The organism is Exiguobacterium sp. EA-TM-5 (assembly GCF_053878415.1).
The window spans coordinates 1308227-1365897 of sequence record NZ_CM132670.1; the positions used below are offsets into that span (position 1 = coordinate 1308227).

Here is a 57671-nt window from a genome sequence, read left to right on the forward strand (position 1 = left end):
GGTCCTCGGTGGACGAAATGGATTACACAAGACACTGACGAAATTCGTCATTGGCGCAATGAAACTCGAAGCGATGATGCGTTATATCGATGTCGATAGTCTCGTCATCATTGGAAATCGCGAAAAAGCGCATGAACTCGTGCTTGAAGCAGGGGCTGCCGTGTTAATCACCGGTGGATTCGATACGACAGAGGATGCGAAACGATTAGCAGATGAGATGGAGTTGCCAATCATTTCGACGTCATATGATACCTTCACGGTCGCAACGATGATTAACCGAGCAATCTATGATCGATTGATCAAAAAGGAAATCTTACTCGTCTCGGACATCTTAATCCCATTACATGACACGTTCTATTTACAGACGACGGATCCGATTTCACGCTGGCATGAGCTAAACGAACAGACGAAACACAATCGTTACCCGGTCATCGACGAACAAATGAAGGTCGTTGGTGTCGTGACAGCGAAGGACATCATTGACCGTCCACATGACTGGGCTGTTGAAAAAGTCATGACACGGCATCCGATCACAGTCGGTATTCGAACGAGCGTCACGAACTCCGCGCATCAGATGGTCTGGGAAGGAATCGAGATGTTGCCTGTCATCGATCAGTATGGTCGATTGCTCGGGATCATTAGTCGTCAAGATGTCTTAAAAGCATTACAACTCGCGAATCGTCAGCCGCAGGTTGGGGAGACGTTCGACGATTTGATTACAGGACAAATCAAAGCAGCGGAGGACGAACGGGGACCGTACTTATCGCTTGAAGTCTCACCGCAAATGACGAACTTCATGGGCACTGCTTCGAGTGGTGTGTTAACGACACTTTTAGTCGAAGGAGCGACACGGATGTTACGCCATATGAAAAAAGGTGATCTTGTCATCGAGAATGTCAGCATCTATTTCATTAAACCCGTTCAAATTGAAAGTACGGTAACGATTCGAGCGAATGTCTTTGACGTCGGTCGGAAATTTGGGAAGGTCGATGTCGAAATGTACCAAGGGACACAAATTGTAGCGAAGGCGCTCGTGACGTCCCAACTCATTGATCGTTAACAGCATATAAAAAGAACCGAAGTCAATTGACTTCGGTTCCTCTGAATTTTGCTTATGATTGCTCCATCTCGCGGACAACATACGGATAAATCTTTTTATATCGTACGAATCCAGCGATGAACGAAGCTACACCGACGATGATTAAAACAGAACAAACGATTTTTCCGACGAGCGTCGTTAACCCGTTCCCAGAAACGAACTGATTGACGGCGAACAGAATGACGAACAGACTCAACCAAATGCTTGCTTGCGTATTGAACAAGTACTTTCGATTCGTGCTTTTCGTATGGAACGCGCGGCGTTTTGCTAACAAATACCCACCAAGCGAGAAAACGATCAGGGCGATTAGGATGAATTGCATGTTAAAAGGACCTCCTTTTTGTCTTCATCTAGTATCATATCAAGATTAGAGGAGCTGTGCACAGTGAAAGAGCAAATCAAACAACTAATTGAAGCGGCAGATACGATTATCATTCACCGTCATGAACGTCCGGATCCCGATGCACTCGGTAGTCAGTTCGGCTTACAATTGACGTTGCAACACCAATTCCCGAGTAAAACGATTTTATCGGTAGGTGAGATGGCAACATCACTGTCGTTCATGGGTGAACTCGACCAAGTAGACGAGGTATTATACAAAGAAGCGTTAGTCGTAATCCTGGATACAGCGAACCAAGCTCGGATTGATGGGAAACTCGCGATGACAGGGAAAAACATCATTAAAATCGATCATCACCCGGATGAAGATCCGTACGCGCCCGTGCAACTCGTCGATACGACGATGAGCTCGACGTCTGAATTACTCGTTCATGTATTGAATGAGTGGGAATATGACATTCCAACAGCTGCTGCCATTCAATTCTACGCTGGAATTGTCGGTGATACAGGACGTTTCCAATTCCGTGGCACGACGAAACGAACGTTTGAAGTCGCAGCACAACTGATTGACGCGGGAATCGATACGGATTGGTTGTACCGTAATATGTACGAAACGGAACTTTCGGCTCTTCATCTACAAGGATATGTTCTCCAACATATTCAATTGACGGACCAAGGTGTCGGATATGTCATTTTGACACAGGATACATTGAAACAATTCGGGGCGACGGTTGAACAAGCATCTTTGCTCGTCAATAGCTTCGCTGGTTTAAAAGGGATGAAATGTTGGGCGCTATTCCTCGAAACGGATCAGGAAGTTCGCGTTCGGATTCGTTCGAAAGGTCCCGTCATTAATGAAGTAGCAAAAGAATTCAATGGTGGTGGACATCCGATGGCTTCAGGGGCAACGATTGAACAGTTGAGTGAAGTCGAACGTGTCGTCCATCGTCTGGATGAGGTCGCTGCTAACTTCCAGTTTTAAATGGAAAAAGGCTGCTCGGTCTCACTCCTCTCATTGAGGAAGCGAAACGAACAGCCTTTTTACGCTTATTGCGTTTTTGTCTTGTCTTGCGGAATGAACCAAACGCCACGATCTGTGTGATCTTCAATGACATTCAGTTGAAGTTCAGCGACAGACTTGCGAATTTTCTCAGCGATTTCTTCCGTTTCAGTAAAAGCGGTAACACCGAGCTTTAATTGTTCGACTTTTTCACGTGCGATTTGACTACGATTTAAAATCATGAGAAACGCTCCTTCCGTACCTGTCATGATATTTCTATACTTATTGTAGCGAATAATAAATCAGATGGCGAGTACTTGAGTCAGTTAGATATGAATGTTCTGAAAACTTTTAGAAACCTCCATCAGAAGAGAAAGGAGAATGAAAGATGCATATAAATGTTCGGACGCAATTTAGTCCATTACAAAGTTTAGTTCGAATCGAGACATATTTAGACGAGCTTGTCCGTCGTCAAATTGGGCGAGCGGTCATCTGTGAGACGACATTGACAGGAGTTCCTGCATTCATCGATGCGTGTCAGCGTCGGAATATGCACCCGGTCGTCGGCTGGGAGCAACGAATTGAAGAAGAAGAGTTTTGTATCTTATGGTTTGCTTTTTCTTCTGATGGGCTTCGCCAATTGTATCGACTAGCAAGCAGGCAGAAGGATACAGATGTCTCAGCGCTCATTGCAGTACTCGTTCCGCTGCGTCAGGCATCTGAAGATGTGACACGTCTACGCCGTTCTTTCGTTCAATGGATGGGGCACGTTCAGGGGGCGCATACATACATGGGAGTAGTCTCTAGTCGTTCGACCGTCGAACGAGAGAGTCGCACGCGTTACCGGGAAGTAGCAGCAGCGCTTGGTATTGAGACGATTCCGGTTGACCCTGTCCGTTACCTCCGTCGAGATGAAGCAGCAGCTTATCAAGCGATTCGTGCCATTCGTGAAGCGACGACGTTCCAAGATCAAAAAACAGATCGTCTAATGCATTTGAAGACGCGTGAAGAATTACTGGAAGATTTTACCGAGCGAGAAATTACGATGGCAGAGCAGTTTGCTGCAACGTCTGAGCACTTAGAACTACCGTTTCAGCAACGTCCATTACCACGCGTCGCAGAAGATTCGAATGCGTTGTTACGGATGCATGCCGAAGAAGGATTACTAGCGCATGGTCATGAAAGTAAAGAGGCACGGGAAAGGCTCGCCTATGAGTTGTCTGTCATTGATAGGACAGGATTTGCCGACTATTTCTTGATCGTTGAAGAACTTGTCCGACGCGCGAAAGCGAAAGGCATCTTTGTTGGACCAGGTCGTGGTTCAGCAGCTGGTTCGCTCGTCAGCTACGCACTTGGTATTACGACGGTTGATCCATTGAAATATGGACTACTATTCGAACGATTCTTGAACCCGGAGCGGATTTCGATGCCGGATATCGATATCGATATCGAAGATGAACGGCGAGAAGAAGTATTAGAAGATCTTGTGATGCGTTATGGGCAAGATCATGTTGCGCAGATTGGTACATTATCGACGCTTGGTGCGAAAGCTGCTCTGCGAGACGTCGGACGAACGCTAGAGTTTTCGAAGGATGAATTAGATGCGGCCGTCAAACAGCTCGGGAAATCAACGACGTTACAAGGGATCGAACAAAATAAACAGATGTATCGTTGGTTTTCTGGAAGTGAAAAGCGTCGACAACTCTTGCAACTTGCGCAAGCAGTCGAAGGTCTCCCGCGACAACGGTCGGTTCACGCAGCCGGTGTCGTCATCGGTTCAGAAAACCTCGTCGAGACGACGCCAATTGAAGCGGGTCCAAACGAACGGTACGTGACACAGTTTCTGATGCAGGCATTAGAACGTCAAGGATTGTTGAAGATTGACTTGTTAGGATTACGGAATTTAAGTCGTTTGCGCCGGATGGAAGAATTGATTCGACGAGAACATCCATCCTTTACACTCACGCAAATTCCAGAGGAAGACCGCGCGACATTTCAAGTCTTTTCCCGTGCCGAAACAGATGACATCTTCCAATTCGAATCGTCAGGAATGAAGCAGACACTCCGCGAAGTAAAACCAAATCGATTCGAGGATTTGGTAGCAACGATGTCACTCTATCGTCCGGGACCGATGAAATTCATTGATTTATACGCGAAGCGAAAAGCCGGTCAACCTTATCAGATGTTGCATCCGGTGTTAGAAGAAGTGCTTGCACCAACGTATGGCATCATCGTCTATCAGGAGCAAGTCATGGAGATCACGCGCCGAGTAGCCGGTTTTACGCTGGCGCAAGCTGATATACTACGTCGTGCGATTTCGAAGAAAAGTACGGATTCCCTTGAACAGGAGCGAGTTCGGTTCCTTGAAGGAGCAAAATCGAACGGATTCGATGATACGATAGCAAGTTCCTTATATGAGCAAATCGAACGATTTGCTGGATATGGATTCAACCGAAGCCATGCGGTCGCCTATTCAAAAATCAGTTATGCACTCGGGTACATCAAAGCCCATTTCCCTCATATTTTCTTACTCGTTTCAGTGGAACAACCGGAACGTCTTGTCCGATTGATGCGCGAACGACGTCTGCCAATCTTGCCACCCGATATCTGGATTTCAGATTACCGTTCTTCGCTAGAAGGTAAAGGGATTCGACTCGGAATCCATGTCATCAAAGGTATTTCTGAACGAGAATTCGAGCGGTTGAAAGAGGCATCGAAGCATGAGGCGACGATCGCTGATCTATTGACCCAAGTCGGTTGGGGCAAAAAAGAACGTGCGAAAATTGAATTGTTACTCTACAGTGGCGCGTTCGATCGCGCGACGCATGGAGATCGCGGGCTTGCTGAACAAGAGGTCCTTGAATATTTTACAGAGTCATCGAATACTTTATTGCCGGATGAATTAGCCATCCTCGGGAAACGTCGGACGCAAAAATCATCGAACCGTAGCGATTCTGACTGGGCACGTCTAGAACGAGAATCACTAGGGTTCTGGTTAACGTATTCGCCATTAACGACAGCGATGAAAGCTCCAGTTGAATCTGCTTATTTCCATGACCTTGGAGTAGGAGCAGATACGCATTATTTAGTCTGCTATATTGATCAACTTCGAGAATTTAAGACGAAACGTGGTCAAACGATGGCGGTCATTCAAGCAGTCGACGGTTATTCGAATGAAGAGGTTGTCATCTTCCCGAGTCAATATGAACGATTTCGTCGGTCGCTTTATTTGGGGAATGTCTTGTTAATTGAATTAAAGGTTCAAGATCGCGAAGGGGAGCGTCAATTCATATTGGAACGCCTTCGACCGCTTGGACAAGATGTTTTGTTCATCAAATTAACGTCGAAAAATGAGCTTGCCGCTCTCGAGCAGTTGCTTGAAACGGTACCAGGTGATATTCCGGTCGTCGTTCGCTACGCCGATTCACGTGAGACGAAATCGTTACCATCTCTTTACGCGGTTCGCCATGACGAGGAATTAATGGCTCGTCTACGTATGCAGTTTGGTGAAGACCATGTCGTCTTAAAAAATCTCCCTCGCTCAAACTAGTACTAGGTAATAAGATTTGTTATAATAAGGGGTAATTGGTCTGACCAATGCCACCGATTGAAGCAACCGACTGAAGGGTCAGAAAGGTGGTGCCGTATCGATATGGAGAAGAAACGAAATGCGTTTGAAGCCAATATCGCGGCGATTAAATTGATGATCGAACAAGATGGATTAGTTCCAGGAGACCGGATTCCATCAGAGCGGGAACTGGCAGAACGTTTATCCATCAGCCGACCGTCCGTACGAGAAGCATTGCGGACACTCGCATATTTAGGGATCGTCGAGACGCGGCATGGGGGCGGAAGCTTTCTATTGAACCGTGACGATCATACCTATATTCAAATCATTGCTCAATTCTTAGTGACTGGCGATTCGAAGTTCGAAGACTTGGCAGGAACGCTTCGCTTGCTTGAGCAAGCGGCGCTCACGCAACTGGATGACATTTCGGTGCTTACACCAGTCGTTGCATCCGATGCTGCGTTTCGTGAGACGTTGATTCAGACGGTCGATAACGATTTGTTTGAACGAATCTGGCGACAAGTCAATGCCTTCCATAAAAGCTTCGGTCAAGGGGAACTCTATACGCAGGCGGAACGGGAACAACTCTTGAACCGCCCATAGGATGACAAGGGGGAACTGAACGTGCAAGCATTTTTTCGAAAACCTAAAAAATTCGTCACGCTGACTTCAAAGGAACAGCGTGTCGATGTGCCGGTTGGCCTAATGACAAAATGTCCGAAATGTAAATTGATCCAATATACGAAACAACTGGAGGCGAACTTACGTGTCTGTTCATGTGGGTATCATCATCCATTGACCGCTCAAGAACGTTTTACACAGTTATTCGATGAAGACTCAGTAACGTATTTCGATCTGCCGGTAGTTCAAGCGGATCCACTCGGTTTCCAGGACTATCCGGAAAAATTAAAAGGCGACCAAGTCAGAACAGGTCTTGAGGAAGCAATCGTCTGTGGCGTCGGGAATGTGAATGGTCACCCACTCGTCGCTTGTGTCATGGATGCACGATTCCGGATGGGTTCAATGGGAGCGGCAGTCGGTGCTGCAATTTCTGAAGCGGTTCGTTATGCAACGAAACATCGTTTACCTGTCACGATTTTCTCAGCTTCAGGCGGAGCCCGGATGCAAGAGGGGATGGTTAGTCTCATGCAGATGGCGAAATCGAGTCTCTTCTTAAAACAGCATTCAGATGCTGGATTACTTTATATTTCTTGTATGACCCATCCGACAACCGGTGGTGTATCAGCAAGTTTTGCAATGCTCGGTGACTTCAACATCGCTGAACCAGGTGCATTAATCGGGTTCGCAGGTCGACGGATCATTGAACAAACGATTCGAGAAAAACTACCGGAAGATTTCCAAACAGCAGAGTTCTTATTACAAGCAGGTCAACTGGACGATGTCGTATCACGACATGATCTGAAGACGTACTATACGCGAATCTTAAAGCTACATGCGGAGGGAACGAACCATGCAACCATTTGACCAACCAGTCATCGCTTTACGTGAAAAAATTCTTGAGCTCCACGATATGGCGGAAACACAAGGACTTGATTTCAAGGAAGAACTTCAACTTCTTGAAGAACGTCTTCATCGGTTAGAACTCGATATTTACGGGAATATGAAAGCGTGGAATCGTGTTCAGTTGGCACGTCATCCAGAACGTCCAACGACACTTGATTACATTGAATCCATCTGTGAAGATTTCATCGAATTGCACGGAGATCGTCATGGGTACGATGATGCGGCAATCGTCGGTGGAATCGGAACATTGAATGGTCGTCCGGTGACGATCATCGGTCACCAACGAGGAAAAGATACTAAAGAAAACATTCGTCGTAATTTCGGGATGCCGCATCCGGAAGGGTACCGAAAAGCATTACGTCTCATGCAACAAGCAGAAAAATTCAATCGACCAATTATCACGTTCATCGACACGAAGGGAGCATATCCTGGACGCGCTGCAGAAGAGCGCGGTCAAAGTGAAGCGATCGCAAAGAACTTGTTTGAGATGGCTGGTATGACGGTACCAATCGTCTCAATCGTCATCGGTGAGGGCGGTTCAGGTGGTGCTCTAGGAATCGGAGTGTGTGATCAACTCTTGATGCTCGAAAACTCAACGTATTCCGTCATTTCTCCTGAAGGTGCTGCGGCATTACTCTGGAAAGACGCGAGTCTTGCGGAAAAAGCTGCGGAATCGATGAAAATCACAGCGCCCGATTTATTGCGACTCGGGATTGCGGATGCGATCATTCCAGAAGTCGTCGGAGGGGCGCATCTTGATGTGTCATTACAGGCAGATAAATTAAAAACTGTATTGGTACAGAAGCTCGAAACTTTGGTTCATCTGACCAAGGAAGAGCTCATCGATCAACGGACTGAAAAATATCACCAAATTGGCACATAAGCACCATGTAATCGCTATCATGATTGATACTGCTCATTTCCGGAATCAGGGATGAAAAAGCAAGTGAAAGTTTATGCAATCTGCCCTGTTGTAAAACAAGAAAACAACGTGCTATTTTAGATTCAGATTAATGGAGAGGTGATTAACGTGAGTTTAAAACGGATTGCTGTCTTAACGAGTGGCGGTGATGCACCAGGTATGAATGCTGCGGTGCGTGCTGTCACGCGTAAAGCGATTTTTCATGGCTTAGAAGTATTTGGTGTCTACAACGGTTATCAAGGATTGATTAATGGGGATCTCGTCCAGTTGAATCTTGGATCAGTCGGTGACATCATTCAACGAGGTGGAACGTTCCTACGTTCGGCACGTTGTCCAGAGTTCCGTACGGAAGAAGGACGTGCGAAAGCAGTCGTCAATCTTAAGAAATTTGAAATTGATGCACTCGTCGTTGTAGGTGGAGACGGGTCGTATCGTGGTGCCCAAAAATTGACGGGACTCGGTTTCCCGACAATCGGACTTCCAGGTACAATCGATAATGATATCCCAGGAACGGATTATACAATTGGGTTTGATACAGCGCTCAACACAGCGCTTGAAGCCATTGATAAAATTCGTGATACGGCATCATCACATGAGCGGACATATGTCATTGAAGTCATGGGACGCGATGCAGGCGATATCGCATTATACGCAGGACTTGCTGGTGGAGCAGAATCGATTCTCGTACCCGAGCGTCCTGAAGATTTAAAAGAAGTTCTTTCTCGTATTCAAAGTGGTGTTGACCGAGGTAAAAAACACTCAATCGTCATCGTCGCTGAAGGAGCGGGTCGCGCACAAGATGTTGGTGACGCAATCGCAAAAGAGACAGGACTTGATACACGCGTCACGGTTCTTGGTCACGTTCAACGTGGTGGAGCGCCAACTGCAGCAGACCGCGTACTCGCAAGTCGGATGGGGGCACATGCTGTCGAAATTCTTCTTGAAGGAAAACAAGGGCGCGTCGTAGGTGTACGTGGCGGTAAAATGATAGATCTCGATATCGATGAGGCACTCGATGAAAATAAACACGAGCTGGATCTTGAAATCCTTGAGCTTTCAAAACAGCTTTCGATTTAACAGACGTCTTAACAGACGTCGATAGGATTGAAATGGGCAAGAGAACTTGGCCAAACACCGTAGGAGGTTTATGGAATATGCGTAGAACTAAAATTGTATGTACGATTGGACCGGCGTCAGAAAAACGTCTTCCAGAAATGATTGAAGCAGGTATGAACGTCGCTCGTTTGAATTTCTCACACGGCGATTATGAAGAGCACGGTGCACGCATCACGGATATCCGTCGTGCAGCAGAAGAAGCAAACAAAATCGTTACGATCCTTCTCGATACGAAAGGTCCGGAAATCCGTACACATTCGTTTGAAGAAGGAAAAGCGCTTCTCGTACGTGGACAAGAAGTCATCATCGTCAGTGGTGATGCGAACGAAATCGTCGGAACAAAAGACAAGTTCTCTGTCACATACGAAGGACTTTACGATGACGTCGAAGTCGGTTCGATGATCATGCTTGATGATGGTCTCATCGGTCTTAAAGTCGTTGAAAAACTTCCAAACCGTGAGCTTCGTTGCTCAATCGAAAACGAAGGTGTCATCAAAACGAAAAAAGGTGTCAACTTGCCAAACGTGAAGGTTAACCTTCCTGCTTTGACTGAAAAAGACATTGCTGATATCGAATTCGGTATCAAGAGCGACATCGATTTGATCGCTGCATCTTTCGTACGTCGTGCATCTGACGTCGTTGCAATCCGCCAATTGCTCGAGAAAAACAATGCAAGCCACATCAAAATCTTCCCGAAAATCGAGAACCAAGAAGGTGTCGATAACATCGAAGAAATCCTCGCGATTTCGGATGGTTTGATGGTAGCGCGTGGTGACCTCGGTATCGAGATCCCAACGGAAGAAGTCACACCAACTCAAAAAGACTTGATCAAGCTTTGTAACGACTTCGGTAAGCCAGTCATCACAGCAACTCAAATGCTTGACTCGATGCAACGTTTCCCACGTCCGACACGTGCTGAAGCATCAGACGTCGCAAACGCGATTCTTGACGGAACAGATGCAATCATGCTCTCAGGTGAGACAGCAGCAGGGGACTACCCAATCGAATCTGTCCAAATGATGCACTCGATCGCAAAACGTACAGAAAAAATGCTCGACTACAAACTGTTGTTGAAAGATCGTCAGACACGTAGTGAGCACACAGTGACGGATGCAATCGCTCAAGCGGTTACGCACACTGCAATCAACTTGGATGCAAAAGCGATTTTGACACCGACACAATCGGGTTACACAGCTGCACGTATCTCGAAATACCGTCCGGAGCCTAACATCGTTGCGGTTACACCAAGCGCACGTGTCGCACGTCAGTTGAACATCGTATGGGGCGTATACCCAATCGTCGTTGATCATCTTTCAGACAATACGGATGATATGTTGACACTTGCTGCAGATACGGCTAAAGATGCTGGTTTCGTTACAGACGGTGATCTCGTCGTCATCTCAGCAGGTATTCCTGCTTTGACTGCTGGTACAACGAACATGTTGAAAATCCACATCGTTGGTAAAGAAATTGCAAACGGTCGTGGAATCGGTGAACGTGGTGTCGTTGGTGAAGTCGTCATTGCAAAAAACGCTGAAGAAGCAAACGCAAAAGCGAAGCCAGGGATGATCCTCGTTACGAACTCAACAGATCGTGACATGATGCCTGCAATCGAGATGGCTGCTGCGATGATTACAGTAGATGGCGGATTAACAAGCCATGCTGGAATCGTTGGACCATCACTCGGTAAACCAGTCATCGTTGGTGTTGAAGATGCATTGACAGTCTTCAAAGACGGTCAAATGATCTCAATCGATCCATTGACAGGTAAACTGTATAACGCATAATCCATTCATGACGGACGTGACTTAGGTCATGTCCGTCTTTTTTCATGAGGAGGACGTATGGAAGCTTATCTATTTTTGATTGCCCTCGTCTTCATCGGGGTCATCGCACAAAATAAATCATTGATCATCGCTGCAGCCTTCCTATTGATCATCAAGGCGATTGGTCTGGATGGTCGACTGTTTCCTTCTTTGCAGGCAAAAGGAATCACATGGGGCGTTACGTTGATCACAGCAGCTATTCTTGTACCGATTGCAGCAGGTGACATCGGATTTAAAGAACTACTACAAAGCATTCGGGGACATATCGGCATTATCTCATTTTTATCAGGAATCTTTGTTGCGATCGTCGCGGCACACGGTGTTGGTTTGATGAAAGAAGATCCGCTCGTTACAACGGCGCTACTAGCTGGAACGATTCTTGCAGTCGGGCTTTTCCGAGGGGTACCGGTCGGTCCGTTAATCGGTGCTGGAATCGCTGCGCTCGTCATCGGAATGTGGGATGTCATTGCAAAAGCGTTCACTGGATGAGTCGAATCAGCAGGGTGACCGAATTAATTTTTTGATAATAGTATGCAAGTTCATTCACTTTTTGGGTATTTTTGTTTATACTAAGAACAGAAACAAGATGGTCTATTCAAGAGTACAGCGGTACAAGCATGGGGAACGACTCTTGAGTGGACGTCTTTTTTTCAATACGGAAATGAAAGCGTTTTAAATTTCTGGGGGAAAAAAGGGGGATTATTGTCATGACACAAACTAAAGGTTTAGAAGGAATCGTCGCGACTTCATCGAAAATCAGCTCGATCATCGATGGTCAATTGACGTACGGCGGTTATACAATTGATGATTTGGCGGAGCACGCCTCATTTGAGGAAGTCGTCTTCTTATTGTGGAACGACCGTCTACCAAAAGAAGAGGAATTGAAGCAACTGTCGGAAGCATTGATTTCCGAAGCGACAGTCGCAACTGCCGTTCTCGAGACAATGAAGGCAGCACCGAAGTCAGCAAATGCGATGGCGACGATTCGGACAGCGCTCTCTCAACTTGCGCTTTACGATGAGACATCGGAAGATATGTCGACTGAGGCGAATTACGCTAAAGCCATCAAATTACAAGCACAAATCGCAACGCTTGTTACAGCTTACGCACGCATTAAAAAAGGGCAAGAGCCGATTGCGCCTAAAACAGGTCTTTCCTACGCAGGGAACTTCTTGTTCATGTTGACAGGTGAAGAGCCAACGGAAGTTGCAGAAAAAGCCTTCAACCAAGCGCTCGTTCTTCATGCAGATCACGAGTTGAACGCTTCGACGTTCACGGCACGTGTTTGTGTTGCAACACTCTCTGACGTCTACTCAGGTGTGACGGCAGCGATGGGGGCATTAAAAGGACCACTTCACGGTGGAGCGAATGAAGCCGTCATGAAGATGTTGCTTGAAATTGATTCGGTTGAAAAGGTTGACGAGTATGTTCATAATAAACTTGAGAACAAGCAAAAAATCATGGGCTTCGGTCACCGTGTCTACAAGGACGGCGATCCACGCGCGAAGCATCTTCAAGAAATGAGCCGTCAGCTGACTGCTCAAATCGGGGAGCCGAAGTGGTACGAGATGTCAGTTAAGATCGATGAGATCGTCCAGTCGGAAAAAGGATTGAAACCAAATGTTGATTTCTATTCTGCTTCTACGTACCATGCACTTGGACTTGATACTGAACTATTCACTCCAATCTTTGCTGTAAGTCGGATGTCAGGTTGGTTGGCGCACATTTTAGAGCAATATAGCGATAACCGTCTGATTCGCCCGCGTGCAGACTATACGGGTGAAACGCACCGGACATACGTGTCCATTGAAGAACGTTAAAAGGACGGAGAGGAGTAATCCTCTCCTGATTTTTGATGTAGATTACAATTACTTAAGGGGGATTTTTAGACATGGCTACACTTCAAGGCGAAAACATCACAGTAACGAACGGTACACTTCAAGTTCCAAACTCACCAATCATTCCATTCATCATTGGTGACGGAACAGGACCTGACATCTGGAATGCAGCAGTACGTGTATTTGATGCAGCAGTTGAAAAAGCATACAACGGTGAAAAGAAGATCGAATGGAAAGAAGTCTACGCTGGTGAAAAAGCATTCAACAAAACAGGCAACTGGTTACCAGAAGAGACACTTGACCTCATTCGTGAGCACATCATCGCAATCAAAGGACCACTTACGACACCAGTCGGCGGCGGTATTCGTTCATTGAACGTTGCACTTCGTCAAGAGCTTGATTTGTACACATGCCTTCGTCCAGTCCGTTACTTCACAGGTGTACCTTCACCGGTTAAACGCCCAGAAGATACAGACATGGTCATCTTCCGTGAAAACACTGAAGACATCTACGCAGGAATCGAATACGCAGAAGGCAGCGAAGGCGCTGAAAAACTGCTTCAATTCCTTCAAAACGAAATGGGTGTCAATAAAATCCGCTTCCCTGAGACATCTGGTCTTGGAATCAAACCGATTTCAAAAGAGGGAACAGAACGCCTCGTTCGTGCAGCAATCGAATACGCACTCGAGAACAAACGCGCTTCATTGACGCTCGTTCATAAAGGGAACATCATGAAGTTCACGGAAGGTGCTTTTAAAAACTGGGGCTACGAGCTTGCTGAACGTGAATACGCAGAGCATGTCTTCACTTGGAACCAGTACGATCGCATCAAAGAAGAAGAAGGAACAGATGCTGCGAACAAAGCACAAGCAGACGCAGAAGCTGCTGGTAAGTTGATCGTAAAAGACTCAATCGCTGATATCTTCTTACAACAAATCTTGACTCGTCCAAAAGAGTTCGATGTCGTTGCAACAATGAACTTGAACGGTGACTACATCTCAGATGCACTTGCTGCACAAGTCGGTGGTATCGGAATCGCACCTGGAGCAAACATCAACTACATGACAGGTCACGCGATCTTTGAAGCAACTCACGGTACAGCACCGAAATACGCTGGACTTGATAAAGTAAACCCATCATCTGTCATCTTGTCAGGCGAAATGATGTTCCGTCACCTTGGCTGGAACGAAGCTGCAGATCTCATCATCAAATCGATGGAAACTTCGATCGAAGCAAAAGTCGTCACATACGATTTCGCGCGTCTCATGGATGGTGCGACTGAAGTGAAGTGTTCTGAATTCGCGGACGAACTCATCAAAAACATGTAATCCGATCAGGAGGAATGAGTCGATGAACAGACGGAAGAAGATCGCAGTCATAGGAAGTGGCTTTACGGGCGCGACGACGGCACTCTATCTTGCCCAGCAAGAGTTAGGGGATATCGTCCTCGTCGACCGACCAGAGCAAGAGGATCCGACGAAAGGAAAGGCGCTCGATATGCAAGAGGCGGCGCCGATCCTCGGATTTGATGCTTCGGTAACAGGGACATCGGATTATGCAGACATTAAAGGCGCGGATATCGTCGTCATCACTGCCGGCATTGCTCGAAAGCCGGGTATGAGCCGTGAAGACCTTGTAAGTACGAATGCCGCTGTCATGACAGCTGTGACGAAGGAAATCGTCACTTACGCACCGGGATCAATCATCATCGTCTTGACGAATCCGGTTGATGCGATGACGTATGCAGTCTATCAAGCATCTGGTTTTCCGAAGGAGCGTGTTATCGGTCAATCGGGAGTCCTCGATACGGCGCGTTTTCGAACGTTCCTAGCAGAAGAACTTAACGTTTCTGTGAAGGACGTATCAGGATTCGTGCTCGGTGGACACGGAGATGACATGGTACCACTACTGCGCTATTCTCAGGCGGGGGGAATCCCAATCGAGAAGCTCGTATCGAAGGAGCGACTGGATGCGATCGTCAATCGGACCCGTAAAGGGGGCGGTGAAATCGTTCAGTTACTCGGAAACGGTTCTGCATATTATGCACCGGCAGCGGCAATCGCTGAAATGGTTGAAGCGATTTTAAAAGACCAGCGACGTATTCTTCCAGCAATCGCTTATCTCGAAGGCGAATATGGATACAACGATATGTACTTCGGTGTACCCGTCATTCTTGGCGGGAACGGTGTCGAGCATGTGTATGAACTCGAGCTAACTACTGATGAACAAGAAGCACTGAACCGATCTGCATCTACCGTCCGTTCGGTACTCGACTTATTAAAATCCTGAATTTAAAAAGACGAACCTGTCCTTTGCGACAGGTTCGTCTTTTTCGTCTTCTCATAACCGATAGGGGGAAGCATGGTGTGACAATTTGGCATACCAAGGACAGACCAGTATGAGAAGGAACGTCAGCCAAGGAATCAAATAACCGATCCTTACAAAATAACCTTGATGTTCCATATGTAGGTGTTGCGGATTCTGACAGTATGGGCAAGGTAATCCGTGAGCAGACCACATCAAACGATAGATTGTTCGAGCAGACCAGGATTGACGACAAACGGTACAGCGTGCCACGCGAGTATCTCCTTTCATTCATGGGTTAATAACGTATAATGACTTATTTTATAGCATACGATACACGTAGGAGAAAAGTTCCAATTTTAATAAACATGTAGAGAAAATGCTAGTATTAGGGTAAGGATAAAGGTACGTCATTCTATTCCACTAAGGGGGATTTTACATGCGCGCCGTAACATACCAAGGAACAAAAAATGTCCAAGTCAAGCAAGTAAAGGATCCATCGATTGAAAAAAACGATGACATTATCGTCAAAATCACATCGACTGCCATTTGTGGTTCAGACTTACACATCTATCAAGGGAATATGCCGGCTCACAAAGACTATGTCATTGGTCATGAACCGATGGGCATCGTTGAAGAAGTGGGACCAGGTGTGACGAAGGTCAAGCGAGGAGACCGCGTTGTGTTACCATTTAACGTTGCTTGTGGTCACTGTTTCTTTTGTGAACATGATATGGAAAGTCAATGCGATAACTCGAACGGAAATCCCCATGTCGATACAGGTGGGTATTTCGGTTTCACAGAAGAGTTTGGTGGACATCCTGGTGGTCAGGCGGAATATTTAAAAGTTCCGTTCGGGAATTTCATGCCACTCGTGATTCCTGAATCATGTGAACTAGAAGATGAGGCGTTATTGTTCTTATCTGACGTTTTACCTACGGCGTATTGGAGTGTCTTACATGCAGGTGTGAAAAAAGGAGATACGGTCGTTGTACTCGGATCAGGACCGGTTGGACTGATGACACAAAAATTTGCATGGATGCAAGGGGCAAAACGAGTCATTGCGGTAGATGATCAAGTGTATCGATTAAATCATGCTAAAGTCACGAATAAAGTCGAGACGGTAAACTTCTCAGATCACGCAGAAAGTGGTGCGTATATCAAAGAGTTGACGCAAGGTGGGGCAGATGTCGTCATTGATTGCGTCGGTTTTGACGGAAAAATGTCCCCTGTAGAAAAAATTGAACAAAAGATTGGTCTGCAAGGTGGAACGTTAAGTGCCATCGATATTGCAAAGGATGCTGTCCGGAAATTTGGTACCGTACAGTTGACGGGCGTCTACGCTAAAAAATATAATCAATTCCCGCTTGGTGATTTCTTTACTCGAAATATTACGCTGAAAATGGGACAAGCACCCGTCGTCCATTTGATGCCGGAACTGTTTCAAAAAATCATCAACAAAGAATTTGATCCAACAGATATCGTGACGCATCGAGTCGCACTTGATGATGCTGCTTCTGCCTATCAAACATTTAATGATCGGACAGATGGATGTATCAAGGTCGTCTTAAAACCATAGTCTATCTCATACGCAAACAGCCCATCCGATTTTTGGATGGGCTGTTGTATATCGTGGAATTAAAAGAAGAAGATGGGCCATAGGAAACCGACAGCTAGTCCGAGTAGGAGACCAACGAATACTTGAAACTCAGTATGACCAACGAGTTCATTCAAAAGAGGAGTCTCGTGACGAATCCCTTTGAAGTAGTCATTAAGCAATTTTGCTTGAACACCAACTGCTTGTCGGACACCAGTCGCATCATACATAATGATCGTTGCAAAGACGGCGGCAAGCGCAAAAATAGAGGAAGAGAATCCTTCCTGAAAACCGATGACGACAGCTAACGCGACGACAGTCGAGCTATGTGAACTAGGCATACCACCGGAAGCGAACATGATTTCTAAATCAAATTTCCGTGTCCGTACTAGACTTGTGACGAGCTTCGCTGCTTGAGCGATGAACCATGCTGTGATGGCTGCAAAAAGGGGATGATTCCATTCCATACATTTGACCTCCTACAAGTTAACGATATCTAATGATTCCCCATTTTCGAACGTTTTACACGAATCAACAGGAGGAATCCGTGTACTCCTTTAAAGATTATGTAAAGAAATCGCAGAAAGATTTGTGGTTTTCCATTAAAAGTCGTTAAGATGAAGACAGACGAAGCGGATTCCACGGAATTCCTCATTCGAAAAGAAGCAAACTTGAGGGGGATGCAAGGTTTGAAAGATAAAATTATCGTGGTAGATGATGAATTGTCGATTGCAACGTTGTTGAAGTTTAACTTAGAACAAGCCGGTTTCATTGTAGAAACAGCACATGATGGGATGTCTGGTTTAAAATTAGCGGAAAAACAAGATGCTGCATTGATCGTCCTAGATTTGATGCTACCGGAGCTCGATGGTCTTGAAGTATGTAAACGTCTTCGCCAGCAAAAAATCAATACACCCATCTTGATGTTGACGGCAAAAGATGATGAGTTCGATAAAGTCCTCGGTCTTGAACTCGGTGCTGACGACTATTTGACAAAACCGTTCAGCCCGCGTGAAGTTGTTGCTCGCGTAAAGGCGATTTTACGACGGATGAGTCATCAAGTATCCTCTCCAGAAGAAGTGACGGACGGTACAATTTTAATTGGCGACGTCAAAATCGTTCCGGATAATTATGAAGCTTTTAAGGCGGAAGAGCGGCTTGAGCTCACACCAAAAGAATTTGAGTTACTTGTTTATCTTGCAAAGAATAAAGGACGCGTTTTGACTCGCGATCAGTTACTATCTGCGATCTGGAACTATGACTTTGTTGGCGATACGCGTATTGTAGATGTCCATATTAGTCACGTCCGGGAAAAAATCGAACCGAATACGAAAAAACCGATTTATATTAAAACGATTCGTGGTTTAGGTTACAAGATGGAAGAGCCGAAACCAGAATGAGTAAGTATCGAAAGCGTTTCATCTTCAAAATGTTCTCATTCATCAGTCTCGTACTGATTGCGCTCGGTTTTCTACTGGGACAATCCTTTAAAGAGTTTTATGTTCAAAATGAAAAAGAGAAGCTGATGGATGAAACGTCTCTTGTCGAGACGATCTTACAGGGGCGTGATGTTTCTGAGATGGCCGAGTATGTGAATCAATTGTACGCCGAATCGAATTTCGACATGATTTTATTTAATGGACGCGGGGAAATCATTGCCGGTACACCGGTCGACGTCACGAAAGTAAAGGTAGCGACAGTTAATTTCTCAGCTATTCCTGATGAGGGGACATTTGAATCGAAGACAGATGATAGTGTGGTCCAATTTACAAAACCTGTGCCAACTTCGAATGGAGGAGAAGTATACGTCAGCTTCATTCGTTACGCCAAAGACTTGAATGTCATCTATTCTCGGATTTGGACAGTCATTATATTGTCCCTGCTCGCCTCGTTAGTAATTATATTCTTAACGATCTATCGGTCGACGAAACGATTTTTACGTCCAATTGCTGAAGCGACAGATGTTTTGCATGAACTGTCCCATGGAAACTACAAATCACGTGTCTATGAGTTAGCGGCACCGGATGAATCACGTGATTTAGGACGTTCGATCAATTTATTAGCACGTAATCTTGAGAATGCATCGTCTGGTGAAGCGATGCAAAGGGCGCGTCTTGAATCGTTGATTGAATATATGGGAGCAGGTCTCATGCTGATTGATGAGAAAGGCTACGTTCTCCTCGTCAATCGCACCTACCGGGAGATGTTCAACATTCATGAACCATCTAGTGGGAAATTGTATTACCGCGTGCTTCCAAATGAGAAGATGAGCCAAGTAATTGAAGACGTTTATTTGACCGAAAAACCGAACCGGAAACAATCGAGTGTCCGATTTGGTATTAATAGTCGAACGTTTATGGTTAGTGCCGCTCCGATTTTTGATAAAAATGGCCGCGTGCAAGGAACGACCGTTGTTTTCAACGATATCACGGAAATTAAAAAGCTGGAGCAGATGCGCAAAGATTTCGTTGCGAATGTCAGTCATGAATTGAAGACACCGCTCACTTCCATCAAAGGATTTGCCGAGACATTACTTGATGGTGCGCAAGATGTTCCGGAAATCCGAGAACAGTTTTTACGAATCATTCACGATGAATCCGAACGGATGCAGTCCTTGGTGGAAGATTTACTCGAACTCTCGCGTCTGGAACAAGATAATTATCAGCTTGAGACGGCCATTGTTGATGTGACGAGTCTTGTTCGTGAAACGGCAGCACTTTTGCATCGACGAGCGACAGAAAAAGAGATGACGATTCATATCGAAACAGAAGATGAAGTCTTCATTCGAGCGGATTTGAATCGTTTAAAACAAGTTGTCGTCAACTTGGTCGCAAATGCATTGAATTACACACCGAACGGTGGAAACGTGTGGATTCAACTTGAAGATGGAGAAGAGTCTGTTCAACTCATCATTAAAGATGACGGAATCGGTATCCATCCGAAGGAAACACAACGCATTTTCGAACGTTTCTATCGCGTCGATAAGGCGCGCAGCCGTAATTCCGGAGGTACCGGTCTTGGACTTGCCATCGTGAAGCACATCGTCGACCTTCACCACGGTGAGATCGAAATCGAATCGGCGGAACAGCAAGGAACGACGTTTACGATTCGTTTACCAAAACATGGCTGAATTTCACAGTAGATTCACATTTCCTTAATAGACGTATCTTATGATGAAAGTACCTTCTTCATCATCTGTATGGCGACTGGATCAGCTCCCATGTCGTCATGCCCTTGGCGATTGACTCTTCGTGAGTCAATCGTCTTTTTTTGGTCGTTTTTAGCGAACAAATGTGTGCAGAGTGATACAATAGGAACAGAAAATCGATTAAAGGGGCGTAGATGATGGAAAATAAATTGCTATTGATTGATGGGAACTCGTTGACCTATCGGGCGTTTTTCGCATTACCACCAATGACGGATGCGCAAGGACGAAATACGAATGCAGCTTACGGCTTTACGATGATGTTATTGAAGTTGCTCGAGGAAGAACAACCAACCCATATGCTCGTTGCCTTCGATGCTTCGAGTGAAACGTTCCGTCATGATGTCTATCAGGAGTATAAAGGAAGTCGGGAAAAGACACCGTCCGAACTACGTGAGCAATTTCCAATCGTTCGGGACATCTGCGAAGCGCTCGGCATTCAAATGATGGAACTCCATCGCTATGAGGCAGATGATTTAATCGGAACGCTCGCACGGACGATGCCGACGGATCGGACGCGGATCGTCACGGGTGATAAGGATTTACTTCAACTCGTCACGGATAAAGTCGAAGTCTTGATCACGAAGCGTGGCATCACAGACGTCCAGTGCATGACTGAGGAACTGTTCGCTGAGACATACGGTGGTCTTAAACCGATTCAAATGATTGATCTGAAGGGGTTAATGGGGGATAAGTCAGATAATATTCCGGGGATTCCTGGGATTGGTGAAAAGACGGCGGTTAAATTAATTTCGGCATACGGTTCTGTTGAGGGGCTGTATGAGCACGTCGAGGACTTAAAAGGGAAGCAGAAGGAAAAAGTCATCGCGAACGAGGAGTTAGCGCGACTCTCGAAAGAACTCGCGACGATCAAGATCGATGTCCCGCTTGAGACGACGCTAGATGATTTGCAAATTCGTGATATCGATACACAAGTGCCTTATTCATTGTTCCAGTCGCTTGGCTTCAAGTCGTTGACGAATCGGTTTGCGCCGGTCGTCAAAGAAGAAGATAAAGAGCAGTTGAACGTCGTGACGATCACGTCACTTCCTGAAGGTGTCACCGATGCCGTATTGGTTGCGGAACAGCTTCGAGAAGATTATATGGAAGAAGACATCATCGGGTTTGCGATCGCGACGCCAGAGACAATCTATGTTGCTGCGCCAACACTCGTCGAGGATGCGGCATTCCGCCAGTGGATCGAATCGGAACACCGGAAAATTTGTCTCGATGCCAAACAAGTTGCATTCGCATTGCGTAAACATGGCTTGACGTTGAATGGGTACGAGGATCTGTTATTAGCTGGTTACTTATTGAACTTAAGTGGCGGGACGACGCTCGCTTCAATTGCTGGTCACTATGCTTTAATGGCGCCGAACGAGGAAGCGGTACTTGGTAAGGGGGCGAAACGTCTGGCACCAGATGATGAAACGCTACACCCCTATCTTGCAGAAAAAGCACGGATGATCGAATTATTGTTCCCGAAAGTCCGGGAAGAGTTGAAGGCGAATCAGCAGTATGAGTTGTATGAAACGTTAGAGCGTCCACTATCCGGTGTTCTCGCTGAGATGGAGTGGACAGGGATTCGTGTCGACGTCGCGACGCTTCAAGAGATGCAAGCGGATCTGGCCGGGCGTTTAACGGAACTTGAGACATTGGTCTTTGAGGCGGCCGGTGAGTCGTTCAATATCAATTCACCGAAACAACTCGGTGTGATTTTGTTTGAAAAGCTCGAACTGCCTGCTTTCAAGAAAACAAAGACCGGTTACTCGACTGCCGCAGACGTCCTTGAAAAATTGCGTCCACTGCATCCGGTCATCGATCATATCATGTTATACCGGGAGCTCCAAAAATTACAGTCGACGTATGTCGAAGGATTACAAAAAGTCATCAAGGAAGATGGAAAGATTCATACCCGTTTTGCTCAGACGATTGCCCAGACCGGCCGTTTAAGTTCGGTCAATCCGAACCTTCAGAATATCCCGATTCGGATCGAAGAAGGACGAAAGATTCGAAAAGCCTTCGTTCCAAGTGAGACAGGCTGGTCACTGTACGCTGCCGATTATTCACAAATCGAATTACGTGTCATGGCGGATATGTCGCAGGATCAGACGCTTGTCGATGCGTTCTTACATGATGAGGACATCCATACCCAGACGGCAAGTAGCGTCTTTGGTGTTGAACCGGAAGATGTCACAGGAAACATGCGGCGTCAGGCGAAAGCTGTCAACTTCGGAATCATTTATGGAATCAGCGATTATGGACTGTCACAAAACTTGAACATCACGCGTAAGGAAGCACAATCGTTCATCGATCGTTATTTCGAGCTGTTCCCGCAAATCAAACAGTTCATGGATACAGCGATCGAGACGGCACGAGCGAATGGATTCGTCGAAACGTTGATGAACCGTCGCCGTAATATTCCGGATATCAATTCGAAAAACTTTAACTTACGCGGTTTTGCCGAACGTACGGCGATCAATACGCCGATTCAAGGTTCGGCTGCAGATATCATTAAAAAAGCGATGCTTGATGTTCATGCTGCCTTACAAGCATCGGATCTAAAAGCACGCCTGTTGTTGCAAGTACACGATGAATTGATTTTTGAAGCACCAGACGAAGAGCTCGACGCTTTACAAGCGCTTGTCAAACAAGCGATGGAGCAGACCGTCGAATTATCCGTACCGCTTCGCGTTGATGGTGGCGCAGGCCATACGTGGTACGAAACGAAGTAAGCAAGGAGGAATAGACGTGCCTGAATTACCTGAAGTCGAGACCGTTCGCCGCAGTTTAGAACGTGCGGTCTCTGGAAAAACAGTCTCTTCCGTCAAAGTCTATCATCCGAAGATGATTCGGGGGATGGAAGTGGCGCCATTTGCAGATGCCTTACATCAAGAACGGATCGAACGCGTCGAACGGCGCGGAAAGTTCCTACTCTTTGATTTCGATCGTTTTTATCTCGTCAGTCATTTGCGAATGGAAGGGAAGTACTTCCCGTATCCGCAACCAGTCGAGCGGGATAAACATACCCATGTCGTCTTCCGTTTCACGGATGGTTCAGAACTGCACTATAATGACGTCCGGAAGTTCGGAACGATGGAGTTGCGTGATAAGGAAACAGCGATGCAGACTGCTCCATTAGCGCAACTAGAGCGTGAACCGTTTGATCCGGAGTTCACAGCAGAGGTGTTGGCGGAGAATTTAATTCGTAAAAAAAGAAGTCCAATCAAAACGGCATTGCTCGACCAATCGATCTTCCTTGGTCTCGGTAACATTTATGTCGATGAGACACTTCACGCAGCACGCGTTCATCCGTTGACGAAAGCCGGTGCTTTGACACTTGACGATATCTCGCGCATTCATCAAGCGGGTGTTGACGTCTTACGACAAGCAGTGGAAGCGGGCGGAAGCACGATTCGAAGTTATGTTTCACCGTCAGGAAAAGGTGAATTCCAGCTTCAACTTGCGGTATATGGTCAAAAAGGAGAACCATGTCCTCGTTGCGGTACAGCCATCGAAAAAATCAAAGTTGGTGGACGGGGAACACATTTCTGTCCGACGTGTCAACAGGTCGCCTTATGAGAGTCGGTCTGACAGGGAGTATCGCAACCGGCAAAAGTACGGTTTCTAGCTATCTGAAACAAAAAGGAATAGCGGTCATCGATGCGGATCTCGTTGCGCGAGAAGTCGTGGAACCAGGAGGTCGAGCCTATGATGCGGTCAAGCAGGCATTCCCGGAAGCGTTCGAAGAAGGACTTCTTGTCCGTCCAAAGCTCGGACAAATCATTTTTCAGGATAGTGAAAAACGACAACAGCTGAATCAGTTGATGCATCCTAGCATCCGACAACAGATGCTCGATGAAGCAGATGCCTATGAACGTTCAGGACATGCACTCATCGTATTTGATATTCCGTTATTGCTCGAAGGGGATTGGCGAAACTTGTTCGAACGAGTCGTCGTCGTCTATTGTCCAGAAGACATGCAGTTAAGACGACTGATGCAACGTAATGATTTATCAGAAACAGAAGCGTATGCACGTATTCATGCACAACTAAGTATCGAACAGAAAAAAGAGCTTGCAGATGATGTGCTCTTCAATGACGGTAGTCTCGATTCGTTATACCACCAAATCGATGAGTGGTTAGTACGATATGATGAACAAGACACGTGATAACGGAATAGAAAAACCGTGAAGTGAGAGAAGTTTCCATCTTCTCTCACTTTTTTTAGAGAACATAATGAAATCGCTTACATTTCGTGATATAGTTCTATCTGTAAACGGAGCTACATCCGTCACATTGAAGGGGGATCCGCACATGGGAGTCAAGGTGGCAGTCAATGGTTTTGGTCGAATTGGTCGAATGGTCTTTCGACGTCTGATCGCTGAGGGGAAAAGCGAAGTCGTAGCAATCAATGCGAGTTATCCAGTCGAAACGCTCGCACATTTAATCAAGTACGACACGGTACACGGGAAATTCAATTATCCGGTCGACATCATCGATGGGGCGTTGATGGTTGACGGAAAAGAGATTCAAATCGTCAGTGAACGTAATCCTGAACTGTTGCCGTGGGGGGAACTCGGCATCGATATCGTCGTTGAAGCGACAGGAAAGTTCAATTCGGATACGGGTGCTGCAAAACATTTAGTAGCAGGGGCGAAAAAGGTCGTTATTACGGCACCTGCTAAAGGAGATGTCCGGACGATCGTCATGGGTGTCAATGATGACATGTATGATCATGAAACAGATGCTATCGTCTCAAACGCGTCTTGTACGACGAATTGTCTCGCACCCGTCGTTCAAGTCATCGACCGAGCTTTTGGGATTGAATCAGGTCTCGTAACGACGGTTCACGCGTTTACGAACGATCAAAATAATATTGATAATCCACATAAGGATTTACGTCGCGCTCGTGCGTGTGGATCATCCATCATTCCAACATCGACGGGTGCAGCAAAAGCGATTTCGCTCGTCTTGCCGCATTTAGAGGGAAAATTGAATGGACTCGCGCTTCGTGTTCCGACACCGAACGTTTCACTCGTTGACCTTGTCGTCGAAGTCAGTCGTGATACGACGGTAGCTGAAGTGAACGAAGCCTTTACGAAAGCAGCAGACGGTGCGCTCGAAGGAATCCTTGGGATGACGATGGAACCGCTCGTCTCAATCGACTTTAACGGAGAAGAACGTTCAACGGTCGTTGATGGACTTTCAACGATGGTCATGGGCGGTCGTCAGGTGAAGGTCCTTGCTTGGTACGATAATGAGTGGGGTTATTCTTGCCGTGTCGTCGATCTTGTTCACCTCGTTTCTGCGCATCTTGAAGCAATGGGAACGGTTGAAAAAGAACTTGAACTGAATTAATTGAAGCGGGCAGATTCCAGTAACGACGGGGTCTGTCCCGTTTTTTTTCTAGAAATGTATTAATTTTTGAAATTTATCCTTGTGTATCTTTTTGATACTCGCTATAATTCAAATCGTGAACTTCAATCGGTCTGGCAATCGCAGCTTAAAGGGTTAGGACCTCTCTGGACTAACTTTCCCCCGTGGGTGCGAACGACTCAGGCGCAAAGTAAGTGATCAACTACTTTGAAGACCATTGAATGTAGGGGGGATCCACAAATGGATACTATGGGAAGACACATTATTGCAGAACTTTGGGATTGTAATCCTGAAAAATTGAACGACATGGAATTCGTTGAACGACTTTTCGTTGACGCAGCACTTCAAGCAGGTGCAGAAGTACGAGAAGTAGCATTCCACAAGTTTGCACCACACGGCGTCAGTGGCGTCGTCATTATCTCTGAATCGCACTTGACGATTCACAGTTTCCCAGAGCACGGGTATGCATCGGTTGATGTCTTTACTTGTGGGGATCGGATCGATCCAGCCATCGCAGCGAACTACATTGCTGAAAAGCTTGATGCGAAAATCCGTGAAAATGTCGAAATTCCACGTGGTATGGGACCTGTTCAAGTTCCAGCGGCTACTGTCCAGCACGTCAACTGACAATACACACGAATTCGTCAAGCCCTCGTCGTTCAGACGAGGGCTTTTTAATATGTCTGACGTCTGTTATTCTTAATAGTAGAAGAAACAAAGAAAAGAGGATGACCATGGGACTGAAAGAACGGTTGCAAAAACAGCTAGAGACATCCGATACACATAAAAATGAAAACTTACGCACGCATTATTACGCAGCAACAGTCGAGATGTTGTTTGCTGGTTTAGAAAATATCTTAAAACAAGATGGCGGAACGGTTCGTCGTGTTGACGCGGGACGTGGAGAATTAGCCTTTACGTTAAAAGAAGTCGATGGACTCGCGACTGTTATCATGGTAGCAGGCGGCAGAACAGCGGTCGATCTATTCTTACACCGGGAAAGCCTCCTCGGGCCTGATCTCGAGAAACACATCGAGCGCATCTATGCGTCACTTGATGCAGGCTATCGATTGAAAATGATTGGAACAAAAGAAATCACGTGAACGGAGGTACGGCATGCGCTGTCCAGCCTGTAATTTTAACGGAACAAAAGTACTGGATTCAAGACCGGTCCAGGATTTTGGTTCGATTCGTAGAAGACGAGAATGTGAGTCTTGCGGCTATCGCTTTACGACATTCGAAATGGTCGAGCAGACCCCTTTAATCATCGTAAAGAAAGACGGAACACGCGATGAGTTCAATCGTGAGAAAATTTTACGGGGACTCGTGCGTGCCTGTGAAAAACGCCCGATTTCAATTGAACAGCTGGAAACAGTCGTCAGTCGAGTCGAAAAGGCATTACGGGCGACAGCTCAGCACGAGATTCCAAGTGAACAAGTCGGGCGTCTTGTATTAAATGAGCTAGCATCGGTCGACGAAGTGGCATACGTCCGCTTTGCGAGTGTTTATAAACAATTCAAGGACATCAATGTCTTTTTCCAAGAGCTCTCTGAACTAATGGAGCGTCATCAGGAAAATGACCGTGAGAATTTAACGTGATAGAAGAGAGGTCGCCTGTCCGGTCAGCGTACCTCTCTTTTTCTCCCTAAGGAAAGGACGAGTCAGATGGTAGAACGTGAACTTTCCGGTACCGATCTTTGCTTAGTGATGAGCAATGGAGTCGTCGACCGTGAAGCCTATCAATCTTTATATTATTTGTACCAACCGATCATTGGTGTCAAAGCGCTTGGACTGTATCAAACGTTTTGGAGCGAGATGATTCCGGGGAAAACGAAATCCCAATATATCTCTCATGCGGAACTTGGAACGTTACTTGGTTTTTCTGTCGATGAGTTCAAGGAAGAGCTATTCAAGCTAGAAGGCATCGGGTTGATTCGGACGTTTGAAGCACGCCAAGCAGCGTATCGCTATATCTATCAAATCCGGGTACCACTCGCGCCGAATACTTTTTTAAATGACGGAGTGTTATCGAGTCTGCTCTTTTATCGCGTTGGTGAAATTCGTTTCCGGTCCTTGCAGCATCGTTTCCGGACGGAGCCGCTTCCGAAGAATATCGTCGACCGGACGGTCCGGTTTGATCAAGTATTCGATGTGAAAGCAGGTCTTGCTTCCGCGCATCAGCCAAAAGCCTATGCGAAACAAGAGCGCGCAGTGTATGAATTTGATTATTCGTTTGACCTAGAAGAGATGAAGCGACAAACGGATCGTTTCCTACCGCGAACATTTTATTCAAAGGCAATCGATCATCTGCTTGTTAAGCTTGCCTATGTCACCCAGTCGAATGAAGCACTGATGGCGGAACTGTTGAATGCCCGTTTCCGGCACGAAGCGTATCTGCCGATGACCGATGCTGAGAAACAAGAACGCTGTAAACAGATGATGTTATCAGCGAAACAAAAGCTCAGTCGAGAGAAGAAGGCGAAAGTCGCTTCACAAGATTCGGTCGAAGTTGGAGACATCGAAGCGACGGAGACGATGGAAAGCACTCACCCGAAGCACTATGTCGCGAAGTTGCGAAAGGTCAAAGCATTATCTGAGCGAGATGAAGAGTTGATCCAGCAATTGATCATTGATTATGAGATGTCGTCTGGGATCGTCAACGCCGCGTACTACTATGCCCTTGTCGTCAAAAAGGATAATCGCTTCAGTAAAAATTTCCTTTTATCAATCGTCGATGATTGGAAACAAAAAGGATACGTAACAGCGTCCGAAGCACTAGCGAAGACACAGGAGCAGGATGACTTGATTGCGAAGAAGCAGGAGCAAAAACAAGAACGTTCGCGTCAGACCGTTGGTGGACGTCGAGGACGAACGAGTAATACAAACGGTGGTCCAAATCCAAAGTGGCTACAAGAAGAAAAAGCGAAACAACAGCAATATGAAGCATCTAAAAAAGCGAGTTTCGAAGCAGATGTTCCGGACGATGAAGAGATGGAACGGATCTTACGGGAACTGAAGGGGAACTAAAGGAGTCGGGACATGGAACATATCCAATCATCTATCGAAAAAATATTAAGCCGACCAGACGTCGCAGAATCGGTTCGAGCGATTCAACAACGAGTGTTATCGCATCCAGGTGTCGTCATGTTTTTAAGGACTCATCCGGAAATCGATCAACGGATGATCGAGCGTGGTATGCTCAAACTGAATGAATACGCAGAGCAGATGGATGGCAATCGACTGATTGAAAATAAAGCCGTTATCGAAGGCTATCAGCCGATCCTACATGTCGAAAAAGGACAGATCGTCGTTTCGTATGAGAAATCGCAAGCGCTCAAAGACCGAGAGGATGAACGCGCACTTGAGAAAAAATTCAAGAGCCTGTTCCTTCCGGACGAAGTACGCGATGCGAACTTTAGTGATTTTGACTTATCGACGACGGATCGGAAGCTTGCCTTACGTGCAGCTTCTCAGTTCCTGAATCATCTGCGCTCAAAAGAGCAAGTGAAGGGACTCTATCTACACGGGAGCTTTGGTGTTGGGAAAACGTATCTCTTAGCTGCGATCGGAAATGCTTTGAAAAAAGAACGAATTGCGACGATTCTCGTTCATGCCCCAGGGTTTGTTGCCGAGGCGAAACGACGGATTCGCTCCGACTCGTTTGATACGTTCCTTGAAGGATTCCAAACGATTCCGGTCTTATTAATTGATGATATCGGTGCGGAGTCGATCAGTCCGTGGGTACGAGATGAATTATTCGGGATCATCTTACAGTACCGGATGATGCATCGTCTGCCGACGTTATTCAGCTCAAACTTGTCTTATGATGAATTGGAACTTCATTTTGGAATTACGAATGATCAAGGGGATAAGTTAAAGGCTGCACGACTGATGGAACGAATTCGGACGACAACACAACCGATCGAGTTCCTCGGTGAAAATCGACGGCGCTACTAATTTTCCTTGTCAAGGAAGTAGCGAATTCGTTATACTAATGACACGTCAATAGACGATGCAACGATTGAGGATACGAAGAATGAAATGAACCAAACTAGCGAGAGAAGAATGGTGGAAGCTTCTCATGGAATCATTCATGTCTTTACTCCCTCATAGCACGAACGGGGCTAATCCGTTTGCGCCTCACGCCCGTTAACGCGTGTTCGAGCCGAACCAGCATCTGGTGCGGGAACGAGGGTGGTACCACGAGATTAAGACTCGTCCCTTTTTTAGGGATGAGTCTTTTTTATTTTGTATAAGGGGGAAACAGTCATGTCAAACATCGCACTTACATTTCCAGATGGCGCTGTAAAGGAATTCGCAGCCGGCACGACAGCGGAAGAGGTTGCGGCTTCAATCAGCCCAGGACTTCGTAAAAAAGCATTTGCTGCAAAACTAAATGGACACGTAATCGATTACCGTCGTCCAATCGAAGAGGATGGCACAATCGAATTGATCATGCCGGATTCAGAAGAAGGTCTCGACTTGATTCGTCACTCATCGGCTCACTTGATGGCACAAGCAATCAAACGCCTGTACCCAGATGAAACGATTCATCTCGGGATCGGACCGACAATCGAGAATGGTTTCTACTACGATATCGATATGGAACGTCGTCTAACTGAAGAAGATCTTCCGGAAATCGAGAAGATGATGAACAAAATCGCGGGTGAGAACTTGTCGATCGAACGCGAAGTCGTCTCACGTGACGAAGCACTCGCGATTTATAAAGAACTCAACGATCCGTTGAAAGTTGAATTGATCGAATCGATTCCTGCTGATCAGGATTTGACAATTTACCGTCAAGGCGAATTCTTCGATCTCTGCCGTGGACCACATGTGCCAGCAACAGCGAAGTTACAAGTCTTCAAATTGATGAGCATTGCTGGTGCTTACTGGCGTGGTGATTCAAAAAACAAGATGCTTCAACGGATTTACGGTACAGCATGGGCAACAAAAGATCAGTTGAAACAACATCTCCACTTCCTCGCTGAAGCGAAAGAGCGCGATCACCGTAAGCTCGGTAAAGAACTTGGCTTATTCTTCACTTCTCAAGAAGTTGGTCAAGGACTCCCAATGTGGTTACCAAAAGGGGCAGCCATCCGTCGGACAGTCGAGCGTTATATCGTTGATAAAGAACTCGAACTTGGCTATGAGCATGTCTACACACCAGTTCTTGGTTCAGTTGATTTGTACAAAACATCGGGTCATTGGGATCATTATCAAGATGACATGTTCCCGAAAATGGAGATGGATAACGAAGAACTCGTTCTTCGTCCAATGAACTGTCCGCACCATATGATGGTCTACAAGAATGAACCACGTTCGTACCGTGATTTACCGCTTCGTGTCGCTGAGCTTGGTGGCATGCACCGGTATGAGATGTCTGGTGCCTTAACTGGACTCCAACGTGTTCGTTACATGGTTCTCAACGATGGGCACACGTTCGTCCGTCCTGACCAAATGAAAGACGAGTTCAAAGCAATCGTTCATCTCATTCAAGAAGTCTATGCCGACTTCGGGATTACAGATTACAAGTTCCGTCTTTCGTATCGTGACCCAGCGGATAAAGAGAAGTACTTCGATAACGATGCAATTTGGGAAATGGCGCAGCGTGAGCTGAAAGAAACAATGGATGAGCTCGAACTCGAATACTTCGAAGCAGAAGGCGAAGCCGCATTCTACGGACCGAAGCTTGACGTTCAAGTTCGAACAGCACTTGGCAAAGATGAGACGCTCTCAACAGTTCAACTCGACTTCCTCTTACCAGAGCGATTCGAATTGACATACAAAGGTAACGACGGACAAGATCACCGTCCAGTCGTCTTACACCGAGGTGTAGTATCAACAATGGAACGATTCGTTGCTTACTTGATTGAAGAATACAAAGGAGCGTTCCCAACATGGCTCGCACCCGTTCAGGTGAAATTGATTCCGGTTTCTGGTGTTCATGAAGACTATGCCCGTGAAATCAAAGCGATCCTGTTGAAAAAGGGAATCCGCGTCGAAACAGATTTCCGTGACGAGAAACTCGGTTATCGTATCCGTGAAGCACAAGTCAATAAAGTACCGGTCATGCTCGTTTTAGGTGACAAAGAAGTAGAAGCACGCGAAGTCAACATTCGTCGCTACGGTTCAAAAGATTCGAGTAATGCATCACTCGAACAATTCGTTGCAGATTTAGAGCAAGAAATCGCAAACCGTTCAAAATAATGAAATATAACCGGTTGTCCACTTTATGGGATGATCGGTTTTTTGTATGTCCTTTAAATCAAATGCAGTTTATCCGATAAAGAAGAGAGAGTTAGTTTTAAAAAAAAGAAGATGGAAATATTTATTTTTATTTGGAAAACGATTAGAATGTAATGGGAAATGGATAAATTTGTTTTACGATGTGGAAAGGAAGTATGACATTGAAACGAACACTACCGCTTACGCTTGCTGCTTCAATCTTGTTCATGGGATGTTCCGTTGAACAGCCAAAAGCAGCTACAACTAAAAAGACATATCGCATTACACCTAAAACGGAAGCGATTGATCCTTTAATTCGAAAGTACACGACATACAATGCGAAAACCCGGAATCACTATACGATGCGTTCTTATTTAGAAAGACTTGAAAAAGAAGGGGGAGGTACGCTTATTTTATCAAAAGGAACATATCTTTCCCCTCTACGTGTCGGGATTCCATCGAATACGACAGTCATTTTAGAAGATGGGGTCATCATCAAAAAGACATCTGAAACGGGGACGTCGAAAATCAGCGCGACGACGAGTGTTTTTGATCTAGTGGCACCATCTGTGTTACGTCTAAATACAAAAATGTCGAAATATAATGGTACAAAGAATGCACGGATCATCGGAAAGGGAAATGCCCAGATTGACCTAAACGGTTTTTCACGAGGATCTGCCTTTGCGATCGCGCATAACCAAAACTTATACATCGGTGGCATCACGGTCCGTAATCAAAAAGGATCACATGCGATGGAGTTAGATGCGACGAAAAACGCGACGATTGAAAATATGAAGTTCGTGGATGCGACGATGATAGCGAATACGGGACCAAACGAATCGATCAACTTAGATACACCGGATCCAATCACGAAGGGTTTTCCGTGGAAGTGGTCTGTCCAAGATGGTACTCCGAATACGGATATTACAATTCGTAATAATATCTTTTCCAATATCAATGTCGCCATCGGAACACATCAATATACAGAGAATCGTTTACACACGAATATCCGGATCGAAAACAACTTAATCGAAAAAACGAAGGATTATGCCATTTCGATGATGAACTGGAAAAATCCAACTGTCATCAACAATACGATTCGAGATGTACACCGGGCTGATGGAAAGGCGATGACGATTTTAGGTCGAGGTATCATTGGCGGGACGATTCGCTATAATACATTCGAAAACGCCGATCGTGCCATTCAGATGCAACCATTCCAAAGTGACGGATATGCACCGATTTACAATACCTTTACGGAAACAGAGAAACAATACATGCAACAAAATAGTGTCAAAGATGTTGGGTTAGGAAAAATTGTTTTGTTCACGAAGTTGAATGAATATACGTATGCAACAGCCGAGCGGTATGACTTCGTTTCATATTAAACTAAAAACAAGCACCCAAGACAGAAGTCAAGGGTGCTTGTTTTGTAATTATGAACGCATTTGTTGCAAGAATGGTTCGATATCGACTTGAAGTGCTTCTGATAGCTTCTGACCGAGTGAAGCATCGGCGCGATAGAAGTTACAAATCGCAAGTAAAACCGTGTTCTCATGGCGCACTTGCTCGAGATCATTAACGAGGTTTTTCAAGAGAGCCGCTTGCTCTTCTTCCGTCATCCGGCGGTAGACTTCGCCGGCTTGACCGAAGTTGTTCGTCTTCTCGATTTCGAGACGACCATGTTTATCATCAAGCAACGGTTGATTTTCTTCCGTGTACTCTGGTGTTTCTTTTGGTTCTTCTTGATAACGGTTCGGTTCATAGTTGACCGGACTCGTTTGCTGACCAACCGGCATTGCACCGTCACGTTGGTAGTTGTTCACTTGTGCAAACGGACAGTTGATCGGAAGTTGTTGGTAGTTCGTACCAATACGATAGCGTTGTGTATCTGAGTAAGAGAACAAGCGACCTTGTAATAACTTATCTTCAGATGGCAACATACCTGGAATCAAGACACCTGGGTTAAAACCAACTGATTCCGTTTCAGCAAAGTAGTTATCGACATTTTTGTTCAATGTCATTGTACCGACGTGTTGGAATGGGATGACATCTTCGAACCAATCTTTTGTCGCATCGAGCGGATCGAAATCGAACTGATCGACGTCAGCCGGATCGAGTACCTGTACAAACAGATCCCATTCCGGGTAATCGCCATCTTCAATCGCTTGGAATGTATCGTTTGAAGCATGGTTGAAATCTTTTCCTTGAATCTCTGTTGCTTCTTCAGCTGAGAGATTATGAACACCAGCTTTTGGTACCCAGCGTAGTTTCACATAAACCGTATTACCATGAGCATTCACCCATTTGAATGAGTGGACGGAAGAACCACGCATTTTACGGTAGCTTGCAGGAATCCCTTCATCCGTAAAGAGATGCATGAGCATGTTCGTCGATTCTGGACGAAGCGTCATGAAATCCCAATAACGGTCAGGATCTTGAATATTCGTGCGTGGATCTGGTTTGAGTGAATGGACCATATCCGGAAACTTCATTGCGTCACGAATAAAGAAGACAGGAAGGTTGTTCCCGACAAAATCCCAGTTTCCTTCTTCTGTATAGAACTTAACAGAGAAACCGCGTGGGTCACGTAACGTCTCTGGAGAGTGTGTGCCGTGAATAACAGTCGAGAAGCGGGCGAAGACAGGAACTTCCGTACCTTCTTCTTGTAAAAACGCTGCTTTCGTGTACTTTTTCATCGAATTTTTGACAGTGAAGACACCGTGAGCACCGAATCCACGAGCATGTACGACACGCTCAGGTACACGTTCCCGGTCGAAATGGGCCATCTTTTCAATTAATTGATAGTCTTCTAACAATGTCGGTCCACGACGTCCAGCCGTACGTGAATTCTGATTGTCACCGATTGGTACACCTTGATTGGTCGTTAATCGTTTTTCATTCATCTGTTATTCTCCCCTTTATGTAAGATTAAATTAATTATAAAACAATAATCATTCTAAATAAACAGTTTTGCTTGCGAATGTTCTGAATCTTTTTTTGCACATTATGAATGTACCCGTGAAAAACAGGTTAGAAACTTCTTGCTTATCCGCCAAAGGATTGCTATTATAATCAAGTATGTGAGCAACGTTCAGTAAGAACATAGAAAGCGGCTTGACATCACGGGAAAACAAGTGCTATGATAGCAAAGTGAAATGACAACAAAGCAGAAGCATCCCGCTTCTCACCATGTACGATAACTCGTACTGGTTCATCATGAAGATACGCAATGTATAGCGAATGCTGTGCCTTGGCGTTCCTTATGAGTGTGGGCGGGAAAAACTGCCGACGCTTTTTTTATAGCGTTTTCTATCATTCATTTTTCGTGCAATGCACGATGGAGGTGCTAACCATTAGCAAAGATCTGTTAATCAATGAAAGCATCCGTGCCCGAGAAGTTCGTCTTATCGGAGCGGATGGTGCTCAACTAGGTGTCCAATCACGCAACGAAGCGTTACGTCTCGCTGAGGAAGCGGAACTTGACCTCGTCATGGTCGCTCCACAAGCGACGCCGCCAGTTTGTAAGATCATGGACTACGGTAAATACCGTTTCGAGATGCAAAAGAAGGACAAAGAAACTCGGAAGAATCAGAAAGTGATTCAGATGAAAGAAGTTCGTCTTAGCCCGACAATCGAGGAGAACGACTTCCAAACGAAATTCCGTAATGCGAAGAAATTCTTGGAGAATGGTAACAAAGTGAAAGCGAGTATTCGTTTCCGCGGTCGTGCCATCACTCACTCGGAAATCGGTAGACGCGTTCTCGAACGCCTCGCAACGGATTTAAGTGAGTTCGGTGTTGTGGAACAGAGACCGAAGATGGAAGGACGCAGCATGTTCCTCGTGCTTGCTCCTAAGAAAGAAGACTAATCGAATCGAAGTAGGAGGGAATCTCTCATGCCTAAAATGAAATCGCACCGCGGTGCTTCTAAACGTTTCAAACGTACTGCTTCTGGCAAATTGAAACGTGGTCGTGCTTACACAAGCCACTTGTTCGGTAACAAATCAACAAAAGCGAAACGTAAATTACGTAAAGCTAGCATGGTATCTACGGGTGACTTCAAACGCATCCGTCACATGATCGCGAAGTAATTTATCCAATCGTATACAGATTTAGGAGGGAATTTATATGCCACGCGTAAAAGGCGGATATACGACTCGTCAACGTCGTAAAAAACAACTCAAATTAGCTAAGGGCTACTACGGCTCGAAACATACACTCTTCAAGGTTGCGAAACAGCAAGTCATGAAATCTCTCATGTACGCTTACCGTGACCGTCGTCAAAAGAAACGTGACTTCCGTCGCCTCTGGATCACTCGGATCAATGCGGCAGCACGTATCAACGGTCTTTCTTACAGCCGCATGATGCATGGTCTTAAATTAGCAGGTATCGACGTTAACCGTAAGATGCTCGCTGACCTCGCAGTTACAGATGCAACTGCATTTGCTTCACTTGCTGACACAGCAAAAGCAAAATTGAACGCTTAAGTTCTACAATTCGTCGGGGAATTTAATTCTCCGACGTTTTTTTCGATTTAATGATAAAATAAGAGGGCACGTCGATAGACGGTCATATGATTTTTTTAGATAGAAGGAGAATTAAAGATGGATTGGTTGACACTTTTTGAGATGCAAGAACAGTTGGATAAACGGATTCAGTCAGAACATCAATTGACAGGCAATCAATTCGACGAGCGGTTGCTCGCCTTATTGGTCGAACTCGGTGAACTTGCGAATGAGACACGTTGCTTCAAGTTCTGGTCGAAGAAGGGACCATCCGCTCAAGTCACAATTCTTGAGGAATATGTCGATGGCGTCCATTTTCTACTCTCACTAGGTCTAGCACTTGAGTACAAGAAGAATCATTTTGCAGAAGGTGATTTTTATTTGACGGCAACAGATGCCTTTTTAGATGTCTATAACAAAACGAACGTCTTCGCGATTTCGCGAACGGAACAAAGTTATGATGTTCTGATTGGTGCATACCTCGCCTTAGGTGCTACACTAGGCTTTACACAGGATATGATTTTCAAGGCTTACATTTCTAAAAATGAAGCAAACCATGTGCGACAAGACAACGGTTACTAAGGAGGAAATCAGATGAATGAACAATTACATATGCTAAAACGTCTTACGGACGCAACAGGTGTACCGGGAAACGAAAAGGAAGTCCGGAGCCTCATGCGTGAATATTTGGAACCCCATGCAGAAGCGTTTCATCAAGATGGTCTCGGAAGTCTGTTTGCGGAACATAAAGGCGCAGGCGAAGATGCACCACGCGTTTTGATTGCTGCTCACATGGATGAAGTCGGATTCATGGTTACGAAGATCGATGAAAAAGGATTTCTTCGTTTCCAGCCACTCGGTGGTTGGTGGGGGCAGGTCCTCTTGGCACAGCGTATGAATATTGTGACGTCATCTGGTGAAGTCATTCCAGGTGTAATCGGCGCAAAACCACCTCATGTTTTACCACCGGAAGCGCGCAATAAGCCGGTCGACATCAAGGACATGTTCATCGATATCGGTGCTTCCTCTAAAGAAGAAGTCGACGGTTGGGGAATTCGTCCGGGTGATACGGTCGTTCCACATTGCGAATTTACTGTGATGAAAAATGAGAATTTCTTGATGGCAAAAGCATGGGACAACCGGATTGGTTGCGCCATCGCCATTGAGGCAATTAAACGCTTAAAAGCAGACGGGCATCCAAACACGATTTTCGCAGGAGCGACAGTCCAAGAAGAAGTCGGATTGCGCGGTGCTCAAACCGTCGCACATATGCTCAAACCATCGATTGCGTTTGCAGTCGATACAGGTATTCCTGGCGATACACCAGGAATGACGGATCGCGAGGCATTGTCGAAACTCGGTGAAGGTGTTCAAGTCATCATGTTCGACGCAACAATGATCGCGCATCGTGGATTGATCGATTTCGTGACGAAAGTCGCAACAGAAGAAAATATCAAGTATCAACTGGACTTAACGCCAGGTGGCGGAACGGATGCAGCGAAGTTCCACTTGTCTAATACAGGTGTTCCATCACTTGCATTGACAGTGCCGATTCGCTACTTGCATACGAACGTCTCGATCATGCATAAAGCCGATTTCGAAGCAGCGGTCGATTTAGTCGTCGCTGTCACGAAACGCCTTGATGCTGAGACAGTCCAAGCGATCTACGAGGGGTAATTATAAAAATGAAGCACATCGCATCAGCAAAGAACGAAATCGTTAAACAATGGAAAAAACTCTTAACGAAAAAAGGACGTTTGCAGACGAACCGCTTTTTGATTGAAGGGGAACACCTAGTTGAAGAGGCGGTTCGCGCTGGAATCATCAAAGAAGTAATCGTTCGAGAATCATATCAAGTACCAGGTTCATGGAAACGAAATGCCGATGTCTTTACAATCGATGAAGCTGTCATCAAAGTACTGGCTGAGACAGAGACGTCGCAAGGTATCTTTGCCGTCTGTGAAATGAAACAAGCTTCGGCACAACTGGAACGTGGGCGTTATTTGTTACTTGATCGTCTTCAAGATCCAGGAAACGTTGGAACGATGATTCGGACAGCTGACGCTGCTGGATTCGATGGTGTCATCGTTGGACCGGGAACAGTTGACGTGTATAACGGAAAAGTCATCCGTGCGACACAAGGGTCGTTGTTCCATCTGCCTGTCATCACGATGCCACTCGAAGAAGCGGTCAATGCCTTGCATGAACAAGGTATTGCAGTGATCGGAACAGCATTAGAAGGAGCGACGTCTTATCAAACGATCGCACCAATGGATGCACTTGGTTTAATCATTGGAAATGAAGGACAAGGTGTTTCACCAGAGTTACTTTCTTACTGTGATGAACGTGCCTACATCCCGATCCGTGGTAAAGCAGAGTCATTGAATGCGGCAGTAGCAGCAGGAATCTTGCTTTATCATTTTGCAAGCGTGGATTGAAACCGACAGGCGTTCGTGCTAAAGTGAACATCAGGAATACATCATGGACGTTGATGGAACAGAGTACGTTAGGGAACGATTCAATCAGGGAGAAGCGGTCGTAGACTGAAAACTGCTTCGTGAATCTGCTAACCGAATTCACTCCGGAGTCGCACGAGAGATCGTGACGGGATGCGCCCGTTATCGCGCAATTGGAGGACTTTTCGTTTGGAAAGTCAAACAAGGGTGGTACCACGGTGTTTACATCGTCCCTTCGGCATTTGCCGGAGGGACGTTTTTTTATGTCATCAATTAAAGGAGTGGGAAAGATGCGCGAGCAATTAGAAGCGTTACGCGATGAAGCAGTGGCATTAGTCAATCAAGCAACAACACAAAAAGAACTCAACGATGTTCGAGTCAAATACCTTGGAAAAAAGGGACCCATCACAGAAGTACTACGAGGAATGGGGAAGTTATCAGCGGAAGAACGACCAGTCGTCGGTGAAATCGCAAATACAGTCCGTCAAGCAATCCAAGAGCAACTCGAACAACGTTTGACAGCTGTTAAGCAACAGGAAATGGATGCGAAACTCGCAACAGAAGCGATTGACGTCACGTTACCAGGACGTCCGAAAAAAGTCGGTCATGCACATTTGCTACAACAAGTGACAGATGAAATCGAAGACATTTTCGTCGGACTTGGTTATACGATTGCTGAAGGACCAGAAGTCGAGCAAGACCTTTTCAATTTCGAGATGTTGAATTTACCGAAGGATCACCCGGCACGTGATATGCAGGACTCATTCTACATTACGGAAGAAATTTTGATGCGGACACATACGTCGCCAGTTCAAGCCCGGACGATGCTTGCTTCCAAAGGAGAACCGATCCGCATTCTTTGCCCAGGTAAAGTGTATCGCCGAGATGAAGATGATGCGACGCACTCTCACCAATTCATGCAGGTCGAAGGACTTGTCGTTGGAGAATCGATTTCGATGGCAGATTTAAAAGGAACGCTTGAAGCATTTGCGAAGCAGATGTTCGGTGAAGCACGTGAAGTCCGCTTGCGTCCAAGTTTCTTCCCGTTCACGGAGCCTTCAGTCGAAGTCGACGTCTCTTGTTTCAAGTGTGGCGGTAAGGGATGTAACATCTGTAAGCAAACAGGCTGGATTGAAATTTTGGGAGCCGGAATGGTTCATCCGCACGTTCTTGAAATGGCAGAGTACGATAGTACGAAAATGTCAGGATTCGCTTTCGGTATGGGAATTGAACGGATTGCCATGTTGAAATATGGTGTCGATGATATTCGCCACTTCTATACGAATGACGTTCGCTTCAGCGAACAGTTTTAAGGAGGAACGCAGATGTTAGTCTCAAAACAATGGTTGAACGAATATGTGGATGTCAGTCATATTTCAGGACAGGACTTGGCTGATTTAATTACGAAGAGTGGAATTGAAGTCGAAGGCGTCGATGTCCGAGATGAGTCGTTGAACAACATCGTCGTCGGACGTGTGTTAACGAAAGAAAAACATCCAGAAGCGGATAAGTTAAACGTCACGACAGTTGACATCGGACAAGAAGAACCCGTCCAAATCGTTTGTGGTGCACCGAACGTCGAAGCAGGACAAGATGTCATTGTCGCGCGTGTCGGAGCTCGGTTACCAGGGATTAAAATCAAACGTGCAAAATTGCGCGGTGTCGTCTCGGAAGGGATGATCTGTTCACTTGAAGAACTCGGATTCGAAAAGAAATATATCCGAGAAGATGAGCAAGATGGGATTCATACGTTCCGTGAACCAGTCACACCGGGACAAGATGTTTTAGAATTACTCGGTCTACGTGACGAAATCCTAGAACTTGGCTTGACACCGAACCGCTCGGATTGCCTCAGCATGTATGGTGTCGCACACGAAGTGGCTGCGCTTTATGATACAACACCAACGTTCCCGGTCGTTGATGTCAAAGAAGCAGAATCTGCGACGACAGTCAACGTGACGCTTGATTCAGAAGACTGCCCGTTCTACGCGGCACGAGAAATCCAAGGGGTGACGATTCAAGAATCACCGACTTGGTTAAAAAACCGCTTGATCGCAAATGGCATTCGTCCAATCAATAACGTCGTCGACGTCACGAACTTCGTTTTACTTGAAACAGGTCAGCCGCTTCATTCATTCGATGCGGAAAAACTCGGGAAACAAATCGTCGTGCGTCAAGCACATGCAGGTGAAGCATTCACGACGTTAGACGAAGTCGAGCGGACACTTGATTCTTCGATGCTCGTCATCACAGACGGAGAACGCCCAGTAGCACTTGCTGGTGTCATGGGTGGAGCAAATACAGAAGTGGACGGAAGTACGACATCGATCATTTTAGAGTCTGCTTATTTCGCACCGATTTCTGTCCGGAAGACGAGCCGTGTTCTTGGACTCCGTTCGGATTCAAGCGCGCGATTCGAAAAAGGCGTTGACCCACGTCGTGTCTTGTTAGCGCTTGATCGTGCAGCAGCGTTGATCGCTGAACTCTCAGGTGGAACGGTTCAAGCGGGTATCGCTCAAGCTGGAACGCTTGAGTTAGACGATCATTTGATTGAAGCGAGTGTTTCATACATCAATCACCGTCTAGGGATGGAGATTGAAGGAACGGTCATGCAAACGTTGCTTGAACGTCTCGGTCTCGGTGTTGAGTTGTCGGGGGATGCCTTAACGGTCAGCGTACCGACTCGCCGCCAAGACTTGAAAATTCCAGCTGATTTGTCAGAAGAAGTCGCACGGCTTTATGGTTATGATGCACTGACTTCAAGTCTACCGTCTGAAGCAAGCCGTGGTTTCTTACCGAAACGAAACGTCCATCGTCGTCAATTACGCCGGACATTACAAGGGGCAGGTCTTTCGCAAGCGATCACGTATTCGTTGACGAGCGAACAACGGGCGATGCAATTCAATGAACGGGAAGACCTGCATCCGGTCAAACTCGCGATGCCAATCAGTGAAGCACGTTCGACACTGCGGACATCCCTCATTCCAGGATTGCTTGAAGTCGCACAACATAACGTCGCTCGACAGCATGCTGACGTCGCATTCTATGAACTTAGTAGTGTGTATCTACAACGAGATGCATCACTTGAGACACTTCCAATCGAACAAGAAATGATTGGTGGCGTCGCAGTCGGTGTGTCAGAACAACATCGTGCTCACGGAACACTTGTTAAAACAGATTTCTTCGTCATGAAAGGGATCGTCGAGACACTCGCATCTGCATCTGGCATCACATTGACGTTCGAGGCGGCAAACATTCCATCGATGCACCCCGGACGTACAGCGCGGATTCTACTGGACGGAGAAGCAATCGGATTTGTCGGTCAAGTACATCCAGGTCTGTCAAAAGAACAGTATGGATTGAAAGAAGTGTACGTCTTTGAATTAGAAGCGATGGCACTACGTTCGAAAGAAGAACAGGTCTACTCGGAAATTTCACGTTTCCCATCGATGACACGTGACTTAGCGATCGTCGTCGAACGATCAGTGACGGCACAATCCATCGTCGATGTCATGACAGAAGCAGCGGGTCCGCTCCTGCAAGCAATTGAATTATTCGATGTCTACACAGGAGAAAACGTTGGCGAACATGAAAAGTCGTTCGCGTTCTCTCTTCGTTACCAAAACAAGGAACGAACATTAGTAGATGAAGAAATTACGACAGCACAACAACGTGTCGTCGACGCAGTGAAAGAAACGTTCAATGCGGAACTTCGCGCGTAATTAGATGATTGGATGGGACGTGAATCATGATGAAGATTCCACGGCTACCTGTTTTTTCGGATTAAAGGTAAAATGCAATTCTTTTCTTACTGAAAAGAATTGCATTTTTTTTTGTTTAATATCGTTTCTTCGTTCAAGATACAGTCGAACTACAGTCAAGCTACAGATTCGTTTCATAAGATGAATGCAGACGATAAAAGGAGGAACAGGACACATGAATTTTTTGAAACGGGCTGGAAAGAGTATTATTGCGCGAAAGGGCAAGACAATGATCATGTTGATTATTTTGACGGTGATCGGATCGCTGGTTCTGTCAGGATTCGCGATTCAGAATGCAGCAAAATCAGCTGGAGAAGAGGCAAGAAAAGAGCTTGGAGCTACCGTGACGTTACAAGTCGATCGACAAAAACAAATGCAGGAGCGACAAGCTTCTGGAGAACGTGGAAGACCAGAGGAAGTTAAGATTTCGATGAAAGAAGTTGAAGCGATCGAACAACTAGATGCAGTGAAGTCAACCAATTATCTTTCGCAAGCGACGGCAACGGCAAGCGATATTGAACCGATTGAAAGTGAATCAACGAATACAGGTGGTGGACCAGGTGGTGGAATGCCAGAAGGAATGACGACACCCGACTTTTCGTTGAACGGTGTGACGAACATGGAGTTACTTGATTCATTTTCGAACGGAACATTAAAAATCGTTGATGGTGTAGCAGTGACGCCTGAGGCGAAAGAAAATAGTGTGGTCATCGATGAAAATCTAGCAACTGAAAACGATCTTAAAGTAGGAGATACCTTCAAACTGAAATCGACGACGACGAATGAAACACAAAAATTGACGATCATCGGGCTTTCTGCATCGACAGACGCGAGTTCTGATGCGAGTTTCCGTGCTGCAGGATTCATGGATCCAATGAATCAAATGTATGTATCAAATGAGACGCTTGCTGACTTTGCGACCGAGGATGGGACAGTAAGTGCGTCAAGTGTCGTTTACTCCTTAAAGGATCCGTCTGAAATTGAGGCGTTCAAACAAAAGGCAAAAGCGATTTCATCAGTGGATTGGGACACATACACGTTGGATGCGAATGACGCGGCTTATCAGAAAATGGTCGGACCGATTGAACAAGTTGCTTCCTTCTCAAAATCAGTTGTATATCTCGTTAGTGTCGCAGGCGGTTTGATTCTGGCACTTTTGATTTTGCTGTCTGTCCGTGAACGTCGGAAAGAGATGGGCATCTTGATGGCAATGGGCGAAAAACGCTCGAAGCTGATGGGGCAATTATTAGTTGAAACATTTGCGATTGCGGCAATTGCGTTTCTCATCACATATGCGACGGGAGGAATGACATCACAATTCATGACGGACCAATTATTAAATCGTGAAGTGACAGAAGCGGCAAGTTCTGTTGCGACAGATGGATTCGGAGGTCCGGGTGGTCGAGGTCAACAACTCCTCGCTAGCATTCCTCAAATTACGGAGATGACGACAAAAATTGACTGGGCGACATTAACGCAAGTCGTTCAAATCGGAAGTCTGATCGTCTTTTTATCCGTTTTATTACCATCACTTATATTATTACGAATGAATCCAAAAGAAATCTTATTACGGGAGGATTAATCAGATGACGATTTTAGAAATGACGAAGGTATCGTATGCGTATACATCAGCAGGAAAGCAGCAACGAATTTTGAATGAGGTATCCATGCAGTTTAAGGCGGGAAGATTTTATGCGATTCTTGGAGAATCGGGTTCCGGTAAGACGACCGCGCTGAGTTTACTCAGTGGATTGGACGCACCAACGGAAGGACAAATACAATATGAAGGACGTGACTTGAGAAAAATCGGACTGACGACGTATCGATCGCGTCATGCAGCGACTGTCTTTCAATCCTTTAATTTATTAACCTATATGCATGCTCTTGACAATGTCATCGTCGCACTTGAATTGAGTGGACGACAGATCAAGGAAAAAAAGAAACGAGCCCTTGAATTGTTGGAACAGGTGGGTATCGATGAAACACATGCGAAAAAAAATGTTTTACAGTTGAGTGGTGGTCAGCAGCAACGAGTGGCCATTGCGCGGGCTTTGGCGACAGAAGCGCCAATCATACTGGCAGACGAACCGACGGGTGCACTCGATGAAAAAACAGCTACGGAAATCATTCGTTTGTTCCAACAACTAGCGCATGATTCCAATCGTTGCATCATCGCAGTGACCCACTCGGCAGAAGTCGCACGTGCTGCTGATCAAATCATTGAACTGAAGAAACAACGATTCGTCGAAAAAAAACCTAGCATTGAAGGGCAGGTCATACCAGCTCGTTGAAGTGACGGATGGATGTATTAAAAGAAGGGTCTCTCATCGATTGATGAGAGACCCTTCTTTGCTTATGAGGCAATGTCCTGATTGTTTGCTGTAGCGGAGGAACGTCTCGAATACCCGTATAAGAGTCCGCTGCTGACGACGACGAGACTGCAAATCAAAAACATATTTGAGTACCCAGTTTTTGCCGCGATGCCCGATAGAAGAAAGGCACCTATGCCAAAGCCGCTGTCATAGGCGAGGAAAAATGTAGAGATGGCTTTGCCTTTTTGTGCAGGAGCTGCATGCGTCAACATGACCGTCTGCAATCCTGGGAAGATGGAGGCGGAACCGATGCCGATGATGAGGGCGGCGGACAATAAACCGTAGAGTGTTGGAAAGAATCCGAGCACTAGGAATCCAACCGCATACAAACCATAGGACGGAACAAGCACGGAAGCTGGTCCTTTCCGGTCGAACCGTTTACCGGCTAGTGGACGAATGGCTACCATACCGAGTGCAGCCAGTCCATAAAAGTAAGAGGCATACGCCACATGGTGAATGGAATCGGCATACAAGGAGATGAATGCAGAAGTACTAGAAATCGCAATTCCCGCAAAGCTCGTAGCCAGCAATAAGACGGGACTGGCTAAGAAGAGCGATTGGCGGAGCCGAAATGGTGATGTGTGCGGAATATGACTGCTCGTCAACGGTAAACGGATCACGAAAAGAAATGAACAGATGGCGAGCAAAGCGACTGTCATGAAATACCAGACCATGACATCATGAGCAATCAATGTCAATCCGATGACAGGACCGAGGACGGAAGCGAGATTCATCGAAAGAACGAAGTAGCCCATTCCTTCACCCTGACGTTGCTTAGGAATCAAAGTCGTGACGCTTAAACTCAGTGAAGAAGAAATCATACCGAAACTGAATCCATGTAACACACGAATGATGAGTAATAGACCGAATGACTCGATCGGGAGGATGATCAAGTAGAGACAGCTAAAGAGGGTAAACAGACTAGCTGATAACAGTAACATTCGTTTCAGTTCGTATCGATCGAGCCAATGACCAATCAATGGACGTGAGCAGACCGTCGCGAGTACGAATGCTGTCACAACCCATCCGAGTGAGCCTTGTGATACCTCGAATTTTTGAGCGGCAAGTAGAGGCAGGGACGCATTCAATAAGTAAAACGTTATGAACAATAAGAGATTGACGAGTAATGTCGTCAAATAATGCCGGTGGAATAAACGGTTCACGATGATTCCTCCTGTTCGACCTGACGATGAGTATGCAGTAGCTGAGTCATCAGACGCTCTAAGGTAGACTGGTCTTCTGGAGATAGTTCGTCTAAAAATGTACGATGTGCTTGTTGTACGGATGCATCAATCGTATGAAACAAGTCGCGCGCCTGCGAGGTCAACTCGACCAGACGATGACGTCCCGAGTTCTGTCGAAAGATGAATCCTAGTTCTTCTAATCGGGCGACTGTTTTTGTGACAGCTGGTTTTTCGATGACTAAGTATTTCGACAGAGTGACCTGTGAGACCGGTTCAAGTAAGGATACTGCCTTTAAGAGTGCCCATTGTCCGGTGTGTAACGAATATTGTGTCAACGTGGCATCGATGTCTCGTTTGACGAGGCGAGCAACTTTTGACAGTTGTCCGAGAATATCTTCTTGTTGGGATGACATAAAAAAACCTCCTTTAAGTTAACTAGTTAACTTAAAGGATTATAGCGGATTCCTTACTTCTTTGGCAAGTAGAAATCAGGGAGTAGTCTTAAAAAACGTTGTGAATCGTACTTGATCAGGTGTTCCAGCCAAAGTTGTCTTTAAGTCTAATCGATCCATGATCTGATGTACTAAATAAAGTCCGAGACCACTGCCACCATGAATTCGATTTCGTGATTGTTCAGCGCGAGTAAGGGGATGGAACCATGCCGCAGTATCACTGGAATCTTGAATGGTCGGCGAGTTCGTGATCGTTAGCGTCACACCGCTTCGTTCACTAGTCATCTCGATTAGAATCGTTCCGCCGGGAGCCGTATACGAGATGGCATTCATCAACACGTTATGAAAAGCACGCTCCAATAAGTGACGATCCGTGTTGACGTTCCAGTCTTCCTTAGGTGAAATCACGAGTAACTGTCGATCATGAATGAGTTGTCCGAATTGATCAAGTTGTTGTTCGAGTAGGAGACGAAGGTTCGTTTCCTCGAAGTGGAGTGCCATTTGTTCGACACGGGCGACTTCGAGCAACGCAGCAATCAGGCGCTCCATGTTTTCAATCACCTGACTAGCGCGTTCCAAATAATAATCACGGTCGCGGTAGACCCCTAGATTCAAGAGCATCCCTTCAACTTGACCTTTGATGATCGTAACGGGTGTTTTTAACTCATGGGAGATAGCGAGGAATAGCTGTCTTCGTTCCGCGTCACGTAATCGATCTTTTTCCGCTTCTAGACGAAGGCGTTCATTGGAGGCATGTAAAGAATCCATCGTCACCTCCAGTGTTGTGGCGAGCTGATTGATGTTTCTTGATAAATCACCCAGTTCATCCGTCGAGTGGTGATGGGTACGGATAGCAAAGTTTAAATTCGCTAATTCCTTCGTCGCTTGATTGATGGAGAGTAGCGGTCGAGAGATGGTACGTGAGTAAAGATAGGCAGCGAGACCTGCTAACAATAGAAGCGGGAAAACGATATAGGGTGCTAGTTTTAACAAGACAGCTTTAACCTCATCAATCGGTTGAATCATTTGATCGGCATCGAGGGTAACGGTTTGATTGTTCAGTTGCAGTGGAACCGAATCTTGGATCGTTCCGGCGGGAGAGTTATCTGTAGTGCGGCGAATCGGTCCGCGACCAAAACCTGGTGCATATAAAAGTTGGTCGTCCTCCGTCCAAAGTGAAAAACGAATTCCTTTGTCTGTCAGTTGATCAAGCAATGGAATGAGTTCTTCGATTGAACGTTCTTTACTTTTTTGTTTAATAGATGCCATCGTCGAATGAAATTGTTCTTCTCGATAGGACTGATAATACGAAGGTAGCGAGGCATATAGAAAACCGACCGTCGAGAGGACAGCGACGATGAGTAAGCTCATCGTCAAAAGAAATAATTTAGCAGTGATTCCTTGACGTTTAGTTAGGTGCTTCAAGCTTATAGCCGACTCCTTTCACCGTTTGAATGTAAGGTACGTTTATTTTTTTTCTTAGGTTTTTAATATGTGTATCCAAGAATCGCGTATCTCCGAGGGCATCAAACCCCCAAAGTTGCTGAATCAGCTGTTCTCGTTCGAGTACACGACCGGGATATTCGAGTAGTAAATGAAGAATTTGAAATTCCTTAAGTGTTAATGTCGTCGGATTTCCGGAAATGAATACGTTATAGCTTGATGGAAAAAGGGTAATCTCTCGAAATGAGAGTGATTCTACTTCATTTGATTGTATGCGTCTGATAACGGCTTCAATCCGTCTGAGTAAAATACGAAGGGAAAAAGGTTTTGCAATGTAATCATCGATTCCGAGATCAAACCCTTTCACTTGGTTCTCTTCATCTTGCAAAGCGGTTAAAAAAATAATCGGCGTTTGTGATTCTTTACGAATGTTGCGTGCGACCTCAAAACCATCGAAGAAAGGCATCATGATATCTAATATGATTAAATCAAACGAGCTTGATCGGTAAAGTTGTAAGGCTTCCATGCCGTTTGCTGCGCTAGTTACTACGTATCCATTGGAGTTCAATAATTCCGTTAGTAGTTCCCTGATATCGTATTCATCTTCTGCGATTAAAATATGCGTCATATCGTTCACCTCATCGTTAGTTGTAACATACTCATCTGAAGTTTAGGTGAAGATATACAAATGATGCATCAAGTCATTTATATTAAACCAAATAAAGCGAATCTTGAGACAAGGAAGGGAAGCAAACATCATGAAGCCTCGTCCGAAATCTTTATCATCATTAATATCACTTTTCAACTTGCAAACAGATTCAAATCCGATGATTACGAGTATTGAAACAGATTCACGAAAAGTGATACCAGGAAGTCTGTTTATTTGTGTTCGCGGCTACACGGTAGATGGTCATCGATATGCAAGAGAAGCTGAACGCAATGGAGCAGCTGCCATTTTAGCGGAAGAAGCATTAAAGGATATGACGATTCCTGTTATTCTAATCGAAAATACCAAGAGGGCTGCCGGGAAAGTAGCAGATTCCTTTTACGATCAACCGAGTCGAAAAATGCGCGTCTACGGTGTGACCGGCACGAATGGGAAAACGACGACGACAAAATTGGCTTACGATCTCTTTCGAGCAACAGGTGTGAAAGCCGGCATGATCAGCACGGTCGGCGCACGAATCGATGAAGAACTCATTGAGACGCCCAATACGACGCCTGAAGCCATCATCCTACATCGTTTATTGTTTGAAATGGTCGAAAAAGGTGTGACAGATTGCATCATCGAAGTGTCTTCTCACGCACTAGCTGAAGATCGAGTAGAAGGGGTGTCCTTCCACTCAGCAGCATTTACGAATCTGACACATGACCACCTTGATTATCATCATTCAATGGAAGATTACGCAAAGACGAAAGCCTTGTTATTTCAGCAAGTTGCTGCGTCGAGTGGACGGGCCATCGTCTTGAATCGAGAAAATGGTTGGAGTCGCGTCATGCGAGAAGCCGCACCCTTGCAACCGGTCATTTGGTATACGACTCAACCGTACCGCACGTCACAAATCGCAGTCGAATGGCTGACGGATACTGTTAACGTGCGCATCGATGAGACGACGACGCGTGTGCCGACAGCTCTACTTGGTGAATTCAATGCAGCGAATTTAGCGGCGGCAATGGGATTATTGCGGGCGGGCGACGCCAATCTGTACGCGCTGATTCGTCATATTCCCGGGTTAGAGTTACCGAAAGGACGACTCGAACGGCTCGCCTGGGATCCTTGTGAAATCTATCTCGATTATGCGCATACACCGGATGGTCTAGAAAAATGTTTAGAGGCACTTACTTCTTCAGGAGAGTCACTAGCGGTCGTCTTAAGTGCGGCCGGAGAACGTGACCGTACAAAACGAGCGGAGATGGGGCGAATCGCAAGTAAATATTGCTCGAAAATTATCGTGACCGTTCATGATGCGAGATCGGAAGAACCGGAACAAATCATCGAAGAGTTGATTGCTGATATTCAGCAAGAACGTGTCATTGGTTGTCATCCGTCCCGTCATGAAGCCCTTGTACAAGCTGCACATCTCGCTCATGAAGGACAACGGATCGTCATCGTTGGGAAAGGTCACGACGAAGTAGAGCGAATCGGTACAAAAACGATTCCTTTTAATGAAAAAACTATCTTGCTTGCAGAATTAGAACGGTTGTCTGAAGGTGAATCTGTCATTTAAAAAACCCGACCATTCCGCAAGGGTCATGGTCGGTTTCGCTTCGTAGCTAGTTGTTGTGCCTTTTTCGTATTGGCAAAATGGGCTTTCGTCCAGTCACGTAGTTTGTCAGCTCCATGACGTAAGATCAGTGAAGCAGCGACCTGATCGACCTTCGCGCCAGCACCTTTAGGAATGATGACACCTGTTGTTTCACTCAACTTGTCCATTTCCTTCAGAAAAATCGCACGAGCAATGATCGATGAGGCAGCGACGGCGACATGGAGTTGTTCCGCCTTGGTCGAGAAGTAGACATTTTCTCGAACGGGATTCATAACACCAGATAAGTGTTTATAGTAGACATTTTTCTCAGCGAACTGATCAATCAAAATCGCTTCTGGTTTTGTCTCCAGTTGGTCAAGAAGTCGCTCAAGTACATCATTATGCATCAGAGCAGTCATCTTTCCTTGTGTCATCGTCTGTTGCATCTGATTGTATTCTGGATTGTGTAAGACGCGATACGTATATGGAATGACCGCGTGAAGATCACGAGCAATCCGACGAATCTCGGTATCATTCAGGTGTTTTGAATCACGAACACCGAGTTCCCGCAGTAGTGCGATGTGCTTGCGATCAACGAAAGAAGCAACGACGACGAGCGGACCAAAGAAGTCACCTTTGCCGACTTCATCGCTACCTGCGACGGACCATTCAGCAAAACCATCTGGTAACGTTGATACAACGGGTTCCTTTGATTTCGTTGGTGTAGCCGTACCATATCGTGATGCGATGGCTTCTGCCTCCGTTCCTTGAAACATCACTTTTCCAGAATTGTAAATCGTGATGACGCAACCCGGTACTTTGGCGGCGAATCGTGCATAGGGTGGACTCTTCGTCTGTCCTTGTTTAAACTCTTGTATGATGAGGTCTTGCTTTTCTTTAGATAAGCGTAAAACGGTAGTTCCCACGAGATAACCTCCCTTTCCGGGATTAAGCATACCATCCTTAAGACCGATGGGGGACTTCTTTTCCTAAAACGAAAATGATGGTACTATATGAAAGAAGCAAAGTATGAGGAGGACAGAAAAATGGCTGATTCAGAAGGGTTGAACCGGACGACGATTCATATCGCAGGCAATGATTATACGATTGTCGGAACGGAGTCGCCAGAACACGTACGCGAAGTGGGTCTCCTCGTGGATACGAAAATTCGAGAAATCCGAGAACAAGCACCACAACTCGACGTTCGTCAAATCGCCGTCCTAGCGGCGCTTAATATTGGTAGTGATTATGTAAAAATAAAAAAGAATTTGGGTGAACTATAAACTATGATTTCTTTCGTTATCTTATTACTTCTCGCCTTAGGCGTCATGACGGGAGTCCGACGGGGAGTCGTATTGCAGGCCGGGCATTTGCTCAGCCTGATCATTTCTTTTATCGTCGCCTTGTCGTTTTATGAAGAGCTAGCGACGAAATTCCGTTTGTGGGTACCGTATCCGTCGACGCTAGATGATGCGGGAATCGACTTAACGATGTTTTCGATTCCGAGTTCAGCACGACTCGATGAGGTGTTCTACAAAGCCTTTTGGTTCATCGTTTTGTTCTTCGGTACAAAAATCATCTTAGCAATCTTGTTGTCGATGTTTGATTCGTTGACGAACGTACCGATCTTAAAACAAGTTAAGGGATTATTAGGTGGCGTCTTCGGCTTTATCGAAATGTACATTTTTGTCTTCTTACTCTTGTTCCTAGCAGCATTCGTACCGATCCAGTCGATACAAGATGCGATCGCAGATTCGAGTTTAGCAAGCTTCATCATCCAGCATACACCGCTTCTTGCGAACTGGCTGATGGACAAAGTTGGATTGATAAAATAAACATGCTCCCGTTAAATGGGAGCTTTTTTTGAGGGGAGAATTGCAGATGCGTACGATTCAAGATGCGATGCGTCACTTGGAACGGATATCCGTCTACCTAGAGGTCAAAGGGGAAAATCCATTTAAAATCAATGCTTTTCGAAAAGCAGCAAGTATCCTCGAAGCGTCTGATGCAGACTTCATGGAGATCGAAGATTTCACGGCGATGAAAGGGATTGGTAAGGGAACGGCTGCCGTACTGGAAGAATATCGACAAACCGGAACGAGTACTGCTTTGACGGAACTCGAACAAGAAGTACCGGAAGGGTTGATCGCCTTACTAAAAATTCCGGGTCTTGGTGGTAAGAAACTTGCTAAACTGCATGAAGTCGGTGTCATTGATGCGGATTCCTTTGCAGAGAAATTAGCGGATGGTACAGTCGAGGCGATGCCTGGATTTGGTAAGAAGACGGTCGAGAAATACGTCAAAGCGCTCGAAACGTTTGAAACACGACCAGAGCGTCTGCCATACGGTGTTATGCGAAAGGTCGTTGCTGAATTAAATCAGACACTTGCAACGTTTGATGAAGTCATCCGCTTCGAAGTCGGTGGAAGTTTCCGACGGGCAGAAGAGACATGTAAGGATCTTGATTTCATCCTTTCGACGAACGAACCGGAACGGATCAAGGAGCAACTTCTTGAACTATCGCTGATTGATGAAGTCATCGCTGCTGGTAGTACGAAAGTGTCACTCGTCTTAAAACGAGATGTCTATTATATCGCGGTTGATTTCCGAATCGTGGATGACGCGTCGTACGCGTCAACGTTACACCATTTCACGGGTTCAAAAGATCATAATGTTCGGATGCGTCAACTCGCCAAAGAACGGGGAGAGAGTATTTCTGAATATGGTGTCGAGACGGAGAACGGTTTAGTGCAGCCAAAGACGGAAGAAGAATTATTTGCACGGTATGACTTACCGTTCATCGCACCGGAATTACGGGCGGGACGGCAAGAGTTCGAACAGGATTTATCAAAACTCTTGATTGAACAAGACATTCAGGCAGATGTTCATATGCATACGACGTGGTCAGATGGTACCTTGTCTGTCGAAGAATTAGTCGATGCATGTGCAGCACGAGGCTATACGTGGATGGCGATCACCGATCACAGCAAGTACATGAAGTTCGTCAATGGATTGACGGAAGATCGCTTGCGTGCACAACGCGTCGAGATTGAAGCAGCGCGAGCAAAGCATCCCGAGATGACGATTTTATGTGGTGTCGAGATGGATATTTTGCCCGATGGATCACTTGACTATGAAGATGACTTCTTACAAGAGATGGATTATGTCATTGCATCCATCCACTCGAAGTTTGATCAGACAGAAGAAGAAATCATGCAACGACTCGAAAATGCTTGTCGTAATCCATACGTCTCTCTCATTGCCCATCCGACGGGACGAATCATCGGTAGACGTGAAGGGTATGCCGTCAACGTCGATCGATTGATCGAATTAGCAGCAGAGACAGGAACAGCACTTGAGATGAACGCAAACCCAGCGCGATTCGATTTGACGGCAAGTTCCCTTGCGAAAGCCAAGGCTGCCGGAGTAAAGATTTTGATCAATACGGATACACACCGACCAGAAATGTTAGAAGATATGAAACTTGGTGTCCTTCATGCACGTAAAGCCTATTTGGAGGCGTCTGATGTCATCAATACGTGGAGTGCCGAAGAGGCACTTGCATTCTTCGGTCGAAAACGTTTAGGAGTGGATTAAATGAATGCCAACGCATTACGCGTATTAGAATATGAAAAGCTAAAAGAAAATATGCTCGCCTTCACGGCAAGCTCACTTGGTGCACAGTTCGTTCGAGCGATGCGTCCTGCGGAAGAGTTCGAGCAGGTCAAGGAATTGTTAGCTGTCACGACAGAAGCAACAACGGTCTATCGCTTGCGTGACCGTTATCCGTTCGGTGGATTGACAGATGTCCGGAGTGAGGTCAAGCGGGCAGAGATTGGCTCTGTCCTCTCGACAAGTGAATTATTATCTGTCGCAGACGTCGTCTATTCCGGACGACAAGTGAAGGCGTTCCAAGAACGACTACACGAGGATCATGCAGATCTACGATTACCACGCCTTGATAGTCGAATCGAGCAAATCACGAAGCTCGTTGAAATCGAACAAGGCATTCGTCATGCGATCGATGATCAGGGAACTGTCCAAGATTCAGCAAGTGATAAATTACGAGCGTTACGCAGTCAGTTGCGCTCGCTCGAAGGACAGGTTCGCTCAAAAATCGATAACGTCTTACGCAGTAAAGCGAAAATGTTGTCTGACGCAATCGTGACGATGCGAAATGATCGGTATTGTGTACCGGTCAAACAAGAGTACCGTCAAGCATTCGGGGGAATCGTCCATGACCAGTCGGCGTCCGGTGCAACGTTATTCATCGAACCACAAGCTGTCGTTTCTGCAAATAACGAGATTCAAGAAGCGCGTTTGAAAGAACGAGCTGAAATCGAACGAATCCTCGCCCAACTATCAGCACTTGTCGGTAGTGTCGGTGATTCGCTTCGCATCAATCTCGATGTCCTAGCTGAACTCGATTTCATCATGGCGAAAGCATTATACGGTCATCAAATCGGAGCTGTCGAACCGCGTTTGAATGAAAATCGCCATATCATTCTGAAGGAAGCACGCCATCCGTTCATTCCGAAGGAGGAAGTCGTACCGATTACTGTATCGCTTGGTGGTGATTTTACGTCACTCGTCATCACCGGTCCAAACACCGGTGGTAAGACAGTCACCCTCAAAACAATCGGTCTTCTACAATTGATGGTGCAATCAGGACTATACGTGCCGGCAGCAGATGAGACAGAGCTCAGTGTCTTCGATGCGATTTATGCCGATATCGGGGATGAACAGTCGATTGAACAAAATTTATCGACGTTCAGTTCGCATATGACGAACATCGTCTCGATGATGGAGAAAATCGATTTCATGAGTTTGGTCCTGTTTGATGAGTTAGGTGCCGGAACGGACCCGACAGAGGGTGCTGCCCTAGCAATCGCGATTCTAGATGAAGTCAAACGCCGCGGAGCGCGCGTTGCAGCGACGACGCACTATTCGGAGTTAAAAGCATACGGATATAACCGAGAAGGAGTCGTCAATGCATCGATGGAATTCGATGTCGAATCACTTAGTCCGACGTATCGACTACTCATCGGTGTACCTGGACGATCGAATGCGTTTGAGATTTCAAAACGCCTCGGACTCGAAGACCGGATTATCGACGCAGCACGTGGTCAAATCGGTAGCGACGCTCAGTCCGTCGAGACGATGATCGAACGATTGGAAGAAGCGAAACAACGTGCTGAAACGTTAGAGTCTCAGTTGCTAGAAGAGAAGAAACGACTCGTTGCAGAGCGTGAGCAATTCGAGCAAGAACAAGCCGAAATCCAGGTAGAAAAGAATGAGATTTTGGCAAAAGCAGAAGAAAAAGCAACGCGTGCTGTCGAACGTGCGCAAAAAGAAGCGGAAGGCGTCATTAAGCGCTTGAAGGAATTACGTGATGCTGGTGCCGTCAAAGAGCATGAACTGATCGAAGCACGTAAAAAACTTGAAGATGCGAAACCGAGCTTGCAAGAGAAGCGAATTGCGAAAGTGAAAGCGAAATACGACCAAACGCCACGTTTTGATAAAGGGGAAGAAGTCAAAGTTACGACCTTCAATCAAAAAGGCTATATCATTAACCAACAGGCAAACGGAGAGTATACGGTTCAAGTCGGGATCATGAAGGTGAACGTCAAGCCGGAAGATCTCGCGAAGATCGGCAGTACACCAAAACGTCCGCAAACAAAAGGGCGTTCTGGTGGAACAAGTATCACGAAACAATCGGCACCTTCAGCTGAACTCGATTTGCGTGGCGTACGTGTCGAAGAAGGGCTGTCGAAGCTTGAGCGCTTCATGGACCAAGCCTTGTTATCGAACTACGACCACATTCGTGTCATTCATGGTCTTGGTACGGGAGCGATGCGTCAAGGTGTCCAAGAATTCTTGAAAGGTCATCGTCACGTCAAAGGTCATCGCCTAGGTGGACAAGGTGAAGGCGGACACGGTGTGACGATCATCGAACTGAAATGAGGAAAGTAAGATGAACATTTTTGAGAACGTCTATGTCTATACGACAGCGCTCTATTCGGTCGCGGGATTACTGATCATTTTAGGACTTGCACTTTTTGAGTTGACAACCCGGTATAAAAACTGGGAACATATCAAGAGTGGCAATATCGCTGTTGCGTTAGCAACAGGTGGAAAAATCATCGGACTCGCCAATATCGTTCATTTCGCTGTTCAGGGGGAAGAACGAGTCGGGTCGATATTTCTTGAAAGTGCCTTTGGCTTCTTATTATTGATATCGACATACTGGATCTTTGAATTCCTGACACCGAATTTGCCGGTAGACCGTGAAATCGAGAATGGCAATATTGCCGTCGGAATAATTTCATGTGCCTTATCAATCGGCATGTCCTACGTCATCGGATCAGCGTTAGTGGGGTGAATCCGTGTTAGAACGTTTAGCGAAAATCATGTTCGGGGTTTCGATCGCCTTTTTGGTCGTCGGTATCCTCTGGATTGTATTTAATTAAAAGAACCGGTCTTACCGTGTGATCATTCCGTACTGACATCGTTTCAGTACGGAATTTTTATTGGAAGCCACGCCTAATCAAAAAAGGAGGAACGCATATGAACGTACGAAAAACAACAACGGCAGAAACAAGACGCCGTGCTTTTGAAGCGATGCAACTGATCTCTTGGAAGGATATTTTTTGGGTTGTCGTTGGATCGGCGATTCTCGCTTTTGGGATCAACTACTTTACGATTCCAAACGACTTATCAGAAGGTGGATTGATCGGGATCACGGTCATTTTCTACTATCTGTACGGATGGGATACAGGACTTGTGTCACTGATTGCGAACGCTTTGCTATTCGTCGTCGGTTATCGATTCCTCAGCCGGAAGACGATGCTCTATTCCGTCATCTCAGTCGCAGTCACATCGTTTGTCCTCTCCTCAACAGCAAGTCTTGCGACTTCGTCAGATAGCCGCTTGATTGGTACGGTCTATGCGGGAATTCTGATTGGTGTTGGAATTGGTCTCGTCATTCGAGCAGGAGGAACGACGGGTGGGGGCGTCATCATCGCTCGACTCATGAATAAATATTTGAATCTTAGTATCGCAGTCTCGATGTTCATCATCGATGTCGCAGTCGTCGGTGCATCGGGTTTTCTATTTGGAGAAGAGACGATGCTGTATACGTTGATTGCGATCATCATTGGCTCGTACTTGATTGATCTCGTCAGTGAAGGATTGAACGTCCGTGAAGCGGTCACGATCATCAGCCATCGCCAAGAAGAGATTGCGACGATTCTAACAGAGACACTTGGTCGTAGCGCAACAGTCATTCATAGTCATGGTCATTT

The 57671-nt window shown here is 45.9% G+C and carries 52 protein-coding genes (2 of these 52 running past the window's edge); 43 read left to right on the forward strand and 9 right to left on the reverse strand.

Annotated features, from left to right (window positions below; translation table 11 throughout):
- Positions 1–1060: the 3' portion of a DRTGG domain-containing protein gene (locus ACV3PA_RS06740; protein ID WP_023469046.1), read on the forward strand. 251 nt of this gene lie to the left of the window's left edge; only the last 1060 of its 1311 coding nucleotides appear in the window; its start codon lies off the left edge, out of view; it ends in the stop codon at positions 1058–1060.
- Between the two features lie 52 nt (positions 1061–1112).
- On the opposite strand, the gene ACV3PA_RS06745 is transcribed toward ACV3PA_RS06740, so the two are convergent.
- The gene (locus ACV3PA_RS06745; RefSeq protein ID WP_053454041.1) at positions 1113–1421 is read right to left on the reverse strand and encodes a YtpI family protein; all 309 of its coding nucleotides are present in this window, start codon (positions 1419–1421) and stop codon (positions 1113–1115) included.
- A 63-nt stretch (positions 1422–1484) separates the two neighbouring features.
- On the opposite strand from ACV3PA_RS06745, the gene ACV3PA_RS06750 reads away from it, so the two are divergent.
- Complete coding sequence (locus tag ACV3PA_RS06750) at positions 1485–2420, forward strand: DHH family phosphoesterase (RefSeq protein ID WP_053454040.1); 936 nt, start codon at positions 1485–1487, stop codon at positions 2418–2420.
- Between the two features lie 65 nt (positions 2421–2485).
- Here the strand turns inward: ACV3PA_RS06750 and ACV3PA_RS06755 are convergent, their stop codons facing one another.
- Complete coding sequence (locus tag ACV3PA_RS06755) at positions 2486–2680, reverse strand: YtzJ family protein (protein WP_050677656.1); 195 nt, start codon at positions 2678–2680, stop codon at positions 2486–2488.
- Between the two features lie 146 nt (positions 2681–2826).
- Between ACV3PA_RS06755 and dnaE the strand changes: the two genes are divergently transcribed.
- The 11 genes from dnaE to ACV3PA_RS06810 all read left to right on the forward strand — a co-directional run bounded on the left by dnaE (position 2827) and on the right by ACV3PA_RS06810 (position 17115).
- Positions 2827–5988, forward strand: a complete 3162-nt coding sequence (dnaE, locus tag ACV3PA_RS06760) for a DNA polymerase III subunit alpha (protein ID WP_456125867.1) — start codon at positions 2827–2829, stop codon at positions 5986–5988.
- A 102-nt stretch (positions 5989–6090) separates the two neighbouring features.
- Positions 6091–6609 carry a FadR/GntR family transcriptional regulator gene (locus tag ACV3PA_RS06765; RefSeq protein ID WP_053454038.1) on the forward strand — a complete coding sequence of 173 codons (519 nt, stop codon included), beginning with the start codon at positions 6091–6093 and terminating at the stop codon, positions 6607–6609.
- 21 nt (positions 6610–6630) lie between these two features.
- Positions 6631–7491 (forward strand): acetyl-CoA carboxylase, carboxyltransferase subunit beta, encoded by an 861-nt coding sequence (accD, locus tag ACV3PA_RS06770; protein ID WP_053454037.1) that lies wholly within the window; start codon positions 6631–6633, stop codon positions 7489–7491.
- Positions 7478–8413, forward strand: coding sequence for an acetyl-CoA carboxylase carboxyl transferase subunit alpha (accA, locus tag ACV3PA_RS06775; RefSeq protein WP_053454036.1), 936 nt, complete (start codon positions 7478–7480; stop codon positions 8411–8413). The genes accD and accA overlap by 14 nt, the downstream gene beginning before the upstream one ends.
- Positions 8414–8560: 147 nt before the next feature.
- On the forward strand, positions 8561–9529 hold the full coding sequence (gene pfkA, locus ACV3PA_RS06780; protein WP_082318568.1) for a 6-phosphofructokinase: 969 nt from the start codon (positions 8561–8563) through the stop codon (positions 9527–9529).
- 77 nt (positions 9530–9606) lie between these two features.
- The gene (gene pyk, locus ACV3PA_RS06785) at positions 9607–11355 is read left to right on the forward strand and encodes a pyruvate kinase (RefSeq protein ID WP_053454035.1); all 1749 of its coding nucleotides are present in this window, start codon (positions 9607–9609) and stop codon (positions 11353–11355) included.
- A 57-nt stretch (positions 11356–11412) separates the two neighbouring features.
- Positions 11413–11883 carry a DUF441 domain-containing protein gene (locus ACV3PA_RS06790; RefSeq protein ID WP_023469036.1) on the forward strand — a complete coding sequence of 157 codons (471 nt, stop codon included), beginning with the start codon at positions 11413–11415 and terminating at the stop codon, positions 11881–11883.
- Positions 11884–12101: 218 nt separating this feature from the next.
- Positions 12102–13214 carry a citrate synthase gene (gene citZ, locus ACV3PA_RS06795; protein WP_053454034.1) on the forward strand — a complete coding sequence of 371 codons (1113 nt, stop codon included), beginning with the start codon at positions 12102–12104 and terminating at the stop codon, positions 13212–13214.
- 71 nt (positions 13215–13285) lie between these two features.
- Positions 13286–14560, forward strand: coding sequence for an NADP-dependent isocitrate dehydrogenase (gene icd, locus ACV3PA_RS06800; RefSeq protein WP_053454033.1), 1275 nt, complete (start codon positions 13286–13288; stop codon positions 14558–14560).
- A 22-nt stretch (positions 14561–14582) separates the two neighbouring features.
- Complete coding sequence (gene mdh, locus ACV3PA_RS06805; protein WP_053454032.1) at positions 14583–15521, forward strand: malate dehydrogenase; 939 nt, start codon at positions 14583–14585, stop codon at positions 15519–15521.
- Positions 15522–15975: 454 nt separating this feature from the next.
- Complete coding sequence (locus ACV3PA_RS06810) at positions 15976–17115, forward strand: zinc-dependent alcohol dehydrogenase (RefSeq protein WP_053454031.1); 1140 nt, start codon at positions 15976–15978, stop codon at positions 17113–17115.
- A 59-nt stretch (positions 17116–17174) separates the two neighbouring features.
- Here ACV3PA_RS06810 and ACV3PA_RS06815 read toward each other — a convergent pair whose 3' ends face one another.
- Entirely contained in the window at positions 17175–17600 is a 426-nt protein-coding gene (locus ACV3PA_RS06815) for a divergent PAP2 family protein (RefSeq protein ID WP_053454030.1), read from the reverse strand.
- A gap of 213 nt (positions 17601–17813) precedes the next feature.
- Between ACV3PA_RS06815 and ACV3PA_RS06820 the strand changes: the two genes are divergently transcribed.
- The 13 genes from ACV3PA_RS06820 (at position 17814) to ACV3PA_RS06880 (ending at position 33333) form a co-directional block, all read left to right on the forward strand.
- The gene (locus ACV3PA_RS06820) at positions 17814–18533 is read left to right on the forward strand and encodes a response regulator (protein ID WP_456125868.1); all 720 of its coding nucleotides are present in this window, start codon (positions 17814–17816) and stop codon (positions 18531–18533) included.
- Positions 18530–20263, forward strand: a complete 1734-nt coding sequence (gene pnpS, locus ACV3PA_RS06825) for a two-component system histidine kinase PnpS (protein ID WP_053454029.1) — start codon at positions 18530–18532, stop codon at positions 20261–20263. The genes ACV3PA_RS06820 and pnpS overlap by 4 nt, the downstream gene beginning before the upstream one ends.
- A gap of 212 nt (positions 20264–20475) precedes the next feature.
- A complete protein-coding gene (gene polA / locus ACV3PA_RS06830) occupies positions 20476–23073 on the forward strand; it encodes a DNA polymerase I (RefSeq protein WP_053454028.1) in 2598 nt (865 codons plus the stop codon).
- A 16-nt stretch (positions 23074–23089) separates the two neighbouring features.
- The gene (gene mutM / locus ACV3PA_RS06835; protein WP_053454027.1) at positions 23090–23920 is read left to right on the forward strand and encodes a DNA-formamidopyrimidine glycosylase; all 831 of its coding nucleotides are present in this window, start codon (positions 23090–23092) and stop codon (positions 23918–23920) included.
- A complete protein-coding gene (coaE, locus tag ACV3PA_RS06840) occupies positions 23917–24510 on the forward strand; it encodes a dephospho-CoA kinase (RefSeq protein WP_053454026.1) in 594 nt (197 codons plus the stop codon). The genes mutM and coaE overlap by 4 nt, the downstream gene beginning before the upstream one ends.
- 145 nt (positions 24511–24655) lie before the next feature.
- Positions 24656–25699, forward strand: a complete 1044-nt coding sequence (locus tag ACV3PA_RS06845; protein ID WP_053454025.1) for a glyceraldehyde-3-phosphate dehydrogenase — start codon at positions 24656–24658, stop codon at positions 25697–25699.
- A gap of 258 nt (positions 25700–25957) precedes the next feature.
- Entirely contained in the window at positions 25958–26344 is a 387-nt protein-coding gene (gene speD, locus ACV3PA_RS06850) for an adenosylmethionine decarboxylase (protein ID WP_023469024.1), read from the forward strand.
- 107 nt (positions 26345–26451) lie between these two features.
- Complete coding sequence (locus tag ACV3PA_RS06855; protein ID WP_053454024.1) at positions 26452–26820, forward strand: hypothetical protein; 369 nt, start codon at positions 26452–26454, stop codon at positions 26818–26820.
- Positions 26821–26833: 13 nt separating this feature from the next.
- Positions 26834–27316 (forward strand): transcriptional regulator NrdR, encoded by a 483-nt coding sequence (nrdR, locus tag ACV3PA_RS06860; RefSeq protein ID WP_053454023.1) that lies wholly within the window; start codon positions 26834–26836, stop codon positions 27314–27316.
- 66 nt (positions 27317–27382) lie between these two features.
- Positions 27383–28744 carry a replication initiation and membrane attachment family protein gene (locus tag ACV3PA_RS06865; protein WP_238237530.1) on the forward strand — a complete coding sequence of 454 codons (1362 nt, stop codon included), beginning with the start codon at positions 27383–27385 and terminating at the stop codon, positions 28742–28744.
- Between the two features lie 12 nt (positions 28745–28756).
- Positions 28757–29674, forward strand: a complete 918-nt coding sequence (gene dnaI / locus ACV3PA_RS06870) for a primosomal protein DnaI (RefSeq protein WP_053454021.1) — start codon at positions 28757–28759, stop codon at positions 29672–29674.
- A 312-nt stretch (positions 29675–29986) separates the two neighbouring features.
- The gene (thrS, locus tag ACV3PA_RS06875) at positions 29987–31927 is read left to right on the forward strand and encodes a threonine--tRNA ligase (RefSeq protein ID WP_456125869.1); all 1941 of its coding nucleotides are present in this window, start codon (positions 29987–29989) and stop codon (positions 31925–31927) included.
- Positions 31928–32127: 200 nt separating this feature from the next.
- Positions 32128–33333, forward strand: a complete 1206-nt coding sequence (locus ACV3PA_RS06880; RefSeq protein ID WP_053454019.1) for a glycoside hydrolase family protein — start codon at positions 32128–32130, stop codon at positions 33331–33333.
- A gap of 48 nt (positions 33334–33381) precedes the next feature.
- Here the strand turns inward: ACV3PA_RS06880 and ACV3PA_RS06885 are convergent, their stop codons facing one another.
- Complete coding sequence (locus ACV3PA_RS06885) at positions 33382–34851, reverse strand: catalase (protein WP_053454018.1); 1470 nt, start codon at positions 34849–34851, stop codon at positions 33382–33384.
- A gap of 434 nt (positions 34852–35285) precedes the next feature.
- On the opposite strand from ACV3PA_RS06885, the gene infC reads away from it, so the two are divergent.
- From infC to ACV3PA_RS06935, 10 genes are all read left to right on the forward strand, one after another.
- On the forward strand, positions 35286–35816 hold the full coding sequence (gene infC, locus ACV3PA_RS06890; RefSeq protein WP_035406328.1) for a translation initiation factor IF-3: 531 nt from the start codon (positions 35286–35288) through the stop codon (positions 35814–35816).
- Between the two features lie 27 nt (positions 35817–35843).
- Positions 35844–36038 carry a 50S ribosomal protein L35 gene (rpmI, locus tag ACV3PA_RS06895; protein WP_023469015.1) on the forward strand — a complete coding sequence of 65 codons (195 nt, stop codon included), beginning with the start codon at positions 35844–35846 and terminating at the stop codon, positions 36036–36038.
- Positions 36039–36075: 37 nt separating this feature from the next.
- Complete coding sequence (gene rplT, locus ACV3PA_RS06900; protein WP_012371057.1) at positions 36076–36435, forward strand: 50S ribosomal protein L20; 360 nt, start codon at positions 36076–36078, stop codon at positions 36433–36435.
- A 117-nt stretch (positions 36436–36552) separates the two neighbouring features.
- On the forward strand, positions 36553–37035 hold the full coding sequence (locus tag ACV3PA_RS06905) for a dUTP diphosphatase (protein ID WP_053454017.1): 483 nt from the start codon (positions 36553–36555) through the stop codon (positions 37033–37035).
- 12 nt (positions 37036–37047) lie between these two features.
- Entirely contained in the window at positions 37048–38130 is a 1083-nt protein-coding gene (locus ACV3PA_RS06910; RefSeq protein ID WP_053454016.1) for a M42 family metallopeptidase, read from the forward strand.
- An 8-nt stretch (positions 38131–38138) separates the two neighbouring features.
- Positions 38139–38891 carry a TrmH family RNA methyltransferase gene (locus ACV3PA_RS06915; RefSeq protein WP_053454015.1) on the forward strand — a complete coding sequence of 251 codons (753 nt, stop codon included), beginning with the start codon at positions 38139–38141 and terminating at the stop codon, positions 38889–38891.
- A gap of 308 nt (positions 38892–39199) precedes the next feature.
- Positions 39200–40222, forward strand: coding sequence for a phenylalanine--tRNA ligase subunit alpha (gene pheS / locus ACV3PA_RS06920; RefSeq protein WP_053454014.1), 1023 nt, complete (start codon positions 39200–39202; stop codon positions 40220–40222).
- A 12-nt stretch (positions 40223–40234) separates the two neighbouring features.
- Positions 40235–42631, forward strand: coding sequence for a phenylalanine--tRNA ligase subunit beta (gene pheT / locus ACV3PA_RS06925; protein ID WP_456125870.1), 2397 nt, complete (start codon positions 40235–40237; stop codon positions 42629–42631).
- Positions 42632–42845: 214 nt separating this feature from the next.
- Positions 42846–44252: an ABC transporter permease gene (locus tag ACV3PA_RS06930; protein WP_053454012.1), complete on the forward strand. Its 1407-nt coding sequence runs from the start codon at positions 42846–42848 to the stop codon at positions 44250–44252.
- Between the two features lie 4 nt (positions 44253–44256).
- A complete protein-coding gene (locus tag ACV3PA_RS06935; RefSeq protein ID WP_053454011.1) occupies positions 44257–44961 on the forward strand; it encodes an ABC transporter ATP-binding protein in 705 nt (234 codons plus the stop codon).
- Between the two features lie 62 nt (positions 44962–45023).
- On the opposite strand, the gene ACV3PA_RS06940 is transcribed toward ACV3PA_RS06935, so the two are convergent.
- From ACV3PA_RS06940 to ACV3PA_RS06955, 4 genes are all read right to left on the reverse strand, one after another.
- Positions 45024–46205, reverse strand: coding sequence for an MFS transporter (locus ACV3PA_RS06940; protein WP_235504904.1), 1182 nt, complete (start codon positions 46203–46205; stop codon positions 45024–45026).
- Entirely contained in the window at positions 46202–46639 is a 438-nt protein-coding gene (locus tag ACV3PA_RS06945; RefSeq protein WP_053454009.1) for a MarR family winged helix-turn-helix transcriptional regulator, read from the reverse strand. Before ACV3PA_RS06945 ends, ACV3PA_RS06940 begins: the two co-directional genes overlap by 4 nt.
- 75 nt (positions 46640–46714) lie before the next feature.
- Positions 46715–48103 carry a sensor histidine kinase gene (locus tag ACV3PA_RS06950; RefSeq protein ID WP_053454008.1) on the reverse strand — a complete coding sequence of 463 codons (1389 nt, stop codon included), beginning with the start codon at positions 48101–48103 and terminating at the stop codon, positions 46715–46717.
- Positions 48087–48749 carry a response regulator transcription factor gene (locus tag ACV3PA_RS06955; protein ID WP_053454007.1) on the reverse strand — a complete coding sequence of 221 codons (663 nt, stop codon included), beginning with the start codon at positions 48747–48749 and terminating at the stop codon, positions 48087–48089. Before ACV3PA_RS06955 ends, ACV3PA_RS06950 begins: the two co-directional genes overlap by 17 nt.
- Positions 48750–48879: 130 nt before the next feature.
- Here ACV3PA_RS06955 and ACV3PA_RS06960 point away from each other — a divergent pair, with 130 nt between their 5' ends.
- Positions 48880–50349, forward strand: coding sequence for a UDP-N-acetylmuramoyl-L-alanyl-D-glutamate--2,6-diaminopimelate ligase (locus ACV3PA_RS06960; protein WP_456125871.1), 1470 nt, complete (start codon positions 48880–48882; stop codon positions 50347–50349).
- A 23-nt stretch (positions 50350–50372) separates the two neighbouring features.
- Here the strand turns inward: ACV3PA_RS06960 and rnhC are convergent, their stop codons facing one another.
- Positions 50373–51293 carry a ribonuclease HIII gene (rnhC, locus tag ACV3PA_RS06965; RefSeq protein WP_456125872.1) on the reverse strand — a complete coding sequence of 307 codons (921 nt, stop codon included), beginning with the start codon at positions 51291–51293 and terminating at the stop codon, positions 50373–50375.
- Between the two features lie 120 nt (positions 51294–51413).
- Here rnhC and zapA point away from each other — a divergent pair, with 120 nt between their 5' ends.
- From zapA to ACV3PA_RS06995, 6 genes are all read left to right on the forward strand, one after another.
- Positions 51414–51650, forward strand: a complete 237-nt coding sequence (gene zapA / locus ACV3PA_RS06970) for a cell division protein ZapA (protein WP_029342308.1) — start codon at positions 51414–51416, stop codon at positions 51648–51650.
- 3 nt (positions 51651–51653) lie between these two features.
- Positions 51654–52202, forward strand: coding sequence for a CvpA family protein (locus ACV3PA_RS06975; RefSeq protein ID WP_053454004.1), 549 nt, complete (start codon positions 51654–51656; stop codon positions 52200–52202).
- Positions 52203–52248: 46 nt separating this feature from the next.
- Positions 52249–53964 (forward strand): DNA polymerase/3'-5' exonuclease PolX, encoded by a 1716-nt coding sequence (gene polX / locus ACV3PA_RS06980; protein WP_456125873.1) that lies wholly within the window; start codon positions 52249–52251, stop codon positions 53962–53964.
- Positions 53965–56331, forward strand: coding sequence for an endonuclease MutS2 (locus ACV3PA_RS06985; protein ID WP_053454002.1), 2367 nt, complete (start codon positions 53965–53967; stop codon positions 56329–56331).
- A 10-nt stretch (positions 56332–56341) separates the two neighbouring features.
- Positions 56342–56749, forward strand: a complete 408-nt coding sequence (locus tag ACV3PA_RS06990) for a DUF350 domain-containing protein (protein ID WP_023469001.1) — start codon at positions 56342–56344, stop codon at positions 56747–56749.
- 185 nt (positions 56750–56934) lie between these two features.
- Positions 56935–57671, forward strand: the 5' portion of a protein-coding gene (locus ACV3PA_RS06995) for a YitT family protein (protein ID WP_053454001.1). The gene runs 157 nt beyond the window's last position; 737 of the gene's 894 nt are visible here — the first part of the coding sequence; the start codon lies at positions 56935–56937; its stop codon lies off the right edge, out of view.

Coding starts and splice junctions, on each gene's coding strand:
- ACV3PA_RS06745 (WP_053454041.1), bottom strand. CDS start 1,421: ATGCAATTCATCCTAATCGCCCTGATCGTTTTCTCGCTTGGTGGGTAT.
- ACV3PA_RS06755 (WP_050677656.1), bottom strand. CDS start 2,680: ATGATTTTAAATCGTAGTCAAATCGCACGTGAAAAAGTCGAACAATTA.
- dnaE (WP_456125867.1), top strand. CDS start 2,827: ATGCATATAAATGTTCGGACGCAATTTAGTCCATTACAAAGTTTAGTT.
- ACV3PA_RS06765 (WP_053454038.1), top strand. CDS start 6,091: ATGGAGAAGAAACGAAATGCGTTTGAAGCCAATATCGCGGCGATTAAA.
- accA (WP_053454036.1), top strand. CDS start 7,478: ATGCAACCATTTGACCAACCAGTCATCGCTTTACGTGAAAAAATTCTT.
- pyk (WP_053454035.1), top strand. CDS start 9,607: ATGCGTAGAACTAAAATTGTATGTACGATTGGACCGGCGTCAGAAAAA.
- ACV3PA_RS06790 (WP_023469036.1), top strand. CDS start 11,413: ATGGAAGCTTATCTATTTTTGATTGCCCTCGTCTTCATCGGGGTCATC.
- citZ (WP_053454034.1), top strand. CDS start 12,102: ATGACACAAACTAAAGGTTTAGAAGGAATCGTCGCGACTTCATCGAAA.
- icd (WP_053454033.1), top strand. CDS start 13,286: ATGGCTACACTTCAAGGCGAAAACATCACAGTAACGAACGGTACACTT.
- mdh (WP_053454032.1), top strand. CDS start 14,583: ATGAACAGACGGAAGAAGATCGCAGTCATAGGAAGTGGCTTTACGGGC.
- ACV3PA_RS06810 (WP_053454031.1), top strand. CDS start 15,976: ATGCGCGCCGTAACATACCAAGGAACAAAAAATGTCCAAGTCAAGCAA.
- ACV3PA_RS06815 (WP_053454030.1), bottom strand. CDS start 17,600: ATGGAATGGAATCATCCCCTTTTTGCAGCCATCACAGCATGGTTCATC.
- ACV3PA_RS06820 (WP_456125868.1), top strand. CDS start 17,814: ATGCAAGGTTTGAAAGATAAAATTATCGTGGTAGATGATGAATTGTCG.
- pnpS (WP_053454029.1), top strand. CDS start 18,530: ATGAGTAAGTATCGAAAGCGTTTCATCTTCAAAATGTTCTCATTCATC.
- polA (WP_053454028.1), top strand. CDS start 20,476: ATGATGGAAAATAAATTGCTATTGATTGATGGGAACTCGTTGACCTAT.
- coaE (WP_053454026.1), top strand. CDS start 23,917: ATGAGAGTCGGTCTGACAGGGAGTATCGCAACCGGCAAAAGTACGGTT.
- ACV3PA_RS06845 (WP_053454025.1), top strand. CDS start 24,656: ATGGGAGTCAAGGTGGCAGTCAATGGTTTTGGTCGAATTGGTCGAATG.
- speD (WP_023469024.1), top strand. CDS start 25,958: ATGGATACTATGGGAAGACACATTATTGCAGAACTTTGGGATTGTAAT.
- ACV3PA_RS06855 (WP_053454024.1), top strand. CDS start 26,452: ATGGGACTGAAAGAACGGTTGCAAAAACAGCTAGAGACATCCGATACA.
- nrdR (WP_053454023.1), top strand. CDS start 26,834: ATGCGCTGTCCAGCCTGTAATTTTAACGGAACAAAAGTACTGGATTCA.
- ACV3PA_RS06865 (WP_238237530.1), top strand. CDS start 27,383: ATGGTAGAACGTGAACTTTCCGGTACCGATCTTTGCTTAGTGATGAGC.
- dnaI (WP_053454021.1), top strand. CDS start 28,757: ATGGAACATATCCAATCATCTATCGAAAAAATATTAAGCCGACCAGAC.
- thrS (WP_456125869.1), top strand. CDS start 29,987: ATGTCAAACATCGCACTTACATTTCCAGATGGCGCTGTAAAGGAATTC.
- ACV3PA_RS06885 (WP_053454018.1), bottom strand. CDS start 34,851: ATGAATGAAAAACGATTAACGACCAATCAAGGTGTACCAATCGGTGAC.
- infC (WP_035406328.1), top strand. CDS start 35,286: ATGGAGGTGCTAACCATTAGCAAAGATCTGTTAATCAATGAAAGCATC.
- rpmI (WP_023469015.1), top strand. CDS start 35,844: ATGCCTAAAATGAAATCGCACCGCGGTGCTTCTAAACGTTTCAAACGT.
- rplT (WP_012371057.1), top strand. CDS start 36,076: ATGCCACGCGTAAAAGGCGGATATACGACTCGTCAACGTCGTAAAAAA.
- ACV3PA_RS06905 (WP_053454017.1), top strand. CDS start 36,553: ATGGATTGGTTGACACTTTTTGAGATGCAAGAACAGTTGGATAAACGG.
- ACV3PA_RS06910 (WP_053454016.1), top strand. CDS start 37,048: ATGAATGAACAATTACATATGCTAAAACGTCTTACGGACGCAACAGGT.
- ACV3PA_RS06915 (WP_053454015.1), top strand. CDS start 38,139: ATGAAGCACATCGCATCAGCAAAGAACGAAATCGTTAAACAATGGAAA.
- pheS (WP_053454014.1), top strand. CDS start 39,200: ATGCGCGAGCAATTAGAAGCGTTACGCGATGAAGCAGTGGCATTAGTC.
- pheT (WP_456125870.1), top strand. CDS start 40,235: ATGTTAGTCTCAAAACAATGGTTGAACGAATATGTGGATGTCAGTCAT.
- ACV3PA_RS06930 (WP_053454012.1), top strand. CDS start 42,846: ATGAATTTTTTGAAACGGGCTGGAAAGAGTATTATTGCGCGAAAGGGC.
- ACV3PA_RS06935 (WP_053454011.1), top strand. CDS start 44,257: ATGACGATTTTAGAAATGACGAAGGTATCGTATGCGTATACATCAGCA.
- ACV3PA_RS06945 (WP_053454009.1), bottom strand. CDS start 46,639: ATGTCATCCCAACAAGAAGATATTCTCGGACAACTGTCAAAAGTTGCT.
- ACV3PA_RS06955 (WP_053454007.1), bottom strand. CDS start 48,749: ATGACGCATATTTTAATCGCAGAAGATGAATACGATATCAGGGAACTA.
- ACV3PA_RS06960 (WP_456125871.1), top strand. CDS start 48,880: ATGAAGCCTCGTCCGAAATCTTTATCATCATTAATATCACTTTTCAAC.
- zapA (WP_029342308.1), top strand. CDS start 51,414: ATGGCTGATTCAGAAGGGTTGAACCGGACGACGATTCATATCGCAGGC.
- ACV3PA_RS06975 (WP_053454004.1), top strand. CDS start 51,654: ATGATTTCTTTCGTTATCTTATTACTTCTCGCCTTAGGCGTCATGACG.
- polX (WP_456125873.1), top strand. CDS start 52,249: ATGCGTACGATTCAAGATGCGATGCGTCACTTGGAACGGATATCCGTC.
- ACV3PA_RS06985 (WP_053454002.1), top strand. CDS start 53,965: ATGAATGCCAACGCATTACGCGTATTAGAATATGAAAAGCTAAAAGAA.
- ACV3PA_RS06990 (WP_023469001.1), top strand. CDS start 56,342: ATGAACATTTTTGAGAACGTCTATGTCTATACGACAGCGCTCTATTCG.